This is a genomic window from Arthrobacter sp. 210 2 (assembly GCF_059093025.1).
Window position 1 is genome coordinate 1 of the sequence record NZ_JBNHIE010000002.1, and the last position, 54,434, is coordinate 54,434.

Here is a 54,434-nt window from a genome sequence, read left to right on the forward strand (position 1 = left end):
GATCAACCCAAACCCATAGCCCAAGCCAGAGCTCCGGTGAGGCGAGGGCATACTTTCTCCCATCACGGAGCGACAACGACGCGGGATCGCTAGCGGAACAGGCGCCGCGCCGCAGGCGGACCGCTGCCGGCAGGGCGCTCAGGTACGCTCGCACTGTGACCCTGCCGTTCTTCGCCAACCCGGACGCCGCCGGGAACCAGCTGCCTATTGCGATGGCGCACCGCGGCTTTTCCATGGATGGCCTGGAGAATTCCATGGCCGCGTTCCGTGCCGCCGCAAGCCTTGGCTACCTGTACGTGGAAACCGACGTGCACACCACCTCCGACGGCGTGCTGCTCCTCTTCCACGACGACACGCTGGACCGGGTCACCGACGGCAGGGGCAGGGTTTCGGATCTTCCCGCCGCTGAGATTGCGAAGTTCCGGATCGGCGGCCGCGAACCGATCCCTACTTTCGACGGGCTGGTGGCCGGGCTGCCCGATGCCCGGCTCAACCTGGACGTCAAGGACTGGAACTCGGTGCAGAGCACCGCGGCCGCCATCGAGCGCCACCAGGTGCATGACCGGGTGCTGGTGACAAGCTTCTCGGACCGGCGACGGCGGGCGGTGCTGAAGCTGCTCAGCCGTCCGGTGGCCGCCTCCGCCGGCGTTGTGTCCAGCGGCCTCTTCACCCTGCTGGGCCCGGTGCTTCCCGGCCCGGTGTTCCGCTGGCTGATGCGCCGGACCCTGCGCGACGTGCAGGCGCTGCAGGTTCCGGTACGCCGGGGGATCATCAGGGTGGTGACGCCGGGCTCCGTCCGGCGCGCGCATGCCCTGGGGCTGGTGGTCCACGTCTGGACCATCAACAACCCCGCCGAGATGCGCCGCCTCCTGGAGATGGGCGTCGACGGGATCGTCACCGACCGCGCCGACCTGCTCAAGGAGGTCCTCACGGAAAAAGGCGGGTGGCCGCCGGGGCCAACCGCCTGATCCGCCGTGCGTGCCTGGTTCTAACCCCGGCCGGTGCTGGTGGACGGGTCCTGGTCGCCTTCCGTCGGGTCGGCCCGCAGCTCGTCCGGGTTGCTGTCCGGCAGTCCGCCCTTTACGCCACTGGGACCTCCGCTGCCTGCCGCCCCCGTCCCGCTGGTAGGCGCAGACGCATCGCCTGCCAGGCCGTCGTCGCCCGTTCCACGCCCTGCTTCCGCCCTGTCATTGTTGGTTTCGTCTATATCCCCGCCGAAGGGACTTTCGGAAACCGGTCCGGGTGCGGCGCCGGTCTTGAGCCCCGGGGCCTTCTGTTTTTCGGCCTCCATGGCGTTGGAGCCTTCGCTGATGGAGGAGTGGACCTCCACGTCGTCATTGGGGTCCGTGGGGTCGGGAACATTCAGCTTTTCCGTGGGCTTGGATGTTCCCGCCAGATCCTCCATGGCGTTCTCTGCTGCCTTGCCGATGCTGTCGCCGATTCCCATGACTGCTCCTCCTGACATCGTATGCCGGGCGCCCCAGCGGCCGCCCCGCTCTTCCCTTCCAGAATTATCAGCATGCTTACAATTAGTCCAGAGCTGGGGCAAAGAACCACGGCCGGGCAGGAAAGGACACGCATGATGAGCAGCTACCATCCGGAAAATGATCCCGCGAACCCTGATCAGCCGGGCAAGGAACCGCGGGCAGGCCACACGGGCACCGGCACCGGCGGAGGCGAGAATTCCGCCCGCACCCCGAACCCCGATCCCGCCGAAGGCAACATCACGGGCCTGGAGCCCGGCGGGGGAGTGCCTCCCGGGGAGACGCCGCCGGCCGAGGACCAGATGAGCGGGGATCAGGGCTACGACGAGTAAGGCGCGCGAACACAAACCAACGGCTGATGGGCGGGCACGGTGCCCGCCCATCAGCCGTTGGTTGTAAACATCCCGGTGGCGCCGGTCCGGGCTAGGGGGAATCGGTGGGCTGGGAATCCCGGCCGGACTGCTCGGTGCCGACCAGCTGCCGGTTGAGGCCGTCCACGTCAAGGCGGGTGTTCCAGGACGCCCAGTCCTGCGGCCGGACGGAGGGCCGGCCCAGGAGGTAGCCTTGGCCGGCGTCAATCCCGAGTTCGGTGAGGACCTTCAGTTCGCCGACCGTTTCGATGCCTTCCGCAACCAGGGTGGTGCCGATCTGCCGCGTGAAGTCCACCAGGCAGGCAGCCAGGGCACGCTGGATGCCGTCGCTGTCCACCTCGCCGATCACGTCCCGGCCCACTTTGAGGAAATCGGGCCGCAGGTGCACCATGCGGCTCAGGGCGCCGGCGCCCGAATGGGTGTCGTCAACCGCAATCCGCAGGCCCTTGTCGCGCAGGGGAGTGACCGCGGCAATAAACTGCGCGTACTGCTCATCCGCGATGGTTTCCGTCAATTCGAGCACCACGCGGCTGACGGGAAGGTCGATGTGCTCGAACAACTCGGGCAGCCGCGGATCGAGGCATGACGTGGGCGAAATGTTCAGGGACACAAAAAGATGCGGCGGAAGGTCCTTGGCCGCCGCTGCGGCTGAACCCAGTGCCGAGAACTCAAGGTTGGCGCCCAGGCCGACCGCCCTGGCCTCTGCGAACCACAGTTCCGCGGCAGCGCCGTCGTCACTGACAAAGCGTGAGAGTGCTTCCACGCCCACCACGTTTTTCCCCGCCAGCCCGTAAATGGGCTGGAAAGCCGTCATCAGCATCTGGCTTTCGAGCAGGGCGCTGATGCGCGACATGCTGCGGATGGCGTCGATGTGTTCGGCAAGCTTTGGCGGAATGGCGCGCGGCGTCAGGCGCATCTCCCTGGCGCTTTCCAGGGTTTCCACCGTATTGGCTTCACTGCGCCGCGTTTCCAGCAGGTATTCCAGCAGCGCACGTTCCGGCACGCCCGGGTTCTCGTCGAGGCTGTTGCTAAGGCGCTGACGGACGGCGGCTCCGGACGGATCGGTATCCGCCAACACCGCGGCAATAATTCCCCATGCCTGTACACGAACCGACATTAGCTACGCCCCCCAGTTGACGAAGTAATGACCCAGTGGCCCATTAATGTTCAATTTCTAAACGCCTTTAAAGTCAGGTGTTTCTGCTATTCCCTGTTTTCGCGGCGACGAAAACCAGACACCGCACGATGATCGTATATCGGCGTGAACAAAAGCGCAGTACTTTTCGCCCCTAAGGGTTAGCGCTTTCCGCCCGGTCGGCCAGCAGCAAGGGGATCTGTTCAGGCGGGACCGGCCTGCTGAAGTAGTAACCCTGGGCGCTGAGGCAGCCCAGCCCGCGCAAAATCTCTGCCTGCTCCGCTGTTTCCACGCCCTCCCACACGGCCTCCAGCCCGCATGCCCGGACCAGTTGCAGGACGGCAGCCACCAGCTCAGGCTGGCCCGGGTCGGTGCCCAGCCCGCTGATCAGCGATCGGTCCACCTTGACCCGGTCCACGGGAAGCCGGCGGAGGTAACTGATGGAGGAGTACCCGGTCCCGAAGTCATCGATTTCGATGCCCACTCCCAGGCCGCGGAGGCCTCCCAGCGAATAACGGTCCAGCTCGTTGCCTTTGACGATGGCCACTTCCGTCAGTTCCAGGACCACCTGCTCCGGCCGTACGCCGGTTTCCTTCAGGACGTTCCGGACGTCCTCGATGAACTGCAGGCTCTGCAGGTCCGTCGCGGAGATGTTGATGCGGACGGAGAACCGGCTGTCCACCAGGGAGGCGTCGATCCAGTCGCGGAGCTGGTGCACTGCCGTCCGGAGCACCCAGAGCCCCAGTTCGGAGATCAGCCCGGCTTCCTCGGCAAGGGGAATGAACTCATCGGGCATGATGAACCCGCGGGCGGGGTGGTTCCACCGGACCAGCGCCTCCACCCCTTCGATCCGGCCGGTGGCGAGCTCCACCACGGGCTGGTAGTGGAGCATCAGGCCGTCGGTTTTGATCGCGGAGCGCAGGTCGTCCACCAGCTGGCTGCGGAGCCTGCGCATCAGCAGGAGCGCCGGCTCGAAACGGTGCAGCCGGTTCTGCCCTTCCGCCTTGGAGGCGTACATGGCGACGTCGGCCTCCATCAGCATGTCCTCCGGGGCCTGGCCGGCGCTGCCAACGCTCAGCCCCATGCTGGCGCCGCAGCGCACGCTGCGGCCCGGGATCTCGATGGGCCGCTTGAGGGCCGCCAGGATGCGGTGTCCCACGATGACTGCCTGGTCCGGTGACGCCTCCGGCATAACGATGGCGAATTCGTCCCCGCCCAGGCGGGCGACGACGTCGGTGGTGGAGCGTACCGCGCTGCGGATCCGTTCCCCCACAGTGATGAGGACCTGGTCGCCGGCCGTGTGGCCCATGCTGTCGTTGATGGATTTGAAGGCATCCAAATCCATCAGCAGGATGGCGGGACCCTCGCCCGTTGCGCTGGCGGCGTCGAGCGCTGTCCGCAAAGCCTCGATCAGGGCCGAGCGGTTGGCAAGGCCGGTGAGCGGGTCCTGCATGGCCATCTTCTGCATTTCGAGGTGGGCCTCGTGCAGGAGCTGGGTCCGCACCTGGACGCGCTGCTCAAGCTCTTCGTAGATGATCTGCAGGTCTTCGGCCAGCAGGTTGGTGCCCATGATGATGGCATCCAGCTCGTCGCGGGCATCAGAGACCTCGATCCGGGAACTGAGGTCTCCCGAGGCCAGCCGCACAATGCCTTCCAGCAGGTGGGAGAGGCGGGGATCGTCATCCGCAAACATCGAAAGTGCTCCTCCCCGCTAGTTGGACCGGGACCGGTCGGCATCCAGGGGGAGGCTGACCGTAACGGTGGTGCCCGCGCCAAGCGTGGAGGCCACATCGATGTGTCCCCCATGGCGGGCCACGATGTCCTTGGTGATGGCCAGTCCCAGGCCCGTGCCGGGGATGGCTCCGGACATGGCGTTGGAAGCACGGTAGAACCGGGTGAAGACATGGTCGATTTCCTCGCTGGAAATGCCGATGCCCGTGTCCGCGACGCTCACGGTGGCCCACCGGGTGCCGTCCGCCGCCGCGTGCGATTCGCTCCCCACCTCGATCCGCCCGCCGCTGGGGGTGAACTTGATGGCGTTGGACACCAGGTTGGTGAACACCTGCTGCAGCTGCACCTCATCGGCGAGGATTTCCGGGTCTTCCGGCACCGGGTCCACGGCGATGGTCACGTTCTGCAGCTTCGCCAAGGGCCGGAGCGCTGCCGCCACCAGGTCCAGGGTCTGGCCCAGGCGCACGGGGGTGAGGTGCATCAGGCTGTCGTCAAGGCCGTTGCGCGAAACACTGAGCATGTCCTCGATGAGGGTCCGGAGCCGCTCGGTGTTCCGGACCACGATGTCCAGCATCTGGTGGACTTCGGCGGAGACGGGCTGCTCCGTGCTCTCCTGGATCATGTCCAGGTAGGCCATGATGGACGTCAGCGGCGTGCGCAGTTCATGGTTGACGGTGGCCAGGAAGTCCGTCTTGGCCTTGTCCAGCTGCTGGAGCTGCTTGACCACCTGCTGCTGGCTGCTGATCAGGTGGCTTTGGATCAGTCCGTGTGCGGCGTTGCCGGCAACGTGCTGGATGAGTCCCAGTTCAGCACGCGACCATGTCCGGGGCCGGTCAACACTGGCGATCCAGATGATGCCCAGCGACGAGCTTCCTTCGCCCATAGGGATGGCCAGCGTCGAGGCAGCGTTGGCAATGCCCGACGCCGGCGCCTCGCCTGCCGCCGCGTGCCCGCCTTTGCCCTGCATGGCCCCGTCAGTCGCGGCGGTGCCCGGTTCGGCGTCGTCCGTCTCGGCGCCGTCCGAGGACAGGGTCTCTGCCCCGGCCCACAGGAGGTCGGCCGTCCGGCGTGCTTCCTCCTCGTCCGGAAGCGCATCGGCCGGGAGCGGCTCCAGTCCCGGCCTGCTCCAGGCGGCCGTGATCGGGGGGACCCGATGGTCCTCAAAGGTGGCCAGGCAGACATGGTCGGCCTTGAACGTCCGGCCGAATCCTGCAACCACGTGGTCCGCGATTTCCTGCGGATCGTTCGTTGCCCGTACAGCTGCGGACACCTGCCGGAGCTGCCCGCGCAGCGCCTCGGCCTCCTGCCGCGAGGCATTGCGGCGGGACACCAGATCGATGAGCGCCGTGGCGCGGTGGACCAGTTCCCGGGGTGAGGGCGGTTTGGCGATGCAGTCGTGGATGCCCGGAGGGCGGACAGTGCACTCGGCGATGTTGTCGAGGTCCACCATGACCAGGACCGGCACTTCCGACTCGGCGGCGGGCAGCAGCGGGGCATCCACCACAATGACAGCTGGTGGGCAGCCGTCCAGCAGGGCAGCCAGCCCGGCGGCGTCCGTGGTGGAGTGGACGGTATATCCGGCATCACGGAGGGCGGCGGCGTTCAGCGCCAGCCGCCCGGCGTTGGCGTCCGCCACCACCGCGCTGCGGGGCATGCGCAAGTCACACGGCAAATCAGATGCCACAATGCTCACTTTCCTCCCAGTTGAGTACATTGTAGGGGGATGCGGGGCGGGCGGCCCCATGAATATTCACTCGGAGGACAAAGTGACGCACCAGCCGGAAGAACGCGAAAAGGGCCACCTGATCCTTGAGGGCGGCGTCCTGCACCTGCGCTGGCCGCGCGGTGCCGCCATCAGCGAGGCTGATGCCGAGAATGCCATGAGCAGGGTGAACGAACTCTGCGGGGAGAACCGGCATCCGATGCTGGTGGACATGGCCACAACCGAAAAGGTCAGCCGGGGCGCCCGCGCCGTCTTTGGCCGCCCCTGCCAGGCTTCACGCATCGCACTGCTGGGTGCCTCGCCGGTGGACAAAGTGATGGCCAACTTCATCCTGGGCATCAACAAACTGCCGTGTCCCACCCGCTTCTTCACATCCCGGGAGGAAGCCATGGCCTGGCTGAAGCTGGAGGGTGCGGGGGCTTGACCCGGCGTTCTGCGGACCGGCGGCGGAGAGGCCCATCCGCGAAACCCCGTGCCGCGCCCGCGGGCAACAGCTCCGGGACATATATTGGAGCGGTGTCCTCCCCCTCAAAGTCCTCCCCAGCGAAATCGGTGGCATCCGCCCTGCAGAAGTACCTGATGATCCCCAAGCTTGTCCGGCTGTCGCGCTCTGCGCCGAAGGACCGGCCGCTGGCCTGGGACACCTACTGGGCCGGCATCAGGGCCACCGGGGCGGCCGGTGAGGTCCTGTGGGATTCCGGAACGGACCAGGAATTCCTCAGTTACAAGGAAGTCCTCCTCCGCCATCTGGACCCGGAGCTTCCCGTCGTGGACATCGGCTGCGGGCACGGCAGCTTCAGCAGGGCCCTGGCCGGACTTTTCCCCGAGGTCATCGGCGTGGACGTTTCCGCGCACGCGGTCAACCGGGCCGAGGCCGAATCCGCTGAACTCCGCAACGTCCGGTTCCAGGTCAGGGACATGACGGCGCCGGGCGCAGAAAAGGACCTCCCCCGCGAGGCCAACGTGTTCATCCGGGGCGTCCTCCACGTCCTGGGCGCGGCAGACCAGGCGGCCCTCGCGGAAAACCTGCGCCTGCTGGTTGGGCAGCGCGGGAGCGTATTCCTTGCGGAGACCAACTTCCAGGGAAACCCGGTGGAGTACGTATCCCATTTGGGCGCCACATCCCGCAGCATTCCTGCTCCGCTCGAACGGGCCATCCGCGGCCTGCCGATGCCTGGCCGTTTCGGCCCGGAGGAGCGCTCCCGGGCACTGCCCCCCACCGCCTGGCAACTCCTGGAGGACGGAGCCGTAGCCATCGAAACCAATCCCGCAACCGGCATCAGCGGGCATGGCCGCGTTCCCGGATATTATGCGGTGCTGCGCCCCCGGACCTAGCGGCCCGCGCCCGGCAGTGGCGCCATTGCGGGAAGCCGCAGAAAGCCGCCAAACCCCTTGACACAAGGGCCAATCCGGAGGCTACATAGTAAGTAGCCTTACTAGTTAGGACCTTGGGGAAAGGATGGCCGCCATGGCACAGGACAAGGGAAACAACGCCCGCGATTCCGGCGCGGGCACGGATGGAGAGGACCTGGGCCCCGGCCCGGACGGCGGAAAGATCCGGCGTGGGCCGGACTCCTCCAAATCCCTCAAGTACTCACAGGAAGTCACCTCGCCGGACGACGAGCCGGAGCGTGAGGGACGCAGCCTCGCCACCACCCACCACGAAGTCATCAGGCAGTGGGCGGAGGAGCGCGACGGCGTTCCCGCCACGGTGGAAGGCACCGAACACGGAGACCACCTCGGAGTGCTGAGAATCGATTTTGGCGGCGAAAATGACAAGCTTCGCCACATCAGCTGGGAGGAATGGTTTGAAACCTTCGACTCCCGGGGACTGAACTTCATCTATCAGGAACAGCGCAGCGACGGGCAGCAATCCAACTTCTTCCGGCTGGAAAATCCCAACCGCGAAGACGCCTAAGCCGCACCCGCGCCCCCATCGTTTCGGCAGCACCGGAGTTGCATCCGGCGCCACTTCGGCGACCGCGGACGCAAGACCCACAGGAACAACAATGCGCAAACTCATACCGTCAGGCTCCCTTCGCAGGATGCTGCTGCCGCCCACGTATGGACGCCACGTCACGGACTCGAATGAATTCACCGTCTTGTCGGTGGAAATCTGGGCCACCGGGCTGGTGGTCAATATCCAGATGGCGTCCGAGGGCGGACCGCAGCCCCGGATTATCCTCCAGGACCACTTTGGAACCGAGTACTCACTGCGGGACTCCGCGGTCCTGGGTTCCCGGAACCTTCAGGTCTTCACCCCCTCGGTGCCGCCCGGCACCCGGAGCCTGACCGTGAGGTCGGCGGACGACCCGGAAGCGCGGCCGGTGGTCACCTTCGCCGTCCCGCTGATGGCCGTTCCCGAGGAACCGGCCACAGCACACGGCGGCTACCCGCCGGAGGCGGAACTTCGCCGTCCCGCCTGACCGCCGCGACCAGTTCGACCCAAGATGATCCACGCACCCTGACCCACCCGAAAGGCTGCCTCGATGCAGGACACCAGCAACTTCACGCCCGCCACCGCCATCGTCACCGCATCCGATTCCGGCATCGGCAAGGCCACCGCAGTGGCCCTGGCCCGCGCCGGACTGGATGTTGGTGTCACCTGGCACTCCGACAAAGCCGGGGCCGAAGGCACTGCGGAAGAGATCCGTGCTCTGGGCCGCAAGGCGGTGATCCGGCAACTGGACACCACGGAGCTCCGGGCGGCAGGCGCCGTGATCGACGAACTCGCTGACGAGCTCGGCGGCGTGGACGTCTTCGTCAATAACGCAGGCACCGGCGAGAGCACCAAATTCCTGGACATGGACATCGACCGCTGGATGCAGACACTCGACACCAACCTCAACGGCGCGTTTGTCTGCCTGCAGGCAGCAGCCCGCCGCATGGTCCACGCGGGCAGGGGCGGAAGGCTGATCGCCGTCACCAGCGTCCACGAGTTCCAGCCCCGGGTGGGATCCTCCGCCTATGACGCGTCCAAACATGGGCTTGCCGGCCTTATGAAGACGCTGGCCCTGGAACTGGCTGAGCACGGAATCACTGCCAACACCGTGGCCCCCGGCGAGATTGCCACTCCCATGACCGGCCAGGAGGACGAGGACCCCACCAAGAAGGACCGCCCGGGCGTGCCCCTGGGCCGGCCAGGTGACGCCCGGGAGATTGCCGCCGTGATCGCCTTCCTGGCGTCACCTGCCTCCAGCTACGTGAACGGAGCGTCCTGGCCCGTGGACGGCGGCATGCTCCAGATGGGCCCGCAGGCAGGCTCGCACATCACCAGCCACGAGTGGCGCGAAGGCTGAGGTTTCCACTCAACAGCAGGCGTTTGTCCGCATGCCGGATCTGGCAAGCGCTTTCCCGCGCGGTACTGGCATGATGGAGCGCATGCGCATCCTCATTGCTCCGGATAAGTTCAAGGGCTCCCTAACGGCAGCCGAAGCCGCCGCCGCGATCGCTGAAGGCGCCCTGCGCGTTTACCCCGACGCCGTGGCCACCCAGTTCCCCATCGCCGACGGCGGCGAGGGCACCCTTGAAGCGGCCGTCGCCGCCGGCTACGAGGAACGGCTCAACGCCGTGGTGGGCCCGATTCTGGCACCCCTCGGCGCCGCCTGGGCCATCCGCAAGGGCAGCGATGGCAAGGTCACTGCCGTCATCGAAACTGCCCAGGCATCGGGCCTCGCCAGCATGGAACCCACGCCGGAGAACGCCCTGCGGGCCCACAGCTACGGTTGCGGACAGCTCATCGCGGCCGCCCTGGAAGCAGGTGCTACGGAAATCGTGCTGGGCCTGGGCGGATCAGCAATGACCGACGGCGGCAGCGGAGCCTTGCGCGCCCTCGGCCTGAAGCCACTGGACTCCGCCGGCAACGTGGTGCCCTTGGGCGGCGGATCCCTCGCCGACGTCGTCACGCTGGACACCACCGGCCTGGACCCCCGGCTCGCGGCAACCACCTTCCGGATCGCTGTTGACGTCCGCAACCCGCTCTACGGACCGTCCGGCGCCGCGCACGTCTTTTCCCCGCAAAAGGGCGCGGACCAGGACGCCGTGGAACAGCTCGACGCCGGCCTCCGCAACTGGGCATCCGTCCTGCGGGAAGCCACGGGCCGGGACGTGAACGTCCCCGGCGCCGGCGCCGCGGGCGGCTTCCCGGCGTCGTTCCTTGCCTTTACGGGCGCCACGCTGGAAGGCGGCTTCGCGCTGGTAGCCGGACTCACCGGCCTGGCACAGCAACTGGGCGGCGCGGATTTGGTGATTACCGGCGAAGGGTCCATGGATTCCCAGTCGCTCACCGGCAAGGCGCCCATTGCGCTCGCCGACGCCGCCCGCGAGCGGGGCATACCGGTCATCGTTGTGGCCGGCCGGATCCTGGTGACACCCGAAGACCTCGCCCGGCACGGTGTGGTGGCTGCGGCACAGTTGCTGGACGTGGCGTCGAGCCCGCAGGATGCTGTTGCCAATGCCGGAAAGTACCTGGCCTGGGCAACGAGCCAGGTACTCGAAGGGGCCTAAAGCCCCTGGGCATTACCGGAAAAGACGGCCTCAATACGCCCCGACTGTCAGTGGGCCCCGACCGTCAGTGCGCCCCGACCGTGAGTGCATGGCTCACTGCCGCGCCGGCGCCCTGCGTCCAGGGCTCTCCGTGGCCTGAAAGCACGGTTGCGGCACCCGTGGCGGCTATCGCCTGCAGGGACGCCAGGGCCTGCTTCGTGTCCTTGGTTGCCGCGGAGGCAACGATCTGCGGCCCCGCCTTGCCCGTGTAGGGGTCCAGGGTCACCAGGGCGTCGCCGCTCAGGACGGCGTCCCGGTCCGCGAAATGCAGGATGCAGTGCCCGTCGGTGTGGCCAGGAGTGTGGACGACCGTGGGCCGTCCCGGCACCGGCAAGGCGGCGCCGGTGGCCAGTGGCCGGGTGCTTGACACTCCCTTGACGGCCAGCGCTCCGGCTGCCGCCATCCTCCCCAGCAGCGGCATGGACCGCGGGTGGCTCAAGGGATAGAGGAACCGGTTGCGCTGGGGCTTGTAGCTGTACGGATGGGCAGCCAGGTGCGCGTCCCGGGGATGGACCAGCACCGGAATGTTCCACTCCCGCCGTGCCCGCAACGCAAATCCCACATGGTCGAAGTGCCCGTGGGTGAGGACCAGGGCCTTGATATCCTCCGGCCGCCGGCCGCGGTCCTCCAGGAGCTCCAGGAGCATGGACCACATGCTCGGCAGTCCGGCGTCCACCAGGGTCAGCCCGTCCTGGTCCTCCACGAGATAGCAGTTGACGTGGGCGTGCGTGATGAGATGGATGCCGTCGGCCACGCTTGGGGTAATCATGCGCCCTCAGCCCACGATGGTGGTGTTCCGGCGGCGCCGCCATATCAGTACCACAATGATTGTTACCAGGGCGATTGCGCCGATCACCCAGGGAGCGAAGTCCAGCCGGGTGGACTCATTTTGCGCGGACTCGCCCGTCCCGGGGTTCGCAGGTCCGCTGGAGGCGGTATCTCCGGGAGACGGCGTGGGAGTGTTGCCTGCCGGCGCCCACACCCCTCCGGGAGATCCCGCCGCCTGGACGGCTGCGTCGCCGGCGGCGACCGCCGGATGTTGTGCGGCTGAGGCGGGTGCCACCGAAAGTGCCGGCGCAGCCAGGAGCAGGAGGGCCAGAAGGACGGATTTCACAACAGTTCGCATGGATTCCTTTCGACAGGAACCGGCTCAGGCGCCGGTCTCGTAATGGGGTTCGGCCACGGGCTTGGACTCCGGGGAGCCCTTTTCCCGGAGGTAGACGGACGCGCCCACCAAGACGGCGATGGCCAGGAACTCGCTCTGCCAGTTCTGGAAAGACTCGAACCAGAAGCGGCTGGTCCCCACGTACTGCAGGAACGTGACTGTGGGCTGGCCGTGGCTTTGCTGCTCCTCGTTGTACGCCGCAGTGCCGCCCAGGGCGTGCGCCGTGAAGGAGGCCAAAAACAGCACAAACAGCAGGATGGACAGCGAGTGCTCGTAGAACTTCAATGCGGCACCGCCGCGCTTGACTGGCCACGGCGTTGCCTTCTTGATGGCGGCCTCGCGGGGATCCTCGTCCTGCGGGGCTTCCTTGCCCATCGGTTTGGATTCCGACGATCCCTTCTGGAACAGGAAAACCGTCAGCACCACGTACAGGGCCATCTGCAGGAACTCCGATTCCCAGTTCTCAAAGGTGGCCTCGACAAACTCCCCGGTGCCCATGAACTGCAGGACTGAAACCCCGGGTTCGCCGTGTGCCTGCTGCTCTTCGCTGTACGACGCTGCTCCGGAGAGGATCATCCCTCCGAAAAAGATCAGGAACAGGGCTGCGTTCGCCAGCAGCAGCCCGTGTTCCTTGGCCCATTTGCGCATTGTCACTCCTTGTTTGCCCTGGCCGTCATTCCTGCGGCGGCGCGCTTGTTAAGGTGCAGTGGGACATAGACCAGCAGGACCACCATCACGGCCAGCAGTGCCGCGCCGGCCGTCAGCCCGGCCGAGCGGCCCGCGGTGACGTCGAAAACCAGGGCTGCAGTGCCGGCGCTGAGCAGCGCGATGCCGGCCAGGGTGATCTTGGCGATCGTGTCACCGCTGGACACCAGGGTTTCCTTGAGGCGCTTCCGGAAAAGCCTCCGGTGCACACTGACCGGCAGGAGGATCAACGCCGTGGTCAGTGCGGCGATCACCACGTTGGTCAGGTACAGGTTCACCTGGAAGTCATCCAGGTCCTCAAACCGTTCCTGGAAGGGCAGGGTCAGGAGGAAGCCCGCCAGGATCTGGACGCCCATCTGCAGCACGCGCATCTCCTGGAGCAGTTCCGCCCAGTTGCGGTCCAGTTGCTCCTCGCGGGTTTCGTTCCGCCCGGTTCTGCCGGTGTAATCCTCCACCTCGGACATCGCTGCTCCTTCCTTGGCCTGGCCGGCCCTGTTTCCCTTTCTACTCTTCACATACCCAGAAACAAGGCCGATCTTGCGCCGGTATCAACATTTGATAAGTTTACTGATTATCGGCACCGAACGGGTGGACTTTCTTCCGCCGGCCGGGATAGCGTCGAAGGGCCGGCGGCAGGGCTCTTCGAAAACCGACACAGCGAGTAGGTGGACTATGAGCGGCACAGACAAGCAGACGGACCAGCCAAAGGACCCCCGGGGCGGCTACCACGCAGGCCCCTTCCCCGAGCAGGAACAGAAGCAGCCGGGCCTCACGGCGCCCATGGATCCCAAGCCTGACCACGGGGAACTCAGCTACGAGGGACACGGGAAGCTCGAGGGCAAGGCGGCACTCATCACCGGCGGCGATTCCGGCATCGGCAAGGCGGCGGCCATCGCATTTGCCCGTGAGGGAGCCGACGTAGCCATCTCCTACCTTCCCGAGGAGGAAGACGACGCCCAGGACACTGCGGACTGGATCCGGAAGGCGGGGCGCCGCGTCCTCCTGTTCGCCGGGGACGGGCGTGAAGAGGACTTCAGCACCCGGATCGTCGAGGAAACCGTGGCCGGATTCGGCGGCCTGGATGTGGTGGTGCTGAACGCTGCCTACCAGAAGAACCGCGAAAGCCTGGAGACCCTTCCCACGGAGGAGTTCGACCGGGTTTTCAAGACCAACCTGTACTCCCTGCTCTGGACCGCGCGGGCGGCGGTCCCGCACCTCAAACCGGGCGCCTCGATCATCACCACGGCATCCATCCAGGCCTTCAATCCCTCGCCGGGCCTCATCGACTACGCCATGACCAAGGCCGCGCAGGTGGCGTTCACCAAGGCACTCGCGCAGGAACTGGGCTCCAAGGGAATCCGCGTCAACGCCGTGGCCCCCGGCCCCATCTGGACGCCGCTGATCCCCGCCACCGAATGGCCGGACAAGCTCCCCAAGTTTGGCCAGGATACGCCGCTGGAACGCGCCGGCCAGCCTGCTGAGCTCGCCGCGGCCTACGTGCTGCTGGCCTCCGAAGACGGGTCCTACATTTCCGGCGCGGTGCTGCCCGTGACGGGCGGCAAGGGGCTCTAAGCAGCCGGATTTTGCACACCAATTTCATCCCATCGCACACAGGAGGAACCATGACGCAGGAAAACCAGCACGCCGAGCCGGAAAAGGACCCGGGCGGCTACGGCACTCCGACGGCTGAGCAGGAGCTTGGCGGCAACCAGGGCGCAAGCCAGGGCGGCACCACATCGGGTGCCGGCGGGGCTGACACCAACGAACCGCAGTCCGGCGTCGGGGAGGAACAGGTTCCGCGTGACATGGACCTCCCCTCCAGCGCGGCAGAAATCGATGAATCCAACGACGATTCCCAGGGCTCCGCGCCGGTCTCATCCGAACCCGGGCAGGAAGCCACCGGCATTCCGGACGGCAGCGGCAACGACCTCCCGCAGGAAAAGTCGCCCAAGGACGGCGGCGGCGAGAGCTTCGACGCCGGATAAGCGGTCCTGATCCGCTGAAGGCCCCCGCCACGGCTCGATGCCGGGACGGGGGCCTTCGCCGTGTCCGGCATACATGGCGCCCGGCGGGGTACGGACCATGCGAAACCAATTCGCCAGTTGCCGGCCCTTGCCTGCCGGCGCCAGGAGGAACTGTGAGCAGGAGACCATCAGGACAGTGGGCGCGGCCGGCTGACAGGCCGGAGCAGGTTGCAGTGGACGTTCTTGTGCCCACCTGCAACCGGCCGGCGGAACTCGCCGTCACCCTCGCGGGACTTGCCGGACAGACCGACCCGGCCTTCGCCGTCGTCGTCAGCGACCAGTCCACGGACGGGCCCGGCTGGAAGCACCCCGCCGCTGCCGCCATGGTGCGGGTCCTGGAAGCCCAGGGGCGGCCGGTCAGGCTCCTTCGCCACCTGCCGCGGCGCGGCCTGGCGGAACACCGCCAGTTCCTGCTGGAGCAGTCCACGGCGGACCAGTGCCTCTTCCTGGACGACGACATCTGGCTGGAGCCGGGTGCCGTGGAGTTGCTCAGCCGCGCGCTCCACGAGCTTGGGTGCGGCTTTGTAGGGATGGCCCCGCAGGGTCTGTCCTACCTGGACGACCGGCGGCCCGGGCAGACCGCGAACTTCGAAGCGTGGGAGGGCGGGGTGATGCCGGAGCGCATCCGCCCGGGGGACCCCGCGTTCGAGCGCTGGCCGCTCCACAGCGCCGCCAACCTTAGCCACCTCAGCGCCGACCTGTCCCTTGAGCCGGGCCAATGGGTGCCCTATCGGGTGGCATGGCTGGGCGGGTGCGTGATGTACCGGCGCGAAGCCCTGAACGACGCCGGTGGGTTCACCTTCTGGCCCGACCTGCCGCCGGATCACGCGGGGGAGGACGTCATGGCCCAGTGGCAGGTCATGGAACGCTTCGGCGGGGCCGGCATCCTGCCCTCCGGGGCAGTCCACCTGGAATCGCCCACCACCGTGACGGACCGGCGCGTGGAAGCCTACGAGGTGGTCCTGAACCGCGGTCCCGCCTAAGGCGGGCCGGCCGCTAAAGCCGTTCGTCGGCGTCGTACGCCAGGCCGATCTGGCGGCGGATTCCGTCCAGGGCAGCCATCACGGCCACGCTCTCAGCCGGCGGCAGCACGGTGCCTCCGGTGAGCCCCTCGCTGACGAGCCGCTCCAGCTCGGCTGCCTGGTACTGCATGCCCCTGCTCTTCAGGGGCTGGTCGAACCGTTCCACGATGTTGCCCAGGGTGTCGTAAACGGTGAAGGGTGTGGGGTTGTACCAGGTGGGTTCGATGTCGATCCAGCCGCCCAAACGCGAACGAGACGGGGTAGATGCCAAGGTCCAGCAGCGCGCCGCCACCCAGGGCAGGATCGTTTAGCCGGTGGGCCGGGTCCTTGGGGAGGTCCTGGTTATGGCTGGCGATGACCTTCCTGACCTCGCCGATGGTGCCCTCCCTGATGATCTCCCGGAGGCGGACCATGTGCGGGAGGAACCTGGTCCACATGGCCTCCAGGGCCACCAGCCCCTTGGCCTCCGCGAGCTCCACGATGTCCTGCGCTTCGCGGGCATTGATGGTGAAGGCCTTCTCCACCAGCACGTGCTTGCCCGCGTTCAGGGCAAGCAGTGCGTGGGGCATGTCAGTCCTTGCTGCTGAAGGCGGCGTCGAACGAAGCGGTGGAAGCAGGGAAATCGTACTTCTTCAGCGCGGCGAGGGCTTCGGGCGCGCCGTGGAGGCGGTCCATGCCGGCGTCTTCCCATTCCACGCTGATGGGTCCGTTGTAGCCGATGGCCGCGAGGGCGCGGAAGGACGCTTCCCAGGGGACGTCACCGCGGCCGGCGGAGACGAAGTCCCAGCCGCGGCGCGGGTCGCCCCAGGGCAGGTGGGAGCCCATGACGGTGTTGCGGCCGGTCTGGCGGATCTTGGTGTCCTTGCAGTCCACGTGGTAGATACGGTCCTTGAAGTCCCAGATGAAGGAGACGGGGTCGATGCCCTGCCACATCATGTGGGACGGGTCCCAGTTCAGGCCGAACGCTTCGCGGTGGCCGATCGCTTCGAGGGTGCGGACGGTGGTCCAGTAGTCGTAGGCGATCTCGGAGGGGTGGACTTCGTGGGCGAAGCGGACGCCGCATTCGTCGAAGACGTCCAGGATGGGGTTCCAGCGGTCGGCGAAGTCCTGGTATCCGGCGTCGATGACCTTTTCGGGGACGGGCGGGAACATGGCGACGTACTGCCAGATGGAGGAGCCGGTGAAGCCGACGACGGTGTCCACGCCCAGTGCCTTGGCGAGCCGGGCGGTGTGTTGCATTTCCTCGGCGGCGCGCTGGCGGACGCCTTCGGGGTCGCCGTCGCCCCAGACCTTGGACCGGACGATGCCCTGGTGCCGGAAGTCGATGGGGTCATCGCAGACGGCCTGGCCGGTGAGGTGGTTGGAGATGGCCCAGACCTTGAGGTTGTACTTTTTGAGGATCTCCAGTTTGGACTCGACGTAGCCGGGTTCGTCCCAGCGCCAGGCGTCCAGGTGGTCGCCGGAGACGGCGATCTCGAGTCCGTCGTAGCCCCAGCCGGAGGCCAGCTTGGCGACTTCCTCGAAGGGCAGGTCGGCCCACTGGCCGGTGAAAAGGGTGAACGGGCGGGGCATGTCAGGCTCCTTCGGTGGAAAGCGGTGCGTGGACGGGTGTGGCGGCGCTTTTGTTGCCGGCGGATTCCTCGACGGCGTTCAGGATGTACTGCACGTTCAGTCCGTCCTCGAACGACGGCGACGGCGGGGTTCCGTCCCGCACGGCCAGCAGGAAGTCGCGGATTTGGTGGGTGAAGGTGTGTTCCCAGCCGATGATGTGGCCCTGCGGCCACCATGCATCAAGGTACGGGTGGTCCGGCTCGCTGACGAGGATACGCCGGACGCCCTGCTCCCGGGCGGGCGCGGTGGCGTCCAGGAAGCCGAGTTCGTTGAGGTTTTCCAGGTCGAAGAGGATGCTGCCCTTATCGCCGTAGACCTCAATCTGGAGGGAGTTCTTCCGCCCGGTGGCCACCCGGGAGGCCTCCACCGAGGCGATAGCTCCGGAGGCGAGGGACAGTGTTGCCCAGGCGGCGTCGTCGACCGTGACGTCCTCCGGTCCGTTGGTGCCCGGGCGGCGGTCCACGAAGGTGTGGAGCCGGCCGCTGACCTCGGTGACCTGGTCGCCCAGGAGGTAGAGGACCTGGTCGATGGCGTGTGAGGCGATGTCGCCGAGGGCGCCCGAGCCCGCTGTTTCTTTTCGCAGCCGCCAGGTCATGGGGGCCTGGTCATCGGCAAGCCAGTCCTGCAGGTAGGCGGCGCGGACGTGCCGCACCGTGCCCACGCGGCCCTCGGAAATCAGTTCCCTGGCGAGGGCAAGTGCGGGGACCCGGCGGTAGTTGAAGCCGATCATCGACTGGACGCCGCGGGCCCGGGCCTTTGCTGCCGCGGCAGTCATGAGTTCAGCTTCGGCCAGGGTGTTGGCCAGGGGTTTTTCGACGAGGACGTGCTTGCCGGCCTCGAGGGCGGCGACGGCGATCTCGGCGTGCATCCAGCCCGGTGCGCAGATATCCACGATGTGGATGTCATCCCGGTTGATGACGGAGCGCCAGTCGGTGGCGGACTCAGCCCAGCCGTACTTGGCTGCCGCCTGTGCCACCTGCCCGGCATCACGCCCCACGAGTACTTTCTGCTCGAAGGCCGGAACGTCGAAGAAGCTGGCCACGTTCCGCCACGCGTTGGAGTGGGCCTTTCCCATAAAGGCGTAGCCGATGGCGGCAACGCCGAGGGAACGGGCGCCGCTGGTTTGTGTCTGCTGTGTCATGGTCGGGGTTTCCTAGAGGGTAGCGGTTTCGGGTGCCCAGTCTTCGGGGAGGGCTGCGGAGGCCGGCGCGGAACTTTCCACGTTGATGAAGGTGCCGGCATCGATGGATTCGGAAATGGAAACCATGCTGTCCAGGACGTGGTAGGCAAGGTCCCCGGTGGCGCGGTGCGGGACACCCGCCCGGATGGACCGGGCCATGTCCAGCACGCCCATGCCCCGGCCGTTCGCGGGGCCGGTGGCCGGGATGGTGGTCCAATCCTCGTCTCCGGCCCGCCAGAGCCTGATATCGCCGTCGAAGTAATTGGGGTCCGGCAGGGAAATGGTGGCCTCGGTGCCGGTGATCTCCACAAAGCCCACCCGTGCGCGGGGGGATTCGAAGGAGAACACGCTGTGGGAGGAGGCGCCGGACTCGAACTGCGCCATCGCCGAGACGTGGGTGGGTACCTCAACCGTGAATTCCTCGCCGGCTTTGGGCCCGGAACCAATGACGCGGACTTCCTTGGCTTTGGACCCGACGGCGGCCACCTTGCGGATGGAGCCGAACGCCTGGATCAGGGTGGTGAGGTAGTACGGGCCCATGTCGAACAGCGGGCCGGCGCCATGCTGGAACAGGAACGCCGGGTTGGGGTGCCAGGACTCCGGGCCGGGGGTCTGGAACGTGGTCATCGCGGTCAGCGGCGTCCCGATGTCGCCGCGCTGGATCAGGCGCAGGGCCGTCTGCAGCCCGGCGCCGAGGAATGTGTCCGGCGCGCAGCCCAGGCGGATGCCCGCGGCGTCGGCGGTCTTGAGCAGGCCGAGCCCGGATTCCCGGTCCAGGCTGAACGGCTTCTCCGTCCAGACGTGCTTGCCGGCGTTTACGGCGGCAGTGGCCACCTCAACGTGCGCGGCCGGGATGGTCAGGTTGACGATAATCTCCACGTCCGGGTGGTGCAGCGCCTTGTCCACGCCGCCCCACTCCGGGATGCCGTACTCCTTGGCGCGGGCCTCGGCCGCCTCTTCGAACATGTCGGCGATGACGTGGACCTTGAGGTCGGGGAACTCGGTGAGGTTGTCCAGGTACTGCTTGCTGATGTTGCCGGCGCCGATGACGCCGACGCCTACCGGGCCTTTGCGTGCGGAAAGGGGGCTCATGCGGTTGCTCCTTCCGCAGCGTTGCCGGTGGCGGTGCTGTTCAGGAAGGCCAGGCTTTGGGCTATGCCGTCGAAGATGTCGCCGGCATAGTCGTCGAATTCCACCACGCCTGTCTCCAGGGACTTCGCCGCTGCGATGACGTCCAGGACCGGGACCTTGCCTTGCCCTGCGGGCTGCTGCGCCTTGGTGTCCGTGGTCAGGGGGCCGTCCTTGATGTGGATGAGCTTCACCCGGTCACCCAGCCTGGCAAGGATGTCCACGGGGTCATGGCCGCCGACAGCCACCCAGTACGTGTCCACCTCCAGGACCACCTCCGGATCCAGCAGGCCTGCGAAGTATTCCAGGGCGGTGCGGCCTTCAATGGTGGACTCCAGCTCCCACTGATGGTTGTGGTAGCCCACGCGGATCCCGTATTCGGCGCCCTTTTTGGCTGCTGCGTTGAGCCTGGCCGCCGTGGCCTGGATGTCCTCCGCGTTCTGCCAGTGATCGGCCGGGATGAAGGGCTCGATGACGGTGGCAATGCCGAGTCCTTTGGCCGCGGCGAAAATTTCGTCCTGGTCCTGGCTGAGCAGCGGAGCGTGGCCGGAAGGTGCGGCCAGGCCGTTTTCCCTCAGCGCGGCGCCCAGCTCCCTGGCGGTGGCCACAAAGTTGTAGGGCTCCACCTGCGTGAAGCCGATCTCCGCCACCTTCCTGATGGTTCCGGGCAGGTCGTCCTCGATGGCGTTGCGCAGCGTGTAGAGCTGGACTGAATACGGCATGGTTCTCCTGGCTTCTTCGGCATGTGGCAGTGTCCCGCCCGCAGTTTGTCTTAGTGCAAAGCTAGAAGGACTTTTGCCGAAGGTCAAGCAAAAGTTGTGCGCGTGACAGAAGTAAGTGGGCGTGCTATCAATTTCGTATGACCAAAACCGCCGGCCGATTTGCTCCGCCTGACATCCAGGGGCTGCAGGGGCGTGCCGGGGATCTCTTCCAACTCCTGCGTGACGGCCAGGCACGGACGCGCGCCGAACTTGCCATCACTACCGGGCTGGCCCGCTCCACCGTTGCCTCCCGCATCGATGCCCTCATCAGCTCCGGCCTGGTTGGGCCCGCGGGGGAGGCAAGCTCCAGCGGCGGCAGGCCGCCGTCGCGCTTTGCCTTCAACCCGGCCGCGCGCGTTGTGCTGGCCGTCGATGTCGGGGCCACCCACGCGGTGGTGGCCGTCACTGACCTTGCGGGCAGCATTGTGGCGGAGCGCCGGCTGGAGCAGGAGGTGGCTGATGGGCCGGAGGCCGTGTTGGGCCGGATCCTTGCCCTTGGACAAGAGCTGCTCGCCGAGGCCGGCCGCCAGCTCAAGGACCTTGCCGGAGTGGGCATCGGCCTGCCCGGCCCGGTTGAACATGACACCGGGCGCCCGGTTAAGCCGCCCATCATGCCGGGATGGGACGGATTCGACGTGGTCCCGTATGTCCAACGCTCGCTGCCGGTCCCTGTCCTGGTGGACAACGACGTCAACATCATGGCCCTCGGGGAGCGGACCGCCTACTGGCCCGAGCACAGCAATTTCCTCTTCATCAAGGTCGCCACGGGCGTTGGCGCGGGCATCATCAGCAGCGGACAGCTGCAGCGCGGGGCAAACGGCACGGCCGGCGACCTGGGCCATGTCCGCGTGCCGCGGGGCGATGACGTCCTGTGCCGCTGCGGCAACTACGGCTGCCTCGAAGCGCTCGCGTCCGGACCCGCCGTCGCCCGGCAGCTCCAGGCGCAGGGCCTGGATGCGGCAACGGGCGCCGACGTGCTTCGGCTTGTCCGGGAGGGGCACCCGCAGGCCGTCCAGGCGCTGCGCCAGGCGGGGCGCGATGTGGGCGACGTCCTGGCCGCCGCCGTCAACCTGCTCAATCCGTCCATGGTCATCATCGGCGGCAGCATCGGGGAGGCAGGGGAGCACCTTGTGGCCGGGATCCGCGAGGTGGTGTACCGCCGCTCGCTGCCGCTGGCCACGGCACACCTGCGGATCGGCATCTCGATGGCGGGGCCCCGCGCGGCAATCCTCGGGGCCAGCCAGATGGTCACCCAGCACGTCCTGTCGCCCGACGTCGTCGAGGCAACACTCGCCGGGAGCATTGCCGGCTAAGCTCCCGGAACAAGAAACTGGCCCTGGTGATGTGATCACCAGGGCCAGTACGTAAAGCTATTTCCTGTCGGTCTCCGGACCGGAGGTGACTGCAGAGCTGCCGCTTCCGGAGCTTCCCCCGGAGCAGGACTCCGGGTCAGGGCAGGTTTCCGCGCATTCGTGCTTGGTGACGAGGTCGAACTGGACCCCGCGGTGCTGCTCGACGCCGGTGCGGATGGCCCGCTCCACCACGGAGGTGGCCAGGCGGCGGCGCAGCGAGAGCGGGTCCCGGCGCAGGTCCCTGGCCAGGGCGAAGCAGAGCAGCAGCATCACGACGACGAACGGCAGCGCCGCAACGATGGTGATCCGCTGCAGGCCCGACAAGGCTTCGGAAGGTTCGTCACCGCCGGCCAGGAGCATGACTGCCGCCACTGCACCGGTGAGCGTTCCCCAGAAGATGACCAGGCCGCGCTTCGGCTCCGAGGAGCCGTTGGAGCTCAACGAGGACATAACCAACGACGCCGAGTCCGCGCCGGTGATGAAGAAGATGGCAACCAACACCATGGCCAGGACCACGACGGCGGCGATCAGCCACGCCGGCAGGGGCAGGTTCTTGACCAGGTTGAACAGGGCGCCGTCAAAATCAATGCTGGCAGTTCCGTCGGTGATCGTCATCAGGCCCGGCAGGTTTGCCTTGTCGGCGTCCTGCTGGATCTTGAAGGCAGTACCGCCGAAGATGCCGAACCAGATGACGCTCACGATGCTCGGGACCAGCAGGACGCCGGTCACGAACTGCCGGATGGTCCGGCCGCGGCTGATGCGGGCAATGAACATCCCTACGAAGGGCGTCCAGGAGATCCACCATGCCCAGTAGAAGATGGTCCAGCCTGACATCCAGGTGCGGAGCGCTTCATCGCCCACGGCCTCGGTGCGGGAGGACATCTCTGCCAGGTCGCGGGCGTAATCTCCCACCGCCGACGGGATGAGGTTGAGGATGAACAGGGTGGGCCCGGCAATGAAGACGATCAAAGCAAGGATGACGGCCAGGACCATGTTGGTGTTGGACAGCCACTGGATGCCGCGGCTGATGCCGGATACGGCGGAGGCGACGAAGCACGCCGTCAGGATGGCGACGATGGCCACCAGGACGGGAGTCCCGATTTCACCCACGTAGCCGTTGGAGGTGAGGCCGCTTCCGATCTGCAGTGCTCCGAGGCCCAGTGACGCGGCCGTGCCGAAAAGCGTGGCGAAGATGGCGAGGATGTTGATGAACTTCCCCACCGGGCCTTCCACCGTCCTGATGCCGAACAGCGAGGTGAAGGCAGCCGAGATCAGCTGCTTGCGGCCCAGCCGGTAGGTGCCGTACGCCATGGCAATACCCACCACTGCGTACATGGCCCAGGGGTGGAGGGTCCAGTGGAAGATGGACGTGGCCATCGCTGTCTGGATGGCGTCCGGCGTGCGGCCGTCCACGGTGCCGGGCGGGGGAGTGATGAAGTGGTACAGGGGCTCTGCGACACCGTAGAACATCAGGCCGATGCCCATGCCGGCGGCGAACATCATCGACACCCAGGACACGGTCCGGAACTCGGGCTTTTCGCCGTCCTTGCCCAGCGGGATGTTTCCGAACTTGCCCAGGGCCAGCCACAGGACAAAAACTACGAAGAGGGAGGCCAGCACCATAAAGAGCCAGCCCGTGTACTCCATCACCCAGTCGAGGGCTGCGGTGGAGGTTGTGGAAAGGCTTTCCTTGCCAACGAACCCCCAGACCACGAAGGCCAGGGCGAGGACGCCCGTGATGCCGAACGTGGTCTTGTCGAGGATGAGCTTGCGGTTGCGGCGTTCGGAGACTGCCTGCTCGGTCTTGCTCTGGCGCAGCTCCTCGAGGATCTGCTCGTATTCTTCTGTCTCCGGAAGGATGGCGGTCTCGCTTTCGGCCGGGGCAGTTTCTGCCGGCGGCGTGCCGGCTGCGGCAGCTCCGGCTGCCGGGACGGTGCTGTCCTTCACGTCCGGGTTCGGCCTGACAGGGGCTTCCAGTGGATCACTGTCCACGGGAAGGCCGTTCGGTTTGGGGGATGATATTTCGCTGTTGATAGCCATGAGCGGGTTCCTTTGCTCGGCGAGTCACGGGCAGGCATTGATGCATGCCCTTGGGGCGATAGTCCGGGCGGAAGGTTGGGGTCCACGCCCGATTCGCTGACTGTGGTGTCGCACCTCTTTAGGTTCAGGGTTCTTATTCACATAGGAAGGGCCGGGAAGCCCTGGGGGAGGTGTTCCGCAAGAATCAACAGAATTCGCGCTAAGCAACAGAGTGCGCTAGACCACATTCAAAGTCAAGGTTTTTCTGAAGGCGCTCCGTAACTCTTGACACGTTAAATGTCCGAAAAACGCTGTTGCACCACGTGATTCATGTTGCGCATGACGCCGCCTCCGCCGCCACCCTGCCGGGACGTCCGATCCGTTCCCGGCCGGCATAAACATTGAGGCTGTGCCCCCTGCTGAATCCCACCAGGGTCACCCCGGTCTCGGCAGCAAGGTCCGCGGCAAGGCTGGAAGGCGCGCTGACGGCAGCCAGGACCGGGATTCCCGCCAGGGCGGCCTTCTGGACCAGCTCAAACGAGGCGCGGCCCGAGACCTGCAGGACGGTGCCCCGCAGCGGGAGCAGCCCCTCCCGCAGCGCCCAGCCCACTACTTTGTCCACCGCATTGTGGCGGCCCACGTCCTCGCGCAGGCACAGCAGCTCAGGTTCATCCCCGTCCATCCTGAACAGGCCCGCTGCATGGACGCCGCCGGTCTTGTCGAAGACGGCCTGGGCCTCCCGCAACCTTTCCGGCAACCCGGCCAGGAGGTCCACGGGAACCCGCAGCCCGTCCCCGGAGGGGTCGAAGTGCAGGGTCTTGCGGACGGCGTCGATGGATTCGGTCCCGCAGATGCCACAGGAGCTTGATGTGTAGACGTGCCGCATGGTGTCCGGCATGGCCGCGCCAGGTCCCAGCTGGGCATCCACCACGTTGAAGGTCTGTACATCCCCGTTCCTGCCGGCGCAGAAGCGCAGCGACACCAGGTCTGACTGGTGGCGGATGACGCCTTCCGAGACGAGGAAACCGGCCACGAGGTCAAAGTCGTCGCCGGGAGTCCTCATGGTGACGGCAAAGGACCGTCCGGCCAGCCGGATTTCCAGGGGCTCCTCGGCGGCGAGGACATCCTCCTTGAACCGGACGGGGAACTCGGTGGCTGATCCATCCAGGTGGAAACGGTGGATCTTCCGGCGCTGGGTCATACGGGCCATGGCGTGTATCCCTGACTGTTCGTGGAATCTATGGTCTCACCTGGCTGTGTCCAGGGAAGAGGGAGGACGGGGACAGGTTCGCCTGACTGAACACCGCATGGGGGAACGGCCATAACGCCGTCCGCCCATGCCAGGCCGCGCATCATGCCCGGCCCCGTGTGTTGGAGCGGAAACGCCAGCCCGGAAAGGAATCTGCAGGGGATGAGCCGGGTGCGTCCCGCGTCCGGTTCGATGTCACTGCCGGACAGCACCTGGTCCAGCGGCCGCAGCTGCCGGTTTCCGAGGGCAGCCAGCAGCGGTGCACCGATGGTCAGGAGCGCCATCATGGCCGCCAGGGGATTTCCGGGCAGTCCGACGACGAAGCGGCCGTCCGGGAGTCCGGCCAGCACGGCGGGGTGGCCGGGGCGCATGGCGATCCCGTCAAGCAGCAGTTCGCCGCCCAGCGCGGCTATGGCCGCGCGGAAGTGGTCCGTCCCGGACTTGCCGGTCCCGCCTGTTGTGATGATGACATCGGGCCGTTCACCGGCCGGCGCGGCACAGTCCGCCAGGGCGGCGAGCCACTCGCTGAACGAGTCGCCGATCCTCACGGGAGGGCCGGCAGTACCTCCGAGCTGCCCGACGACCGTGCCCAGCTGCGGGCCAAAGGTGTCCCTGACCTGTCCCGGTGCAGGAACGCCGTGCGTCACCACTTCCGCCCCCGTCAGTACGACGGCGACTGCGGGCCGGGCGCGGACCGGGACTTCGTCGTGGCCTGCTACGGCCGCCAGGGCGAGGTGCGCAGGGTTGAGGACAGTACCGGCTGGCAGCAGCACGTTGCTTGCCCTTGCCTCCTCACCGGCCGGACGTATGTGCTGGCCGGGATGCGGCTCGCCCTGGCGCGCATCGGGACGCAGCATGAGAACGTGCCTGCCTGCGGCGTCCGTGGATACCTGGCCGCTTTCCTTGCGCAGGACGGCGCCGGCGCCGTCCGGTACCAGTCCCCCGGTGGCAATGGCGCGTGCCCGGTTCGGTAAGAGCACCTGGTCCGCCGGCAGCGTCGCGTGCTGCGGTGAAGGGTTGTCCTCCGGAAGAAGCCAGGGGCCCGGGCCGTTCACGGCCCAGCCGTCCATGGCTGATGATGCATAGTGCGGAAGGTCCTGCAGTGCAGTGACATCCCGGGTGAGGACGCGGCCGGCGGCGTCAGCCAGGGGCAGGCTCGCCGGCGGGAGCGGCCTGGCGCAGTCGAAGGCCAGCTGCCGGGCTTCAACCCAGGTGGGAGACCCGTTACGGGCAACCGCTGCGCGGGAATCAGAAGCTTGGAATACGAGTTCCTCGGTGAGCATCGTTGCTCCCTCTCATTGCGCTGAATATCGGCGGGGACGGAAATGGCCCCGTTTCCGAAAGTGGTGCTTCGATGAGGAATACCTCCCCAGGTTTTAGGCCCACCGAAGCACCATTTACGGAAACGGGACCATCAGGTCCATGTGTTTTAGCCGGCCGCCTGGAGGACGCCGGATTCGGCAATCAGCGACCCTGACTGGTTCCGGGCTGCTTCCACCGTGTGCAGGAGCAGCAGGGCCGTGGTCACCGAGCCGACACCTCCGGGGACAGGGGTCAGCGCAGCCGCGACGCCGCGGACGCTGTTCCCGTCCACATCGCCCACCAGCGAACCGTCGGCAAGGACGTTCGTGCCGACGTCGACCACTACCGTCTTCGCGGAAACGTCACTGCCCGTCAGCAGGCCTGTCCGTCCGGCGGCCACCACCACGATGTCCGCCTCCTTGGTGTAGGTCCCGAGCGGACCCGACCTGGAATGGCAGACCGTGACCGCCGCGTCGCGTTCCAGCAGCAACAGGGACAGCGGCTTTCCCACCACCGCGGACCGGCCAACAACCACGGCGTTCCGGCCCGCCACCGGGACGTCGTAGTGGTCAAGGATTTCCACGACGGCCCGGGCGGTGGCCGGTGCGAACGCGGGCTGGCCCACGGCCAGCCTGCCGAGGCTCAGCGGATTGGCTCCGTCAATGTCCTTCTCCGGCGCGATGAGCCCCACCAGGGCGTCCGCCCGCACCCCCGCGGGAAGCGGCGTTTGCAGGATGATGCCGTTCACGGATGGCTCGGCGGCCAGGTCCCGCAGGACACTGGCCAGCACCTGCTCGGTGGCGTCATGGCCCAGGTCGAGGACCCGGCAACCAATGCCGGCGCGTTCTGCTGCGCGCTCAATGGAGCGCACGTACCAGCGCGTCGATTCGTCATCGGTGGCCATCACCACCGCGAGGACGGGACGCACGCCGTGCTGTTCCAGGGTCCGGGCCCCGTCCTGCGTCCTTTCGCGGATGATCCCGGCGAGGGACGTTCCCGACAACGTTGCGGTTTCAGTGCTCAACGAAGGATCCTTTCACGTACGCGTGCCGCAAGGGAGTCGGCTGCCATGACCACTTTGTCCTCCAGGCCGTCCGTCCGCTGGGCCAGCCCGGCGCGTGCCCCGGGGTCCTTGATGGCCACCACGTTGATGTCGATATTCACCCGTGCGGTGGTTGCGGCTGCGCGGGCGGCGTCCGCGGCGGCCGCGACGTCGCTGATGACGTTCGCGTTCGCGACGTCAAACAGTTCCGTTGCAAGCTCCACGACGGCACCGGCAACCGTGACGAGGTGCGCCGGTGTCTGTGCCGCCTGGACGAGCGCGGCGTCAATGGTGGCGGCGCGCGCGGCCTTGAGTTCGTCCGTCGTCGCGGGGAGCTTGTAGGCGTCGATCACAGCCTGGAAGGCCTGCTCATCGGCGTCGGCCAGGCCCACTGCCTCATTGACCAGATCGTCCGCGGCCTGGGTGATCCGCTGTACCAGGGCGGCGTGCTGCTCGTACTTGCCGCCTGTGGTGTAGCGGGCCACCATGGCCACCAGGGCTGCACCCTGGGCGGCGTGCAGCGCGGCTGCGGCGCCGCCGCCCGGGGTGGGCTGCCGTGAGGCCAGCCGGGTGAGGTAGCTGCCGATCGTCTCTTCGCTGATCATGGCTTAGCCGCGGAGCCGGGTCATGGTGGGGTCGTACAGCGGATCCTGGGTGACGGTGGCAACAATGCGCCGTCCGAAGTACTCAATCTCCACCGAGTCGCCCACTGACACAGCGCTTGGGAGGTAGGCGTAGGCGATCGGTTTGCGCACGGTGTAGCCGTACGCGGCGCTCGTCACGTAGCCGACGGCCTGGTCCTTGTAGAACACAGGTTCCTTGCCCAGCACGATGGACCGGCCGTCGTCGACCGTGAGGCACCGCAGGCGCCGGGCGGAGTTCTCCTCCGTGCGGCCTTCCAGGGCTGCCTTTCCGACGAAGTTGTCCTTGGCCATCTTGACGGCGAATCCCAGGCCTGCTTCGAGGGGGTCGTGTTCGGTGGTCATGTCGGTGCCCCAGGAACGGTAGCCCTTTTCCAGGCGGAGGGAGCTGAAGGCTGCCCGGCCGGCTGCAATTATGCCGAAGGGCTGGCCTGCTTTCCACAGCGCGTCCCAGAGGCGCTGGCCGTTGTCCGCGCTGGTGTAGAGCTCCCAGCCCAGTTCGCCAACGTAGGACAGGCGCATGGCCGTGACCGGCACACCGCCGATGACCACATTCTTGGACCGGAAGTATTTCAGCCCGTCGTTGGAGAAGTCGTCGCTGCTGACCGCACCCACCACCTCGCGTGCGAGCGGGCCCCAGAGGCCGATGCAGCAGGTGCCGCCGGTGGTGTCGCGGACCTGGACCCAGTCGCTGGCCGTGCCGTTTTCGGTCTGGTGCCGGGCTGCCCGCTCGAAGTAGGCGGTGTCGATGTTGCCGTTGGCGCCGAGCTGGAAGGTGTCTTCACTCAGGCGGGCCACGGTGATGTCACTGCGGATGCCGCCTGCGTGGTCCAGCAGGAGGGTGTAGGTGACGGCGCCGGGCTTCTTGGACATGTCCGCGGTGGTCAGTTCCTGCAGCAGCTTCTGGGCTCCGGGGCCGGAAACCTCAAGGCGCTTGAGGGGGGTCATGTCGTACATGGCGACGGCGGTACGGGTCTTCCACGCTTCGGCTGCGGCGATGGGGGAGCTGAACATTCCGGACCAGGCATCCCTGGCGGGCGGCTGCCAGTCGGCGGGCATCTCCTTGAGGAGGTCTGCGTTGGCTTCGAACCAGTAGGGACGCTCCCATCCGGCGCCCTCCAGGAAGAACCCGCCCAGCTGCTTGTGCCGGGCATGGAAGGGGCTGACCCGCAGGTTGCGGGGGGAGAGCTTGGGCTGCAGCGGGTGGAGGACGTCGTAGATTTCCACGAAGTTCTGCTGCGAGGTCTCGCTGACGTATTCGGGGGTGAGCTGCACGTCTTCGAACCGGTGGATGTCGCAGTCGCCCAGGTCGATGCGGGACTTGCCCTCCACGAGGAGTTCGGCCACGGCGCGGGCGATGCCTGCGGAGTGCGTAACCCACACGGCCTCGGCAACGAAGAAGCCGTCCAGTTCCTTGGATTCGCCCACCAGCGAACCGCCGTCGGGGGTGAAGGAGAAGATGCCGTTGAAGCCATCCTCGATTTCGCTTTCCCGCAGCGCCGGCAGGATCTGCTTGCTTGCTTCCCACGCGGGCAGGAAGTCCTCCAGCGTGAAGTCCAGGCGTGAGGGCATGTTGTGCTCGCTGATCTCATTCGGCTTGAAGCTTCCAAGCTCGTCGAGGTCCACCGGCATGGGGCGGTGGGCGTAGGAGCCGATGCCGTACCGGTCACCGTGTTCGCGGTAGTAGAGGTCCTGGTCCTGGTGGCGCAGGATGGGCAGCTGGGCGCCGTTCGGCAGTTCGTTCTTGCCCTTCTGGGCGGGTACCGGGGTGGTCTTGACGTACTGGTGTGCCAGCGGGAGGAGCGGAACGGACATCCCGATCAACTCGCCCACCTTGGCGCCCCAGAAGCCGGCGCAGGAAACCACGATGTCCGCAGGGATCACGCCGTCGGAGGTCTCGACGCCGGTCACGCGGCGGTTTGCCTGCTCGATACCGGTCACCTCGGTGTTGCCGATGTACTTCACGCCGGCGGCTTCGGTGCGCTTGATCAGCAACTGCACGGCGCGGGCTGCAAGTGCCAGGCCATCGGTGGGGACGTGGAGGCCACCCAGGATGTCTTCCTCATTGATCAGCGGGTAGAGCTCCTTGCACTCCTCACGGGAGAGGATCCTGCCGTCGATGCCCCACGATTGTGCGTACCCGAGCTTGCGCTTAAGGTCGGCAAGGCGGGTCTCCGTGGTGGCGACTTCCAGGCCGCCCACCTGGTTGAAGCAGCTGACGCCGTCCTCGGTCAGGGACAGCAGCTTTTCCACTGTGTACTTGGCGAACAGTGCCATGGACTTGGACGGGTTGGTCTGGAAGACGAGGCCGGGGGCGTGGGAGGTTGACCCGCCCGGCATGTTGAGCGGGCCCTGGTCCAGGACCGTGATGTTGTTCCAGCCCCTGGTGACGAGCTCATCGGCGAGGTTGGTGCCGACGATGCCGGCTCCGATGATGACAATGCGTGGCGACGATTCCATGTGGTTGCTCCTGCTGCTGTTCGTGTCTAAGTCTGTTGATGGGGCGCGGCCGGTTACCGGAACACGACCGTGCTGGACTCATCCAGCAGCACGCGGTGTTGGCAGTGCCATCGCACAGCCCGGGACAGCGCGAGTGCTTCCGCATCCTGCCCCACCGTGGACAATGCCGACGGACCATAGCTGTGGTCCACGCGGATCACTTCCTGCTCGATGATGGGTCCCTCATCCAGGTCTGCGGTGACGTAGTGGGCGGTGGCGCCCACCAGCTTGACGCCGCGGTCATAGGCCTGGTGGTAGGGGCGGGCGCCCTTGAAGCCAGGGAGGAAGGAGTGGTGGATGTTGATGGCACGGCCTTCCAGTGACCGGCACAGGTCGTTGGAAAGCACCTGCATGTACCGGGCCAGGACCACCAGGTCCACGTTGTACTCCTCCACCAGGTCCAGGAGCCGGCGCTCGGCGTCGGCCTTGGTGTCTGCCGTCACGGGGATGTGAATGAACGGCAGGCCGGCTGCTTCCGCCATGGCGCGGTGGGTCTCGTGGTTGGAAACCACCAGGACCAGGTCACCGCCCAGGGTGCCGCCGCGCCAGCGGAAGATGAGGTCGTTCAGGCAGTGGCCGAACTTGGAGACCATCACCAGGACGCGCTGCTTGGTCTGGTCATGGAAGCTGAACTTCATGTCGAAACGGTCGGCGATGGAACGGAACTCTTCTTCGAGCATGTCCGGGGTGTAGTCGGGGGAACCTGAGAACGCGGTGCGCAGGTGCAGCGTCTCACGCAGGCTGTCGTCGAACTGCTGGTGTTCGTCGATGTTGAAGCCCCGCTCGAACAGGAAGGTGGTTACGGCCTGGACGATCCCGGCGCGCTCGCGGCACGACAGTGTGAGCACGAATTTCTGCGCCTGCTCCTGGACCGGTGCCGCAAGTACAGCAGCTGACGACTCTGTTTGCATGAGGGTCATGTCCCCTCCTCCTTCAAGATATATCCCTGTGTATCGGACTGATATATTAGGTTGGAGATCAGCGTATACTGGTCCATGAGTGAGGTCAATAGTCATTTCTGGCCCGAGGAAGGGGTCCTAGCGTGGCGTTTGAAACTTTGGCGGTGGCTGATGATGTCAGCAGGAAGTCCCTTGCGGATGTGGCTTATCAGAGCATCCGCGACCGGCTCCTGATGCTGGACATCAAGCCCGGTGAACTCCTCAATGACGACTCTCTTGCCAAAGCCCTTGGCGTCGGCCGCACGCCCATCCGCGAAGCCCTGAAGCGGCTGGAGCTGGACCGCCTGGTGGTCACCTACCCGCGGCGCGGCACATTCGCCACCCGCGTGGACGTCACGGATCTTTCGTTCATCTCGGAAATACGCGCCCAGCTTGAGCCCCTTGCGGCCTCGCGCGCTGCGCGCGTGGCAACTGAAGCCGTTCGGGCACAGCTGCGGGCCATCCTCAAAGATGTTGAGGCCTTTGATGCCGGCGCCGCCTCGGTGACTGAAACGCTGAGGCTGGACGCCCGCGTGCACCAGGGCATCTATGCGGCCGCCGCAAATCCCCACCTTGAGGACATTCTCATCCGCTATGACAACCTGGCAACCAGGATCTGGTGCATGGTCATCGACCGTCTTCCCGATCTTTCCCTCCATGTGCACGAGCACCTGGACCTGCTCCGCGCCGTCATCGACGGCGACGAGGCGAGGGCTGCCGAGCTGGCGCGGGTGCACGTCAGTGGGTTCGAGCATGCCGTCCGCGAGGCTCTTTTCAGCGCCTAGGTTTCGCCGCCGCCGCACTCCGGACGCCGGGGCCTCATTGACAGGAAATGTGACCTGCAACATACTTGAGCTGACTTTTGATATATCAATGAAATATCAGCTCGTATGGTGCCCAGGATGACGAAGCCTGGCGCCCGGCCCGTGGAGGAACAGATGAAACCAGGCGCATCCGCAGACACGGTTCCCGCCGGCGGCAGCCTCACCAGGACGAAGAAGGGCACGTCCGGCAGCCAGAACGGGCGTGGACTGCGCGGTGACTGGGCGCGCCTGACCGGCCACACCGTTGAGGTGTGGCTGCTGGGCGAGCACGTCATGACCGGGGTGGTTGACCAGGCCGCGGAAGACGATTCGGTCCTGTGGATAGCCGGTGCGGGCATCAGCACCCGCCGGCTCTTCGACAAGTCCACCGGCTACCAGGTGTGGGCCTGAGGCAGCCAAAGTCCCGCCGGGCTCCCGCCATCGTGGCTGGGGGACGTATTCTTAGAACAAGGTTTTGCAGTAGGCCGAAGCGCTTCAAGCAAGGCATGGAGTATGGCCGCTGAACCCTCGGGGCAGGTTGGCTGGGGACCTCTTCCAATGCCACCGGAGCCGGTATTCGACAGCAAGGACGTCGAGACCTACCTCTGGGAAGTCACCCGTGACTTCATGACGGACATCAAGGGTGAAAGCCGCGGCATCAGCTGGGCGGCCACCCTCTTCCGCCTGGGTAAGGCGCACACGCTTGCCGCCAGTACCGACCAGGCGCGCGAGGCGGACCGGGAGCAGTGCTCCTTTGCGGACGGCCCGGTCATGGAGGCGCTGCGGACGGGCGAATTCGTCCTGCTCTCCGACCTCAGCCGGGACAGGCGCTGGCCGGGGTACTCCAGTGCGGCCGCGGGCCACGGCGTCCAGTCGCTCCTGTCCGCGCCCATCGTCTCCGAAGGCGGGGCGAGCGCGGCCATCAACCTTTACGGCTCCGAGCCCCACACGTTCACCAGCGACGACCTCCTGCGGAGCCGCAACTACGTGCAGCAGGTGGCCCGCGCCCTGCGCGTGGTGGTCAGGGTGGCCGAGCGGGCGGAAGCGACGGCGGGAATCGCCGTGGTGCAGAGCTCGCTGGTGCTGGTGGACCTGGCCGTGCGCAGCCTGATGAACGAGTACGGCCTCAGTCGGGAGGGTGCCCTCCGGTTCCTGCAGACGCAGGCGCTGCACCATGAACTGGACCTGCGGGACGCCGCCTTGAACGTGGTGGTGCCTGGAGCGGCAGCGGGAATGGGCGGGCCGGCAATGGACCTGCCCCTGGCAGACCGGCCTGCCGCAGAGCCTCCACAGCCGCAGCAGGACATACCCGACGGCGCGGCGGACTGGCGCCTGCCTGCGCCGGCCGAGCTGGATCAACAGCCACAGATGCCACCTGGGGCGGGGGCCGCAAAGAAGCAGCGCCCGCCGTCGCGTCCACGAAGGAGGACGGCATGACGACCGAAGAGCAGGACCTGCGGGCCGGCACCGGGGCGGGGGAACGGCACCCCTGGCGCCGCTTCGTGGTGATCGGCGATTCCTATACCGAGGGCGTGGGAGACCCTGAACCGCGCAGCCAGGGCGGCCTCCGGGGCTGGGCGGACCGGGTGGCGGAGGAGTTGAGCGACGGGCAGCCGGACTTTGCGTACGCCAACCTTGCCGTGCGGGGCATGCTGCTGGGGCAGATCCTGGACCGCCAGCTGGCTCCCGCGCTGGCCCTGAAGCCGGACCTGATTGGCATGTCCGGGGGTGGAAACGACGTAATCTTCCGGCTCGGCGATCCGGACAAGCTCGCGGAAAAGATGGATGAGGCGGTGGGCCTGGTGACCGGAACCGGCGCCACAGTCCTCCTTTTCGCGGGGCCGGACTGGGGCGATATTCCCGTGTTCAGTCAGATCCGCGGAAGGGTGGCCATTTACAACGAGCACCTTCACAGGATTGGCCTCCGGCACCACGCCATCATGGTGGACCTGTGGTGCCTGCCGGAGCTGCAGGATGCCAGGATGTGGGACCGCGACCGGCTGCACCTTTCGCCGCTGGGTCATCATGCCGTAGCAGTTGCCACGCTCAACGCGCTGGGTGTTCCGCACACCCTGAAGCCCCTCCAGCCCCGGCCGCTGCCGGCCCAGGGATGGACCCAGGCCCGGGCGGAGGACCTGATCTGGGCGCGGCAGTATTTCCTTCCCTGGGTGCTGCGGCGCCTGCACCCCCGTCCCGACGATGATTCCCTGGTGGCAAAACGGCCACAGCCGGGACCCATCTTCGGCCTGGGCCGGCCGGGACCGTTCCCCCCGGGCCACCCGGCCGGGCGCAGCGCCGCGAAAGGCGCCGCCGTCGACCGCAACGTGGAAGGGGAGGAATCGGACGAGGTGGCCTGAGCGTGGCCGCCCCGCAGCCTGCAGGTGTAAGCGCCTAGCGCTTCTTCGGCGCCCGCTTGGTGGCGGCGTTGGCCGCGGCCTTGGCTGCCGGCGGCAGGCCTGCCTGTTCGGACTCCGGCTCGGCCACGGTGCCCCGGGCCTTCGCGATGGCCTTCATTCCGTGGTAGATCACCAATGCCGCGGCCGAGCCCAAAGCGATGCCGGTAAAGGTCAGCTCGCCGATGGTCCAGGTGTAGTCAGCGATGCCGATAATCAGGGCCACGGCTGCCGTGGTCAGGTTCACGGGGTTCGAAAAGTTCACCTTGTTCTGGACCCAGATCTTGACGCCCAGGATGCCGATCATGCCGTACAGCATGGTGGCCGCGCCGCCCAGGACGCCCGGCGGGACGGTGGCGATGAGTTCGCCGAACTTGGGGGAGAAGCTCAGCAGGATGGCGAAGATGCCCGCCACCCAGTAGGCCGCCGTCGAGTAGACCTTGGTGGCGGCCATAACGCCGATGTTTTCAGCGTAAGTGGTGGTTCCCGAGCCGCCGCCGAAGCCGGCGAGGACTGTTGCGGCGCCGTCGGCCATCAGCGCACGTCCGGAGACGCCGTCGAGGTTTTGGCCTGTCATGGCGGCCACTGATTTCACGTGGCCAATGTTCTCGGCCACCAGCACCAGGACCACGGGCACGAACAGGCCAAGGACGCCGATGTGGAACTCGGGGGTCTGGAACTGCGGAAGGCCCACCCAGGCGGCGGCCTCCATCTTGTCGTAACTCACTTCGCCGCGGAGCATGGCCACGAGGTATCCGACCACCACGCCCACCAGGATGCTGAGCCGGCCCAGGATCCCGCGGAAGAGGACGCTGACCAGGATGATGGTGGCGAGGGTGACGACGGCGGTGACAGGCGCGGCGTCGAAGTTCTGCTTGGCGGCGGGGGCAAGGTTAAGGCCGATGAGCGCCACGATGGCGCCGGTGACGATGGGCGGCATGAGGCGGTTGATCCAGCCTGCGCCGAACTTCTGCACGATGGCGCCCACGAGGGCCAGCGCCGCGCCGGCGAGCACCACTCCGCCCAGGGCGCCGGGCACACCGAACTGCTGCTGGGACGCCATGATGGGGGCGATGAACGCGAAGCTGGAGCCGAGGTAGCTGGGCACGCGGCCCTTGGTGATCACCAGGAACAGCAGCGTGCCGATGCCGGAGAAAAACAGGGTGGTGGCCGGCGGCATTCCGGTGATGATGGGCACCAGGAATGTTGCGCCGAACATGGCCACCACGTGCTGCATGCCCACGCCGATGGTCAGCGGCCAAGCCAGCCGTTCGTCAGGCGCCACCACGTGGCCGGGCTTGATGGATTTGCCGGTGCCGTGCAGCTTCCACTTGATTCCGAGCATGCTCATGGGCTGGGCCTTTCACAGGGGGTTGCCGCCGATGGCGAAGATGAACTGCCACCAGAATACCGCTCGGCAAGGCTGTGCCGAAGGTCACGTACCGTCAGGGGAAGAGGACGGGAGAACTTGAAGTTGCAACTATGGACAGCAGAGAGGCCACTCCGGCAGGCGGGGCGGCGCAGCGAAAGGTATGCCAATGACCATTGCACACGAAGAAGCGGTTATCGATCCGGCCGCCGTCGACGCCATTTTCGCCCAGGCCCGCACCGCCAACTCCTTCCAGGGGGAAGTGACCGAAGAGCAGGCCCAGGCCATCTACGAACTCACCAAGTTCGGCCCCACCGCCTTCAACTCCCAGCCGCTGCGCGTCACCTACGTCCGCTCCGATGAGGCCCGCGCCAAGCTCGTGGACGCCCTGATGCCCGGCAACCGCGCCAAGACCGCGTCCGCCCCGCTGGTGGCCATCCTGAGCTACGACACCGACTGGGCCGGCCAGTGGGACAACTTCCTCCCCGGCTACAACGCCCCCAAGGCCATGTACGACGCCAACCCTGAGCTCGCCGCGGCCACGGGCAACAACAACGCCCACCTGCAGGCCGGCTACTTCATCCTGGCGGTCCGCTCGCTCGGCTTCGCGGCCGGCCCCATGACCGGCGCGGACTTCGGTGCCATCGACGAGGCCTTCTTCCCGGCCGGCGACCAGAAGAGCTTCCTGGTGGTCAACATCGGCCAGCCTGCCGAGGACGCCTGGGGCGAAGCCAAGCCCAAGTTCGCTTACGAGGACGTCGTCCGCACCGTCTAACCCCCCCCGGGCGGTGGTTGAGCCTATCGAAACCCCGAATGCTCTATCACTTATGGTCCTTCCGGCCGCCCGGAAAGGACCATAAGTGATAGAGCATCGGTGGTTAAGGAGTGGGAGACTGGGCAGATGCGGAACCTCATCTTCGTGGCGTTCGTCGAGCCGGTGGCTGAAGGCCAGGTGTTCCTGCGGTCCGCGTGGCCGCTGCACATTACTTTGGTGAGGTTCGACGTCGGCTCTCCGGACAGTGCCGACGACGCCGTCCGCCTGGCAGAACAGGCCGGCCGCACGCATCCGCTGCCCTCGGTGCCGGCCTGACAGTGGGGGAGGACGCGGCCTTCGGCAGGAACGGAACCGTGCCCGTCAGCCTGGTGGACCCGCACCCCGCCCTCCAGGCACTGCACGAGCAGCTCGTCCATGCGGTCACGGACCTGGGCGCCACCATCCTGACCCCGCGCCACACGCTCTCCGGCTATCGCCCGCACGTGTCGCACCACGGTGCTGCAGGAGCGGGAGTAAAGCGCCTTCACCCGGGAGACGCCGTCGTGCTTGACCGGATCGCCCTGGTGGACATGGCGCCGGATGGTGACCACACCATCCGGCGCGTGCTCCGGCTGTGGAGCCGGGAACCGGAGGCCGGTTAGGCGATGACGCCGTCCACCAGCGCCTTGGCCTCGGCCTGGACCTGCTTGAGGTGCTCCTCGCCCTTGAAGGACTCGGCGTAGATCTTGTACACGTCCTCGGTGCCGGACGGGCGCGCCGCGAACCAGGCGTTCTCGGTGACCACCTTGAGCCCGCCGATGGATGCGCCGTTGCCCGGCGCCTCCGTCAGCTTGGCGGTGATCTCTTCGCCCGCCAGGGAGGTCGCTGTGACGTCCGACGGCGACAGCTTGCCGAGTGCCGCCTTCTGCTCACGCGTGGCTGCTGCATCAATGCGTGCGTAAACCGGGGCGCCGAACTTGTCCGTCAGCCCCTTGTACAGCTGTGAAGGGGACTTGCCCGTCACAGCCGTGATCTCCGAGGCGAGCAGCGCCAGCAGGATGCCGTCCTTGTCCGTGGTCCACACGCTGCCGTCCTTCTTGTTGAAGGAGGCGCCGGCGGATTCTTCCCCGCCAAAGGCACCCTCGCCGGAGAGCAGTCCGGGCACGAACCACTTGAATCCGACCGGCACCTCCACCAGTTTGCGGCCCAGGCTTTCGGCCACGCGGTCAATGATCGAGGAGGACACCAGGGTCTTGCCCACCACCGAGGCGGGGTTCCAGCCGCTGCGGTTCCGGTAGAGGTAGTCGATGGCGACGGCGAGGTAGTGGTTCGGGTTCATCAGCCCGCCGTCGGGGGTGACGATGCCGTGGCGGTCCGCGTCCGCATCGTTGCCGGTGGCCACATCGAAGGCAGAACCGCCGTCGGACATCCGCTTGATCAGGGACGCCATGGCCGCGGGCGATGAGCAGTCCATCCGGATCTTTTCGTCCCAGTCCAGGGTCATGAACGCCCACTGCGGGTCCACCGTGGGGTTCACCACGGTGAGGTTCAGGTGGTGGCGTTCGCCGATCTCGCCCCAGTAGTCCACCGCTGCGCCGCCCATGGGGTCGGCCCCGATCCGTACGCCGGCGTCGCGGATGGCGTCCAGGTTGAGGACGGAGGGAAGGTCGTCCACGTAGCTGCTGAGGAAATCGAACTTGCCGGTGGTGTCCGCGGCCAGCGCATCGGCCAGCTGGACACGCTTCACGCCCCGCAGGTCGTTTTCGAGCAGTTCGTTGGCGCGGTTGGCGATCCAGCCGGTGGCGTCGGAATCGGCGGGTCCGCCGTGCGGGGGGTTGTACTTGAAGCCGCCGTCAGCCGGCGGGTTGTGGCTGGGGGTGACCACGATGCCGTCAGCCTGTGCAGCGCCGGGTCCGGCGTTGCGGTTATAGGTGAGGATCGCGTGGCTCAGGGCGGGGGTGGGGGTGTAGCCGTGGCGGGCATCGATGAGGACCTGGACGCCGTTGGCGGCAAGCACCTCCAGTGCGGAGTTCTGTGCCGGCTCGCTCAGCGCGTGCGTGTCCTTGGCCAGGAACAGCGGCCCGGTGACGCCCTGCGCCGCCCGGTATTCGACGATGGCCTGGGTGATGGCGACGATGTGTTTCTCGTTGAAGGATGCCTTGAGGCTGGAGCCGCGGTGGCCCGAGGTACCGAACACCACCCGCTGGCCTGGATCACCCAGGTCCGGGGTGAGGTCGTAATACGCGTCAAGGAGCGCAGTGATGTCAACAAGGTCCTGGGGTTGGGCAACTGTACCCGCGCGGCTAGCCATGGCACCAGCATGCCAGAACCTCGCGGCAGTCAAAACGAACCCGCCGGAATCCGGGCACCTGTGACGGCGCCGCGTCATGAACCGGTGGGACGTTAACCAAGTAGCCAACCTGAGTACAGGCCCCGCAAAGTACTTATATACCGGGGCCTGCCGGCACTGTTACGTTCGAAAAAACCGGGAAAAACATCCGTAAGCAATGGACGACGGCGGCCTGCCGCCCTCGTCCCTCCGGCAGGGAAGCAGGGACGGCCATGGGGGCAGGAGACGGAGCAGCCGAGCAGTCCAGGCTGGCCGCTGAGAGGGTTGCCAGGCTCAAGCGCCGGCTCGACCAGGCCGAGCATGCCACAAAGGCGTGGGATGCAGGGGCCGCGGGCGGACAGGTGGTGGCGGACAAGCTGAGCGAGCTGGTTCCGCGCGGCTGGTACGTGCTGCACGACGTGCACTGGCCAGGGCGCCCGAAGGCGAACCTTGACCACGTCCTGGTGGGGCCTGGCGGGGTTGTGGTGGTGGACGCCAAAAACTGGACCGGCGAAGTGCGCGTTGCCTCCGGGGTGCTGTGGCAGGGACGCTACGCCCGCACCCAGGCGGTGGAAGGTGCGCTGGCCCAGTGCGCCGCGGTGGCCTCGGTGGTTGACCCGCCGCATCGCAGGCTGGTTCGCCCCCTCATCTGCATGGCCGCGCAGCCGGACCTCTTCGGCATCACCAGCTCCGACGTCGCCGTCGCGGGATCCCAGCGTTTGGTGGGGGCCATCGAGTCGTTGCCGCCCGTTCTGGACCAGCAGGCCGTGGTGGGACTGTACGAGCACCTGGGCCAGGAGCTCACGCATGAGCAGGAGCCGGGGATCACGGCCTTCCGGAACGTCCGGCCAGGAACAGTGGTCCACCCAACAGGGGCCCTGCCGCCAAGTGGGCCAGCGGGCAAGGGCGCTGACATTGAACAGGCAACGGCTCAGGATTCCCTTTCCCAAGGTGGCCCCGCGGCGGGCAAGCACACCACGAACAGGAGCGGGAGCTCTGCCCGGCATCCGGCGGGCCGCCACCTTAAGGCAGCCGGCGTGCGGCAGGGCCGGAACGTTAAGGCCCACCAGCACGCGGGAGCCGGTGCGGGACGCCTCGCGCTGCTCGCCGCGTTCGTCATTTTCGCCGTTTATATCCTGCCGTACTGGGGGTACTAGCCCCGCGGCCGGCACGTGACCGCGGCTGTTCCCTGCCAAGCCGGGAACGGGCCGGAACCAGCAGCTTGCTGCTGGCCTGCCGGACGGTGTCCGTGAGGCGGTTGAGCCCTTCGGAGTCCAGGGTCCAGGACTGCCAGTAGAGGGCTACGTCCTCGTGGCTGTCCTCCAGGCGGACCAGGGATCCATCGGCGATCTCTCCGGTGAGCTGCAGCTCCGGGATCATTCCCCACCCCAGTCCGGCCCTGGCGGCGGCGAGGAATCCTTCCGAGGATGGAACGGTGTGCGTGGGCGGCGGCTGGTCGATACCTTTGGCATCGAGCAGCTGGCGCTGGAGGGTGTCCTTGGCGTTGAACTTCAGCACGGGCATCGCCGCCCAGTCCAGGCCCTCCGGCGTGGTGAAGCGGCCCTGCAGACCGGCGGCGGCCACCGGGATGTAGCGCATATGCCCCAGCAGCTCTACCCGGCAGCCGCTCACCGGAACGGGATCGGAGGTCACTGCGCCCATCACTTCCCCTTCCCGCAGGAGTTGGCTGCTGTATCCCTGGTCCTCGACATGGAGGTCGATGGTGGTGTCATCCCATTCGGCGGCCTCTGCCAAAACCGGAACGAACCAGGTGGCCAGCGAATCCGCATTGACGGCCAATGGCAGGTGGGTCCGGGACGACCTGCCGCTGCCCAGGGCGTTCGATGCCTCGGCCTCGAGCACCTGCACTTGGCGGGCCATGCGGAGCAAAAGCATGCCGGCGTCAGTGGCCGTGCAGGGCACCCGGCGGCGCACCAGGACCTGGCCCACCGAGGCTTCCAGGGCCTTGATCCGCTGGCTCACGGCGGACGGGGTGATCCGCAGCGCGTCCGCTGCAGCCTCGAAAGTCCCCTCGTCAACCACTGCGGTCAGTGCCTTCAGGTGCTCGAAGTTCATGAAGAAATTCTAATGGAACAGTAGGATCTGTTATTTGTCTTCATCGTGCGGTCCCTTTAGCGTCGAAGCATGTGGACCACAGGGATAACGGGACTTCTGACCGGCCTCGCGCTGATCGTGGCGATCGGGGCGCAGAACGCCTTTGTGCTCCGCCAGGGAATCCGGCGGGAACACGTGGGTGCGGTCGTGGCCGTGTGCATGGCGGGCGATGCATTGCTGATTCTTGGCGGCACTGCCGGCATCGGTGCCCTGGTCACCCGTTTTCCGGAGGCCCTGGAGGTGCTGCGCTGGGGCGGGGCTGCCTACCTGCTGTGGTTTGCGGTCCGGTCCTTCATGGCGGCGTTGAAGCCCTCGTCGCTGACTGAGCAGCCTCCGCGATCGAAGCACTCGGTGGTTGCCACTGCGGTCGCCTTGACCTTCCTGAACCCCCACGTCTACCTGGATACGGTGGTGCTGCTGGGCAGCCTGGCCAACCAGCAGGGCTCCGGTACGCGGTGGATCTTCGCAGGCGGCGCCGTCACCGGCAGTGTGCTCTGGTTCTCCGCCCTGGGGTATGGGGCGCGGAGGCTGGCGGGGGTCCTCGGCAGCCCGCGGACCTGGCGCTGGGTGGACCTGGCCATCGGGGTGTTGATGCTGGTGCTCGCCATCAGGCTTGTAGTGCACTGACGGGTTCCGGAGGACGGTTCGGCGGTAGGCTGGGAATCAAAATCCTAGGGGGAAACCTTGACTGACCAGCCTGCCCGGCGCCCTGAATATCCGGGGCCTGACTACCCGGGCGCAGACCCGCAACCCACCGTGCCGCCGTCGGGCTATGAACCGCCCCGCTTCGTGCCGCCTTACGGCTCGGAAGCGCAGAACCAGGGCGGGAGCCAGTACCCGGGCAATCACTACTCCGAAAATCACTACGGCGGCGATCAGTACGGTGGCGACCAGCACGGCGGGAATCCGTACGGACAGCCGGCCGGCGCCTATTCGCAACCGGCTCCGTACGGACGGCCCGCCAGCCCGTACGGACAACCCGCCTATTACGGGATGCCGGCCGAACCAAAAACATTGAGCATCGCCAGCATGGTGTGCGGCATCGCCTCCGTGATCATGGGCTGGCTGCTCCTGCCGCAGATCGCGGCGATCGTCACGGGCCACATGGCGCTCAAGCGGGAGCCGTCCGGCAAGGGCATGTCCATCACCGGCCTGGTCCTGGGCTATCTGTGCCTGCTTGGCTATGGCGCCTTTTGGCTGCTGCTCATCATCGGTCTGGCATACGCCGGCACCACGTCGACGGGCACCTTCTAACCCCCGGATGCCCTATCACGTCTGGTCCCTAAGACACGGTTTTAGGGACCAAAGGTGATAGGGCATCCGGCTTTTAGGCTTTGCCCGCGGCTGCCAGCGGAACCCTGTCCTCCGCCGGACCGGGCGGGTAGATGGAGTCCGCGGGCGCCCGGTTGGTGGCCTTGGCCCAGGGGTAGTAGATGGCGAGGGTGACCACGATCCCCACCAGCCAGGAGATGTCCGCGCCGCCCAGCAACTTGGTGACGGGACCGGTGTACAGCGCCTGCGCCAGGAACGGGATCTGGATTACGACGCCGACTCCGTACGAGACCAGCGCAGCCGCGTTCCAGCGGCCGTACCGTCCGTCCGGGTTGTACAGCGCCGGGATGTCCAGGCGGTCGCGGGAGATCTTGTAGTAGTCCACGAGGTTGATGACCGACCAGGGCGTGAACACCATCAGCAGCAGCAGGACAAAGTTCTTGAAGAGGTTCAGGAAATCCTTGCTGGCGAAGAGCGCGATGAGGACGCTGGCGCTGATCACCGTAACAATGAACACGATCCGCAGTGTTTTGGACACCGAGTCGCGGCGGTTGACGGCGGTGCTGATGGTGACGCCGCACATGAAGGCCCCGTAAGCGTTGAGGCAGTTGACCGTGAGTTTGCCGGTGACGATCATCAGGTAGATGAAGACGGCGATCAGCCCGCCCCCGGCAAGGTCGCCCATGTAGCCCACCTGGTTTTTCAGGAAGTCACCGCCCAGCTTGGCTGCGGAGAGGCCGCCGGCGATCGCGCCCAGGGTCATGGCCCACTGCGCGCCGCCCACCGATCCGGCGAAGGTGTACCAGAAGGTCTTCCGCTCGGACGTGCTGGCCGGCAGGTAGCGGGAGTAGTCGGCGACGTAGGGGCCGAAGGTCAGCTGCCAGCCGGCGCCGAGGGCGATCGCGGTCAGGAACGTGGGCCATTCGAAGCCTTTGACCATCATCACCTGCGTCACGTCGAACTTCGTGAAGACCGCCACCGTCAGGTACAGGAACCCGGCCAGTCCCACTACCGTGGCGATCCGGCCCAGGGCATGGATGTACTTGTAGCCGAGGATGGCCAGCAGCGCGGTGGCCGCGCCGAAGATCAGGATTCCGACGGCGGGCGCCTCCACCCCGAGCATCAGGTTGATCGCCTGGCCTGAAAGGACGGTGCCCGTCGACGCGAATCCGATGTACATCAGGATGACCAGCACCAGCGGGATCACCGCCCCGTAGACACCGAACTGGGCCCGGCTGGAAATCATCTGCGGAAGTCCCAGCTTGGGGCCCTGCGCCGAGTGCAGTGCCATCACCGCACCGCCCACCACGTTGCCCGCCAGCAGGCCGACTATTGCCCAGAACGCGTCCGCGCCAAACACTACTGCCAGCGCGCCGTCCACGATCGCCGTAATCTGCGCATTGGCGCCAAACCAGAGCGTGAACTGCCCACGCGGGCTGCCGTGGCGCTCGCCGGGCGGAATCATTTCGATTGAACGTGCCTCTACGGCTGTACTTCCTGCGGCCATGGCCAAAACTCCTTGGGTGATAAAACGTAGGTTCCATCACACTGGGTTTGCGGCCCGATAAGAACAGGAAATTGCCCCCGGCTGTCCGGTGCTCCAGACAGGCCGGCGTGTCGGCGCAAAATTCCCCTCCGGATGGGCTATTCCCCCGCGCGTTCCAGGGGGACATGACCGTTTGGGGAGTTGTGCTCTCGCGTCGAGGGGCGCCGTCTAGCGGAGCAGCTCCACATCCGAAACGAGCTCGATGTGGGCCAGCATGGCCTCTGCTGCCCCTTCCGCATCCTGCGCCCGGATGGCATCGGCGATCTTGCGGTGCGAGGCAAGGGACTGCTCGGGCCGGCCCGGCTGGCCCAGCGATTCCATGCGTGTTTCGAGGATCATCTCCGCGATAAACGCCATGAGCTGGGCCAGCACCGAGGAATGGGCCGCAGCCGTGATGGCCTGATGGAAGAGTTCGTCGCCATGGGTGCCGCGGTCGCCGTCGCTGATCTCCCTGGCCATGACGTCCAGGGCCTCGTCGATCGCCTTCAGGTCGTCGTCGGTGCGGCGGGCCGCTGCGAGCGCAGCCAGTTTGACCTCCAGGGTGCTGCGCGCCTCCACGATCTCCGGCAGCCGGCTCCGGTGCTCACGCAATCCTTTGATGACGGATGCAACGCTCGGACGGCGCGCAAGGACCGCGCCCGTGCCGTGCTGCACATCGATAACGCCCAGGACCTCAAGGGCCACCAGGGCCTGGGCCAGGGTGGCGCGGGACACCCCAAGCCGCTCGGCGAGGTCCCGCTCGGCAGGCAGGAGGTCGCCCGGCCCCAGCTGGGCCGACTCGATGTAGGCAAGGATCTGCTCCACCAGCTGTTCGTACAGCCGCGGACGCGTCACCCGCTCCAGTCCAAGCCGTGATGTCTTCTCCACAAAGCCCTCGCTCCGTCGTCGTTCCTTCAAGAGTACAGGGGCCAGCTATTGACAGATAGACTCACTGTCTAGGAGGCTAGTCCAGTGAGCCAGTTACTCACGTCACATTTTTCTTCCCCAATGGAGGACCAACGATGTCCGCTCCTGTCTTGTCGATCATCATCCTGTCGGCGATGTTCCTGCTTGCCACCGTCCTGCCCCTGAACATGGGCGCACTCGCCTTCGTTGGCGCCTTCCTGCTCGGCACCGTGGTGCTGGGCATGTCCACCAACGACATCCTGGCCAACTTCCCCGGCGGCCTCTTCCTGACCATCGTCGGCGTCACGTACCTGTTCGCCATCGCCCAGAACAACGGAACCATCGACCTTCTGGTGCGCGGTGCCGTCAAGCTCGTGGGAAGCCGGGTGGCACTGATTCCCTGGGTGATGTTCGCCATCACCGCAGTCATCACCGCCGTTGGCGCGCTGTCTCCCGCCGCCGTCGCAATCATCGCCCCCATCGCCCTCAGCTTTGCCGGAAAGTACAAGATCAGCCCATTGCTGATGGGCATGATGGTCATCCACGGCGCCCAGGCCGGCGGCTTCTCGCCCATCGCCGTGTACGGCGTCACCGTGAACGGCATCCTGGCCAAAACCGACCTGGCCTTCAGCCCCACCGCGCTGTTCCTGTCCAGCCTGGTCTTCAACATCATCATCGCCCTGGTGCTCTTTGTGGTCCTGGGCGGGCGGGCGCTCCTGTCCTCCAAGATGAGCCACTTCGTGGAACAGGCTGCCGAAGCGCGGATGGCCGTCAGCGTCGGAGCCAAGGCCGGCGACGTTGCCTTCAAGGGCTTCGGCTCCGGCATGTACGGGCCCCGCGACCCAGCAGGCGACGGCGTGGCAGCCACCAAGGAGCGGTCCCAGCGGATCCCGCAGCTGGTGACCATCGGCGGCCTGATCGCACTGGCCGTCGTCGCCCTCGGGTTCAAGGTGGACGTTGGGTTTGTCTCCATCACCATCGCCATCGTGCTGGCCCTGGTCTCTCCTGCCGCGCAGAAAGGTGCCATCAACAAGATCAGCTGGTCCACGGTGCTGCTGATCTGCGGCATGCTGACATTCGTCGGGGTGCTGGAGGAAGCCGGAACCATCGAGTTCGTCTCCAACGGCGTGGCCGGCATGGGCATGCCCCTCCTCGCGGCCCTCCTCATCTGCTACATCGGTGCCGTGGTCTCCGCCTTCGCCTCCTCCACCGCAATCCTGGCCGCACTTATCCCGCTCGCGGTGCCGTTCCTGTCCACCGGTGAAATTGGTGCCGTCGGCGTGATCTGCGCGCTGGCAGTTGCGGCCACCATCGTGGACGTCTCGCCCTTCTCCACCAACGGCGCCCTGGTCCTGGCCAACGCGCCCGAGGGCGTGGACAAGGACCGGTTCTACAAGCAGATCCTCGGCTACAGCGGCATCGTGATCGTGGCCGGCCCCGCCCTGGCCTGGCTGGCGCTCGTGGTCCCCGGCTGGCTGTAGCCGCCCCAAGCCCCCGCACCGGCCGGCTTCACGGCCCCATCGCATATTCAGAAAAGGAACCAGCACATGAGCAGAGCTGACAATCCCCAAGGCCCCCTGGCCGGGCACACGGTCGTTGACCTGAGCCGGGCGCTGGCCGGACCGCATGCCGGCATGATGCTGGCTGACCTGGGCGCCCGCGTCATCAAGGTGGAGAACCCCGGAACCGGTGACGACACCCGCGGCTGGGGTCCGCCCTTCGTAGGACCCGAGGGCGACCTGCAGTCCACCTATTTCATGTCCTGCAACCGGAACAAGGAATCCATCAGCCTGGACCTCAAGAGCGGGGACGGCCAGGCCGTGCTGCGCGGGCTCCTGGAGCGGGCCGATGTGGTGATCGAGAACTTCCGCCCCGGCGTCATGGACCGGCTTGGCTTCTCGACCGCGGCCATGCACGAACTCAACCCGCGGCTGGTGATCCTGTCCATCACGGGCTTCGGCCACGACGGTCCCGAGTCGCAGCGCAGCGGGTACGACCAGATCCTCCAGGGGGAGGCGGGCCTGATGTCCCTCACCGGGTCCGGTCCGGACGATCCGCAGCGCGTGGGCGTCCCCATTGCCGACCTGCTGGCCGGGATGAACGGGGCGTTCGGGGTACTGGCGGCGCTGGTTGAACGCGACCGGACCGGCCACGGCCAGGTGGTGCGCACGTCTCTGCTGGCATCACTCATCGGGGTCCACGCCTTCCAGGGCACCCGCACCACCGTGGCCGGCGAAGTGCCGCAGGCGCAGGGCAACCACCACCCGTCCATCGCCCCCTACGGCCTGTTCGCCTGCAAGGACGGCAGCGTCCAGATCAGCGTCGGCAGCGAAAAGCTGTGGGCCTCCTTCGCGGCTGCCTTCGGCCTGGACCCCGCCGCCCCCGGCTTTGCCAGCAACGCTGAAAGGGTGCGGAACCGCGCCGGGGTGATTGCCGCCGTCGAACGCGTCTTTGCCGGCTACGGCGCCGCGGAACTGCTGCAAAAGCTTAACGACGCCGGGATCCCGGCCGGGAAGGTCCGCTCGCTGGACGAGGTGTACGCCTGGGAGCAGGTGGCGTCCCAGGGCCTGGTGGTGGATGTTGACCACCCGCTGCTGGGCAAAGTCAGCCTGCCCGGCCCCCCGCTGCGGTTCTTCGCACCCGGCGACACCGCGGAAACCACGGTCACCGAGCATGCGGCCCCGCCGCTGCTGGATGCCGACGGCGAATCCATCCGGCAGTGGCTGGGCCTTGTCCCTGCCGATGCAACTGCCGCCACCGCCGGGGTGAAATAGCATGCCCACGACCGAAAAGGTGCGGCACCTCAGCGCCGCCGAACTGCTGGACATTGTGGTGGACGAGGGATCCTTCATCTCCTGGGACACACCGGCACAGGAACCCGCGCTGTCCGACGACTACGCCCGCGACCTCGCCAAGGCGAGGGAGCGCAGCGGCACCGACGAATCCGTCATCACCGGCGCCGGCCTCATCCGCGGCAGGCGGGTGGCAGTGATCGTCAGTGAATTCTCCTTCCTGGCGGGATCCATCGGCCACGCGGCAGCGGAACGCATCGTGGCCGCCGTGGAGCGCGCCACCGCCGAAGGGCTGCCGCTGCTGGCCGGACCCGCGTCCGGCGGCACACGCATGCAGGAAGGAACACTCGCGTTCCTGTCCATGGTCAAGATCACCGGCGCGGTCCGGGCGCACCGGCAGGCAGGCCTGCCCTACCTGGTCTACCTCCGCCACCCCACCACCGGCGGGGTGATGGCCTCGTGGGGATCCCTGGGGCACATCAACGTGGCCGAGCCCGGCGCGCTGCTGGGGTTCCTGGGCCCCCGGGTCTATGAGGCGCTGCACGGGGAAGCGTTTCCGGACAACGTGCAGGTGGCGGAGAACCTGTTCAACAAGGGGCTGATCGACGGCGTGGTGGAACCCGGCCACCTGGCCGACCTGGTGGGCAGGGCGTTGGATATCCTGACGCCCCGCCTGGACCAGTCCTCCAAGCCGGCTGACCAGCCTGCCGCACCTGCCACCCTGGCCGTCCGGCCCGCCCCCGTGGACGCCTGGACGTCGATCGAAATCTCCCGCCGGCCCCGGCGGCCCGACCTACGCCAGATCCTCAAATACGGTGCCACCGATGCCCTGCCCCTGAACGGAACCGGGCAAGGGGAAAAGGACCCCGGGCTCCTGCTGGCCCTGGCCCGCTTCGGCAGCCAGTCCTGCATCGTCCTGGGGCACGCCCGCCCGCTGCGGAAGGACGCTGCCGGGATGGGGCCAGGCTCCCTGCGGGAGGCGCGGCGCGGCATGAAACTCGCGGAGGAACTTCGGCTGCCGCTGCTCACGGTCATCGACACCGCAGGCGCGGCCCTCTCACAGGAAGCAGAAGAAGGCGGGCTTGCAGGCGAAATCGCACGCTCGCTGCACGAGCTGATCGGCCTGGAATCGCCGTCGGTCTCGGTGCTGCTCGGCCAGGGGGCCGGGGGAGGGGCGCTGGCGCTGCTGCCCGCCGACAGGACCATCGCCGCCCAGCACAGCTGGCTGTCCCCGCTGCCTCCCGAGGGCGCCAGCGCGATTGTCCACCGGACCACGGCCTTTGCCCCTGCCATGGCCCAGGCACAGGGCGTGAACGTTGCGTCGCTGTACGCCCACGGCCTGGTGGACCACATCGTGGATGAACGCGACGACGCCTCGCTGGAGCCCCGTGAATTCTGCGGGCGGATGGCCTCCGCCATCGAATACGAGCTGGGTTCCGTAGCCGGGATCCCCGTTCCCGAGCTGGTGGCAGCGCGGGCGGGGAAGTACCGCACCCTCGGGAGCTTCTGAGCCTGCGGTGGCTGTCCGCTCTTGTGATGCTTCGGGGCGCTCTACCTTCGCTGCGTTGCCCGCGCCCGGCGGGCATTGGCGCGGAGCTGGAGGATGCGCGCGCCGCCTGCCGCCGCCACCAGGACCCCGCCGGTCACGCTGGCGATAAACAGTGCCATGCCCAGTGGCAAGCTTCCTTCGAAGCCCAGGAACCTGACCAGCACGAGGTCCTGGTTCTGCAGGATGAAGATAATCAGCAGGATCAGGAGCGCAAGGGCCGCTACCACCGCGGCCCACACCACGCCGGCGCGGGTCACCTTGGGTTCGCCGGCACCTGCCGGGGCGGGCGGGGTTGTGGCAGGTGATGAGTCTGCGGGGCGCGCGGCGGGTACCCCCGGCGTTCCGGTCCGGTCGGCCGGCGGCGTTCCATTGTCGCGCGGCTCCATCGGTCCGTCAGTCCCCGGCGTGTACTGTCCAGCACTCATTCACGTCCCCTTCCAGGATGATAAGCATGCTTATAATGCCACCTTAGCGGGGAGGTTTCGGCTGGCACAACGCCGCGCCTGCTAACTGCCGGCGATTCGTTGCGCGCGCTCGAGCTCTGCCGTGGTCAGTTCGGCAGCTTTGGTCCCCACCAGCGTCCAGCGGGACAGGGTGCCGTCCGGGCTGGCCTGCGATCCTTTGGCAAGCGCAGCGTCAATACGACGGCGGACCTCGGCTTCCTGCCGTGGATCGGCCGCGAAGACGGTCCGCAGCCTCACGGACTGTCCGTCCTGTTGGACGGCAGTGTGGTGGGCGGCGAGCGGGCACGGCGGGGGGTGCTCCCAGCTGCCGCACAGGGCTACGGTGATCGCAGCTCCGGGCGCCGCTGAGTCGGCGGCGGGGTCCAACCGGAGGGTGGCTTCGTGTACGTAGAAACCGGGCATGCGTCCATTCTCCGGCAAGAGGCGCCCCGGCGGCGGAAGGCTCCGGGCCCGGCCTGGCCAAGCCCGGCCTGGCCAAGCCCGGCCTGGCCAAGCCCGGCCTGGTCTGGCCACGCCCGGACGCAACGGAAGGGACCCTTGGGGAGGCCCTTCCGAGGACGTCGGCACTGTCAAACCGGCACTGTGCCGGACCGGCATTTCGTCAGACCGGCACAGTGTTAAACCGGCACTGTGTCATACCCTTTCCTTGCTCCGTTCCCCGGAGGGGGTGCTGGGCCGTGGCGTCCTGCGCCAGTTAGGGAAGGCCCAGAACGTGTAGTCCTGTGCCTTGACTTCCTGCTCCGGAGTTTCCGCCGGGGTTTCCTGCTTGGCTTCAGGCTGGCGGTGGGTTTCCTTCTTAACGCCCCACCCGAAGTCCTTGCTGGATGAATAGCACATCGCAGACCTCCTTATCGTGACTGCCCCTTAATCGTCCTCCCGATGTGCCCAAGAGTCGACACCCTGCAGGCAATCCGGCACTACCCGGTGCCGCACCCTTGCTGTCGAGGCTGCGAGGCTGCGAGGCTGCGAGGCTGCTGCGCTGCCGGGCCCTCGGGCCACGGTTATTGGGCCGTGGCGGCGACCGTCTCGGCCTCTTCGGGCCCGTGGAAATCGCAGGGGCCAAGGTGGCGGAGGGGACGGAGGCAGGTCCTGCCGGTGGGAAGGTGCACCATTGCGCAGCGGCCGGTTTTTGCCAGGTCTTCCCGGACGGTGGCATTGCTGAGGTCCGGCCGGAAGTCTTCACCCACGCCGGCTTGTCCAGTGGCAGCACTCGGGAATTCAGCGTTCATAATGGGCAACTCCTCGTTGAGCTTTGGCCAGGTGGAGGATGCGGAAGGGCGCTGATAAGAGTCTGCTCCCGCCAGGTTACGGGAGGGTTAAAGGGGCGTTAGGCGCAGGTCAACTACCGTCCCGCTAGAATCCCAGCTGGTGGGCCACCCGCAGCAGGAGGGCCTCCGAGCCCATCGGTCCCACCAGCTGGATCCCCATCGGGAGCCGGGTGCCCGGCGCGTTGCCTGTCCAGTGCACCGGAACGGTTATCGCGGGAAGGCCGCAGACGTTGACCATGGACGACCACGGCGCGTATTCGCACTGTTTCCGGTAGTCGCCGTCGGCATCCCCCGGCCACTGCGTTGCAGGCCAGCGTTCATCGCCGTGTGCCGTCCCGGTGAACCAGCCCACCGGGCGTGGGGTCTGTGCCAGTGCAGGCATCAGGAGCAGGTCCCACTGTGCATATTGCGTCACGGTGTCCTGCTGGAACTGCCGCAGGAACGCGAGCGCTTCGGCCAGTTTGGCCGGGCTGCGCTGCTGGGCGCGACGGCGGAAGGTGCGGGTCAGCGGGGCCAGCAGCGCTTCCCGCTGGGGGCTGATCCTGGCGGCGCCCACGCCGGCGGTCCAGGCCGTGGTGAAGGCGTCCGGGTACCGGTTGTCGTAGCGGATGCTTGCCTCGGTGACGCTGTGCCCTGCGTGCTCCAGCAGCTTCTCGCCGGCCTCAAGCGCCTCCAGCGCTTCCGGCTCCGCGGTGAACGGGAACGTTCCGGACCATGGGCTGTCCAGCGTGACGCCGATCCGCAGCCGCGGGGGCTCCTGCGCCAGCACCTCCAAAAATGCGGCGCCCGGGACAAGGGCATCCATCATGAGCGCGGCGTCGGCGGCGCTCCGGGCCAGCGGGCCGGCCACCACCAGCCTGGCGGGGTCGCCCTGGCTTTCCCCGGCAGGCACCAGGCCCCGGCCCGGCTTCAACCCGACCAGTCCGCAGGCGGCCGCCGGAATCCGGACTGAACCGCCGCCGTCGGTGCCCGGGGCGAAGGGAAGCAGGTTGGCCGCCACCGCTGCCGCACTCCCGCCCGAGGAACCGCCGGAGCTCCGGCTCAAAGCATGGGGATTGCGCGACGGCGGTGCGATGCGGTTTTCGCTATAGGCCGTCAGGCCGAATTCGGGAACCTGGGTCTTTCCCAGGGAGATCGCACCGGCCTCCTTCAGGTGCGCTACCAGCGGGGCGTCCGCGGGCGCCGGCTTGTGGTCCAGGGCAGCGCTGCCGTGGGTGGTCACCACCCCGGCCACATCCGTGAGGTCCTTGAAGGCCAGCGGCATGCCGTGCAGGACGGGCAGTGCGTTGGCGGGTGTCTGGGAACGCCGGGCATCTGCCGCCAGAGCCTGCCGCATGGCGTGTTCCGCTGTGACGGTGACGAATGCGCCCAGCAGCGGATTGTGCTGCTCCACCCTTGCCAGGAAGTGGGCGGCGGCGTCCTTTGCAGAGACTTCCCCTGAATGCAGGGCGTCCCTCAGCGCGACGGCCGACAGCTCGTGAAGCTCAGCCAAGGTACCGCGGCTCCACCATCTCCTCGAGCACGTCCCCGCCTTCTCCGCGGGTGACCCTGTACGCGCCCTTGCCCCGGACCTCGGACACGGCCTCCACAAGCGAGGTCCCGCGGTAAACCAGCCCCACGCCGTCGTCCGTACAATGCGTTTCCCCGAGGGTTCCGTCCGCAACGAGCCGCTGGACCAGGGGCCGCCGGCGTGCTTCCGAATCGTAGTGCACACCGTTGGCGTACGGCAGCAGCGCCAGGCCATTGCCCACGGCGCGCAGTTCCGGTCCGAAAGAATCAGTGGTGCCGCCCTGGAACCAGCAGATGGAACCTGCGGACACTCCGGCCAGGACCACTCCCTCCTGCCACGCGGTGCGCAGGATGCTATCCAGCCCGTGGGCGCGCCACACCGCCAGAAGGTTCACCACCGAACCGCCGCTGACCCAGACCACGTCCTGCTCCAGGAGATGCGCTGCCGGGTCCGGGTGGTTGGGCATGGTGAACAGGTTCAGGTGGCTGAACTGGATCCCAGCGAGGCGCGCTGCCTCATCCAGCTCCGCGTTGAACGCGCGCTGGTCGCCGCCGGCTGTGCCGAGGTGGGCCACTCTCGGGGTGCGCCCGCTGACGCCGGATAGCTCCACGGCGTGATGCAGGAGCAGGTCAAACTCCAGCCGCGTCCGGGCGCCTGGCTTGAGGCCGCCCGAGGTGGCCAGGATGGTGGGCTGCTCTGCGGGCACGCGTCCTCCTCAGGGTTTCCTAGAAGCCTAACTTGCCTGGCTGCCGGACCCGCCCGCGGTGGAAGCACTAGGCTTAACGGTGCATCCGATCCGCCACGACAGGACTTCCCATGAGTGATTTCGATACCGTTCCCGTCCAGGACATCCCTTCCGACGCCGTAATTGTGGACGTCCGGGAGGACTACGAATGGGTGGCCGGGCACGCCGAAGATGCCGTCCACATTCCGATGGACCAGATCCCGGCGCGCCTGGACGAACTTGATCCGGACGAGGACCTCTACATCATCTGCCGCACCGGGGGCCGCTCCTTCCGCGTCGCGCAGTGGCTCAACGGCCAGGGATACACCGCGATCAACGTGGCCGGCGGCATGGACCAGTGGCTGGAGCTGGGCAAGCCGCTGGTCTCGGACAACGGTCTCAAGCCGATCGTCCTCTGATGCCCGGCTCCGCCGTCACCTACGCCTTCCTGGGCCCCGAGGGAACCTTTACCGAAGCCGCCCTGATGCAGGTGCCGGACGCTGCCCAGACCACCCGCATCCCGGCGTCGAACGTCAACGCGGCCCTGGACCTGGTCCGGCACGGTGCGGCTGACGCGGCAATGGTCCCCATCGAGAACTCCGTGGAGGGCGGCGTCACCGCCACTCTCGACGCGATCGCCAACGGGCAGGAACTGCGGATCATCCGCGAGGTCCTGGTTCCGATTAGCTTCGTCCTGGCGGCCCGGCCCGGTGTGGAGTTGGCAGACGTGCGGAGGGTGTCCACCCACGGGCATGCCTGGGCACAATGCCGGCTGTGGATGGACAGGAATATTCCCGCTGCGGAATACGTTCCAGGATCCTCCACCGCCGCGTCAGCCATGGGCCTGCTGGATGAAGACTGCCACTACGACGCCGCCATCTGCGCGCCGCTCGTGGCCCGGGAGCAGCCCGGTCTCTCCGTTATCGCGGAGAACATCGGCGACAACCCGGGCGCGGTGACGCGCTTCATCCTGGTAAGCCGCCCGGGCAGGCTGCCGGAGCGGACAGGCGCGGACAAGACCACCGTGGTGGTTC

The 54,434-nt window shown here is 66.9% G+C and carries 57 protein-coding genes and 1 pseudogene (1 of these 58 running past the window's edge); 27 read left to right on the forward strand and 31 right to left on the reverse strand.

Annotated features, from left to right (window positions below):
• Positions 1-155 precede the first annotated feature (155 nt).
• Complete coding sequence (locus AC5RWA_RS04390; RefSeq protein ID WP_494056702.1) at positions 156-968, forward strand: glycerophosphodiester phosphodiesterase family protein; 813 nt, start codon at positions 156-158, stop codon at positions 966-968.
• Between the two features lie 20 nt (positions 969-988).
• Here the strand turns inward: AC5RWA_RS04390 and AC5RWA_RS04395 are convergent, their stop codons facing one another.
• Entirely contained in the window at positions 989-1,447 is a 459-nt protein-coding gene (locus tag AC5RWA_RS04395; RefSeq protein ID WP_494056703.1) for a hypothetical protein, read from the reverse strand.
• A gap of 135 nt (positions 1,448-1,582) precedes the next feature.
• Here AC5RWA_RS04395 and AC5RWA_RS04400 point away from each other — a divergent pair, with 135 nt between their 5' ends.
• On the forward strand, positions 1,583-1,816 hold the full coding sequence (locus AC5RWA_RS04400; RefSeq protein ID WP_494056704.1) for a DUF6480 family protein: 234 nt from the start codon (positions 1,583-1,585) through the stop codon (positions 1,814-1,816).
• Between the two features lie 91 nt (positions 1,817-1,907).
• Here the strand turns inward: AC5RWA_RS04400 and AC5RWA_RS04405 are convergent, their stop codons facing one another.
• From AC5RWA_RS04405 to AC5RWA_RS04415, 3 genes are all read right to left on the reverse strand, one after another.
• Positions 1,908-2,972, reverse strand: a complete 1,065-nt coding sequence (locus AC5RWA_RS04405; RefSeq protein WP_079596934.1) for an EAL domain-containing protein — start codon at positions 2,970-2,972, stop codon at positions 1,908-1,910.
• A gap of 172 nt (positions 2,973-3,144) precedes the next feature.
• Complete coding sequence (locus AC5RWA_RS04410) at positions 3,145-4,683, reverse strand: putative bifunctional diguanylate cyclase/phosphodiesterase (protein WP_494056705.1); 1,539 nt, start codon at positions 4,681-4,683, stop codon at positions 3,145-3,147.
• A gap of 18 nt (positions 4,684-4,701) precedes the next feature.
• A complete protein-coding gene (locus AC5RWA_RS04415) occupies positions 4,702-6,375 on the reverse strand; it encodes an ATP-binding protein (RefSeq protein ID WP_494056706.1) in 1,674 nt (557 codons plus the stop codon).
• An 88-nt stretch (positions 6,376-6,463) separates the two neighbouring features.
• On the opposite strand from AC5RWA_RS04415, the gene AC5RWA_RS04420 reads away from it, so the two are divergent.
• The 6 genes from AC5RWA_RS04420 (at position 6,464) to AC5RWA_RS04445 (ending at position 10,950) form a co-directional block, all read left to right on the forward strand.
• A complete protein-coding gene (locus AC5RWA_RS04420; RefSeq protein ID WP_494056707.1) occupies positions 6,464-6,868 on the forward strand; it encodes a SpoIIAA family protein in 405 nt (134 codons plus the stop codon).
• Positions 6,869-7,023: 155 nt separating this feature from the next.
• Positions 7,024-7,779, forward strand: coding sequence for a class I SAM-dependent methyltransferase (locus AC5RWA_RS04425; protein WP_494057069.1), 756 nt, complete (start codon positions 7,024-7,026; stop codon positions 7,777-7,779).
• Between the two features lie 133 nt (positions 7,780-7,912).
• The gene (locus AC5RWA_RS04430; RefSeq protein ID WP_494056708.1) at positions 7,913-8,362 is read left to right on the forward strand and encodes a Rho termination factor N-terminal domain-containing protein; all 450 of its coding nucleotides are present in this window, start codon (positions 7,913-7,915) and stop codon (positions 8,360-8,362) included.
• A 91-nt stretch (positions 8,363-8,453) separates the two neighbouring features.
• The gene (locus AC5RWA_RS04435; protein WP_079596929.1) at positions 8,454-8,870 is read left to right on the forward strand and encodes a hypothetical protein; all 417 of its coding nucleotides are present in this window, start codon (positions 8,454-8,456) and stop codon (positions 8,868-8,870) included.
• Between the two features lie 63 nt (positions 8,871-8,933).
• Complete coding sequence (locus AC5RWA_RS04440) at positions 8,934-9,743, forward strand: SDR family oxidoreductase (RefSeq protein ID WP_494056709.1); 810 nt, start codon at positions 8,934-8,936, stop codon at positions 9,741-9,743.
• Positions 9,744-9,825: 82 nt separating this feature from the next.
• Complete coding sequence (locus tag AC5RWA_RS04445) at positions 9,826-10,950, forward strand: glycerate kinase (protein ID WP_079597014.1); 1,125 nt, start codon at positions 9,826-9,828, stop codon at positions 10,948-10,950.
• Positions 10,951-11,014: 64 nt separating this feature from the next.
• Here AC5RWA_RS04445 and AC5RWA_RS04450 read toward each other — a convergent pair whose 3' ends face one another.
• Genes AC5RWA_RS04450 through AC5RWA_RS04465 form a run of 4 tightly spaced genes read right to left on the reverse strand, consistent with a single transcriptional unit; the run spans position 11,015 to position 13,323 of the window.
• On the reverse strand, positions 11,015-11,758 hold the full coding sequence (locus tag AC5RWA_RS04450; RefSeq protein WP_494056710.1) for an MBL fold metallo-hydrolase: 744 nt from the start codon (positions 11,756-11,758) through the stop codon (positions 11,015-11,017).
• A gap of 6 nt (positions 11,759-11,764) precedes the next feature.
• A complete protein-coding gene (locus AC5RWA_RS04455) occupies positions 11,765-12,115 on the reverse strand; it encodes a LuxR family transcriptional regulator (RefSeq protein WP_494056711.1) in 351 nt (116 codons plus the stop codon).
• 24 nt (positions 12,116-12,139) lie between these two features.
• Positions 12,140-12,802 carry a DUF6766 family protein gene (locus AC5RWA_RS04460; RefSeq protein ID WP_079596925.1) on the reverse strand — a complete coding sequence of 221 codons (663 nt, stop codon included), beginning with the start codon at positions 12,800-12,802 and terminating at the stop codon, positions 12,140-12,142.
• Positions 12,803-12,804: 2 nt separating this feature from the next.
• On the reverse strand, positions 12,805-13,323 hold the full coding sequence (locus AC5RWA_RS04465; protein WP_079596924.1) for a DUF6328 family protein: 519 nt from the start codon (positions 13,321-13,323) through the stop codon (positions 12,805-12,807).
• A 208-nt stretch (positions 13,324-13,531) separates the two neighbouring features.
• On the opposite strand from AC5RWA_RS04465, the gene AC5RWA_RS04470 reads away from it, so the two are divergent.
• The 3 genes from AC5RWA_RS04470 (at position 13,532) to AC5RWA_RS04480 (ending at position 15,866) form a co-directional block, all read left to right on the forward strand.
• Complete coding sequence (locus tag AC5RWA_RS04470; RefSeq protein ID WP_494056712.1) at positions 13,532-14,431, forward strand: SDR family oxidoreductase; 900 nt, start codon at positions 13,532-13,534, stop codon at positions 14,429-14,431.
• Positions 14,432-14,481: 50 nt separating this feature from the next.
• Complete coding sequence (locus AC5RWA_RS04475; protein ID WP_494056713.1) at positions 14,482-14,844, forward strand: hypothetical protein; 363 nt, start codon at positions 14,482-14,484, stop codon at positions 14,842-14,844.
• 152 nt (positions 14,845-14,996) lie between these two features.
• On the forward strand, positions 14,997-15,866 hold the full coding sequence (locus tag AC5RWA_RS04480) for a glycosyltransferase family 2 protein (protein ID WP_494056714.1): 870 nt from the start codon (positions 14,997-14,999) through the stop codon (positions 15,864-15,866).
• 13 nt (positions 15,867-15,879) lie between these two features.
• Here AC5RWA_RS04480 and AC5RWA_RS04485 read toward each other — a convergent pair.
• The 5 genes and pseudogenes from AC5RWA_RS04485 to AC5RWA_RS04505 all read right to left on the reverse strand — a co-directional run.
• Positions 15,880-16,468: pseudogene (locus AC5RWA_RS04485) on the reverse strand (Gfo/Idh/MocA family protein); the annotation flags it as partial.
• A 7-nt stretch (positions 16,469-16,475) separates the two neighbouring features.
• Positions 16,476-17,477, reverse strand: a complete 1,002-nt coding sequence (locus AC5RWA_RS04490; RefSeq protein ID WP_494056715.1) for a sugar phosphate isomerase/epimerase family protein — start codon at positions 17,475-17,477, stop codon at positions 16,476-16,478.
• A 1-nt stretch (position 17,478) separates the two neighbouring features.
• On the reverse strand, positions 17,479-18,657 hold the full coding sequence (locus AC5RWA_RS04495) for a Gfo/Idh/MocA family protein (RefSeq protein ID WP_494056716.1): 1,179 nt from the start codon (positions 18,655-18,657) through the stop codon (positions 17,479-17,481).
• 12 nt (positions 18,658-18,669) lie between these two features.
• Positions 18,670-19,788, reverse strand: coding sequence for a Gfo/Idh/MocA family protein (locus tag AC5RWA_RS04500; protein ID WP_494056717.1), 1,119 nt, complete (start codon positions 19,786-19,788; stop codon positions 18,670-18,672).
• Positions 19,785-20,546, reverse strand: coding sequence for a sugar phosphate isomerase/epimerase family protein (locus AC5RWA_RS04505; RefSeq protein WP_494056718.1), 762 nt, complete (start codon positions 20,544-20,546; stop codon positions 19,785-19,787). The genes AC5RWA_RS04500 and AC5RWA_RS04505 overlap by 4 nt, the downstream gene beginning before the upstream one ends.
• A 137-nt stretch (positions 20,547-20,683) precedes the next feature.
• Between AC5RWA_RS04505 and AC5RWA_RS04510 the strand changes: the two genes are divergently transcribed.
• The gene (locus tag AC5RWA_RS04510; RefSeq protein ID WP_494056719.1) at positions 20,684-21,898 is read left to right on the forward strand and encodes an ROK family transcriptional regulator; all 1,215 of its coding nucleotides are present in this window, start codon (positions 20,684-20,686) and stop codon (positions 21,896-21,898) included.
• Between the two features lie 57 nt (positions 21,899-21,955).
• Here the strand turns inward: AC5RWA_RS04510 and AC5RWA_RS04515 are convergent, their stop codons facing one another.
• The 7 genes from AC5RWA_RS04515 to purU form a co-directional block, all read right to left on the reverse strand.
• A complete protein-coding gene (locus tag AC5RWA_RS04515; RefSeq protein WP_494056720.1) occupies positions 21,956-23,977 on the reverse strand; it encodes a BCCT family transporter in 2,022 nt (673 codons plus the stop codon).
• A gap of 307 nt (positions 23,978-24,284) precedes the next feature.
• Positions 24,285-25,166 (reverse strand): formate dehydrogenase accessory sulfurtransferase FdhD, encoded by an 882-nt coding sequence (gene fdhD / locus AC5RWA_RS04520; RefSeq protein WP_494056721.1) that lies wholly within the window; start codon positions 25,164-25,166, stop codon positions 24,285-24,287.
• Positions 25,154-26,488, reverse strand: coding sequence for a molybdopterin molybdotransferase MoeA (locus tag AC5RWA_RS04525; protein WP_494056722.1), 1,335 nt, complete (start codon positions 26,486-26,488; stop codon positions 25,154-25,156). The genes fdhD and AC5RWA_RS04525 overlap by 13 nt, the downstream gene beginning before the upstream one ends.
• Before the next feature lie 146 nt (positions 26,489-26,634).
• Complete coding sequence (locus AC5RWA_RS04530) at positions 26,635-27,531, reverse strand: bifunctional 5,10-methylenetetrahydrofolate dehydrogenase/5,10-methenyltetrahydrofolate cyclohydrolase (RefSeq protein ID WP_494056723.1); 897 nt, start codon at positions 27,529-27,531, stop codon at positions 26,635-26,637.
• Complete coding sequence (locus tag AC5RWA_RS04535; RefSeq protein ID WP_494056724.1) at positions 27,528-28,154, reverse strand: cyclodeaminase/cyclohydrolase family protein; 627 nt, start codon at positions 28,152-28,154, stop codon at positions 27,528-27,530. The genes AC5RWA_RS04530 and AC5RWA_RS04535 overlap by 4 nt, the downstream gene beginning before the upstream one ends.
• A gap of 3 nt (positions 28,155-28,157) precedes the next feature.
• Positions 28,158-30,650: a GcvT family protein gene (locus AC5RWA_RS04540; protein ID WP_115524742.1), complete on the reverse strand. Its 2,493-nt coding sequence runs from the start codon at positions 30,648-30,650 to the stop codon at positions 28,158-28,160.
• Between the two features lie 53 nt (positions 30,651-30,703).
• On the reverse strand, positions 30,704-31,609 hold the full coding sequence (gene purU, locus AC5RWA_RS04545) for a formyltetrahydrofolate deformylase (protein WP_115524741.1): 906 nt from the start codon (positions 31,607-31,609) through the stop codon (positions 30,704-30,706).
• 122 nt (positions 31,610-31,731) lie between these two features.
• On the opposite strand from purU, the gene AC5RWA_RS04550 reads away from it, so the two are divergent.
• The 4 genes from AC5RWA_RS04550 (at position 31,732) to AC5RWA_RS04565 (ending at position 34,787) form a co-directional block, all read left to right on the forward strand.
• Positions 31,732-32,412 (forward strand): GntR family transcriptional regulator, encoded by a 681-nt coding sequence (locus AC5RWA_RS04550; protein ID WP_494056725.1) that lies wholly within the window; start codon positions 31,732-31,734, stop codon positions 32,410-32,412.
• A 117-nt stretch (positions 32,413-32,529) separates the two neighbouring features.
• A complete protein-coding gene (locus AC5RWA_RS04555; protein ID WP_494056726.1) occupies positions 32,530-32,841 on the forward strand; it encodes a hypothetical protein in 312 nt (103 codons plus the stop codon).
• 102 nt (positions 32,842-32,943) lie between these two features.
• On the forward strand, positions 32,944-33,867 hold the full coding sequence (locus tag AC5RWA_RS04560) for a GAF domain-containing protein (protein WP_079596907.1): 924 nt from the start codon (positions 32,944-32,946) through the stop codon (positions 33,865-33,867).
• Positions 33,864-34,787, forward strand: coding sequence for an SGNH/GDSL hydrolase family protein (locus AC5RWA_RS04565; RefSeq protein ID WP_494056727.1), 924 nt, complete (start codon positions 33,864-33,866; stop codon positions 34,785-34,787). The genes AC5RWA_RS04560 and AC5RWA_RS04565 overlap by 4 nt, the downstream gene beginning before the upstream one ends.
• A gap of 34 nt (positions 34,788-34,821) precedes the next feature.
• Here AC5RWA_RS04565 and AC5RWA_RS04570 read toward each other — a convergent pair whose 3' ends face one another.
• Complete coding sequence (locus AC5RWA_RS04570) at positions 34,822-36,174, reverse strand: uracil-xanthine permease family protein (protein WP_275730525.1); 1,353 nt, start codon at positions 36,172-36,174, stop codon at positions 34,822-34,824.
• Between the two features lie 187 nt (positions 36,175-36,361).
• On the opposite strand from AC5RWA_RS04570, the gene AC5RWA_RS04575 reads away from it, so the two are divergent.
• The 3 genes from AC5RWA_RS04575 to AC5RWA_RS04585 all read left to right on the forward strand — a co-directional run bounded on the left by AC5RWA_RS04575 (position 36,362) and on the right by AC5RWA_RS04585 (position 37,608).
• Complete coding sequence (locus tag AC5RWA_RS04575; protein WP_494056728.1) at positions 36,362-36,967, forward strand: malonic semialdehyde reductase; 606 nt, start codon at positions 36,362-36,364, stop codon at positions 36,965-36,967.
• Between the two features lie 126 nt (positions 36,968-37,093).
• A complete protein-coding gene (locus tag AC5RWA_RS04580; protein ID WP_494056729.1) occupies positions 37,094-37,282 on the forward strand; it encodes a hypothetical protein in 189 nt (62 codons plus the stop codon).
• A 38-nt stretch (positions 37,283-37,320) separates the two neighbouring features.
• Entirely contained in the window at positions 37,321-37,608 is a 288-nt protein-coding gene (locus tag AC5RWA_RS04585; protein WP_494056730.1) for a hypothetical protein, read from the forward strand.
• On the opposite strand, the gene pgm is transcribed toward AC5RWA_RS04585, so the two are convergent.
• A complete protein-coding gene (gene pgm, locus AC5RWA_RS04590; RefSeq protein ID WP_494056731.1) occupies positions 37,605-39,257 on the reverse strand; it encodes a phosphoglucomutase (alpha-D-glucose-1,6-bisphosphate-dependent) in 1,653 nt (550 codons plus the stop codon). The two genes, AC5RWA_RS04585 and pgm, sit on opposite strands and share 4 nt — an antisense overlap.
• Positions 39,258-39,508: 251 nt before the next feature.
• Between pgm and AC5RWA_RS04595 the strand changes: the two genes are divergently transcribed.
• Positions 39,509-40,432 (forward strand): NERD domain-containing protein, encoded by a 924-nt coding sequence (locus AC5RWA_RS04595; protein WP_494056732.1) that lies wholly within the window; start codon positions 39,509-39,511, stop codon positions 40,430-40,432.
• On the opposite strand, the gene AC5RWA_RS04600 is transcribed toward AC5RWA_RS04595, so the two are convergent.
• Positions 40,392-41,351 carry a LysR family transcriptional regulator ArgP gene (locus tag AC5RWA_RS04600; RefSeq protein ID WP_494056733.1) on the reverse strand — a complete coding sequence of 320 codons (960 nt, stop codon included), beginning with the start codon at positions 41,349-41,351 and terminating at the stop codon, positions 40,392-40,394. The two genes, AC5RWA_RS04595 and AC5RWA_RS04600, sit on opposite strands and share 41 nt — an antisense overlap.
• 69 nt (positions 41,352-41,420) lie before the next feature.
• Here AC5RWA_RS04600 and AC5RWA_RS04605 point away from each other — a divergent pair, with 69 nt between their 5' ends.
• Positions 41,421-42,017: a LysE/ArgO family amino acid transporter gene (locus AC5RWA_RS04605; RefSeq protein WP_494056734.1), complete on the forward strand. Its 597-nt coding sequence runs from the start codon at positions 41,421-41,423 to the stop codon at positions 42,015-42,017.
• Positions 42,018-42,074: 57 nt separating this feature from the next.
• A complete protein-coding gene (locus AC5RWA_RS04610) occupies positions 42,075-42,644 on the forward strand; it encodes a DUF4190 domain-containing protein (RefSeq protein ID WP_494056735.1) in 570 nt (189 codons plus the stop codon).
• Between the two features lie 73 nt (positions 42,645-42,717).
• On the opposite strand, the gene AC5RWA_RS04615 is transcribed toward AC5RWA_RS04610, so the two are convergent.
• The gene (locus AC5RWA_RS04615) at positions 42,718-44,169 is read right to left on the reverse strand and encodes a purine-cytosine permease family protein (RefSeq protein ID WP_494056736.1); all 1,452 of its coding nucleotides are present in this window, start codon (positions 44,167-44,169) and stop codon (positions 42,718-42,720) included.
• A 207-nt stretch (positions 44,170-44,376) separates the two neighbouring features.
• The gene (locus AC5RWA_RS04620; RefSeq protein ID WP_476244593.1) at positions 44,377-45,075 is read right to left on the reverse strand and encodes a FadR/GntR family transcriptional regulator; all 699 of its coding nucleotides are present in this window, start codon (positions 45,073-45,075) and stop codon (positions 44,377-44,379) included.
• 134 nt (positions 45,076-45,209) lie between these two features.
• Between AC5RWA_RS04620 and AC5RWA_RS04625 the strand changes: the two genes are divergently transcribed.
• The 3 genes from AC5RWA_RS04625 to AC5RWA_RS04635 all read left to right on the forward strand — a co-directional run bounded on the left by AC5RWA_RS04625 (position 45,210) and on the right by AC5RWA_RS04635 (position 49,395).
• Positions 45,210-46,574 (forward strand): SLC13 family permease, encoded by a 1,365-nt coding sequence (locus tag AC5RWA_RS04625; RefSeq protein ID WP_494056737.1) that lies wholly within the window; start codon positions 45,210-45,212, stop codon positions 46,572-46,574.
• A gap of 66 nt (positions 46,575-46,640) precedes the next feature.
• Positions 46,641-47,867: a CaiB/BaiF CoA transferase family protein gene (locus tag AC5RWA_RS04630; protein WP_494056738.1), complete on the forward strand. Its 1,227-nt coding sequence runs from the start codon at positions 46,641-46,643 to the stop codon at positions 47,865-47,867.
• A 1-nt stretch (position 47,868) separates the two neighbouring features.
• Positions 47,869-49,395, forward strand: coding sequence for a carboxyl transferase domain-containing protein (locus AC5RWA_RS04635; protein WP_494056739.1), 1,527 nt, complete (start codon positions 47,869-47,871; stop codon positions 49,393-49,395).
• Positions 49,396-49,436: 41 nt separating this feature from the next.
• Here the strand turns inward: AC5RWA_RS04635 and AC5RWA_RS04640 are convergent, their stop codons facing one another.
• The 6 genes from AC5RWA_RS04640 to AC5RWA_RS04665 form a co-directional block, all read right to left on the reverse strand.
• On the reverse strand, positions 49,437-49,859 hold the full coding sequence (locus AC5RWA_RS04640; RefSeq protein ID WP_176156832.1) for a lipopolysaccharide assembly protein LapA domain-containing protein: 423 nt from the start codon (positions 49,857-49,859) through the stop codon (positions 49,437-49,439).
• A gap of 81 nt (positions 49,860-49,940) precedes the next feature.
• Positions 49,941-50,300 carry a hypothetical protein gene (locus AC5RWA_RS04645; RefSeq protein WP_494056740.1) on the reverse strand — a complete coding sequence of 120 codons (360 nt, stop codon included), beginning with the start codon at positions 50,298-50,300 and terminating at the stop codon, positions 49,941-49,943.
• A gap of 231 nt (positions 50,301-50,531) precedes the next feature.
• A complete protein-coding gene (locus AC5RWA_RS04650) occupies positions 50,532-50,735 on the reverse strand; it encodes a hypothetical protein (protein ID WP_115524725.1) in 204 nt (67 codons plus the stop codon).
• Between the two features lie 164 nt (positions 50,736-50,899).
• Positions 50,900-51,127, reverse strand: coding sequence for a hypothetical protein (locus AC5RWA_RS04655; RefSeq protein ID WP_494056741.1), 228 nt, complete (start codon positions 51,125-51,127; stop codon positions 50,900-50,902).
• A 124-nt stretch (positions 51,128-51,251) separates the two neighbouring features.
• On the reverse strand, positions 51,252-52,658 hold the full coding sequence (locus AC5RWA_RS04660) for an amidase (RefSeq protein ID WP_494056742.1): 1,407 nt from the start codon (positions 52,656-52,658) through the stop codon (positions 51,252-51,254).
• Positions 52,651-53,382: a Type 1 glutamine amidotransferase-like domain-containing protein gene (locus AC5RWA_RS04665; RefSeq protein ID WP_494056743.1), complete on the reverse strand. Its 732-nt coding sequence runs from the start codon at positions 53,380-53,382 to the stop codon at positions 52,651-52,653. Before AC5RWA_RS04665 ends, AC5RWA_RS04660 begins: the two co-directional genes overlap by 8 nt.
• Positions 53,383-53,492: 110 nt before the next feature.
• Here AC5RWA_RS04665 and AC5RWA_RS04670 point away from each other — a divergent pair, with 110 nt between their 5' ends.
• Together AC5RWA_RS04670 and pheA are read left to right on the forward strand one after the other, a co-directional pair.
• The gene (locus AC5RWA_RS04670) at positions 53,493-53,819 is read left to right on the forward strand and encodes a rhodanese-like domain-containing protein (protein WP_115524722.1); all 327 of its coding nucleotides are present in this window, start codon (positions 53,493-53,495) and stop codon (positions 53,817-53,819) included.
• Positions 53,819-54,434: the 5' portion of a prephenate dehydratase gene (gene pheA / locus AC5RWA_RS04675; RefSeq protein WP_494056744.1), read on the forward strand. The gene runs 365 nt beyond the window's last position; only the first 616 of its 981 coding nucleotides appear in the window; it begins with the start codon at positions 53,819-53,821; its stop codon lies beyond the right edge, outside the window. Before AC5RWA_RS04670 ends, pheA begins: the two co-directional genes overlap by 1 nt.

Bases quoted from the DNA above. Each gene is read 5' to 3' on its own strand.
- AC5RWA_RS04395 (WP_494056703.1), bottom strand. From the start codon at position 1,447: ATGGGAATCGGCGACAGCATCGGCAAGGCAGCAGAGAACGCCATGGAG.
- AC5RWA_RS04400 (WP_494056704.1), top strand. From the start codon at position 1,583: ATGAGCAGCTACCATCCGGAAAATGATCCCGCGAACCCTGATCAGCCG.
- AC5RWA_RS04405 (WP_079596934.1), bottom strand. From the start codon at position 2,972: ATGTCGGTTCGTGTACAGGCATGGGGAATTATTGCCGCGGTGTTGGCG.
- AC5RWA_RS04410 (WP_494056705.1), bottom strand. From the start codon at position 4,683: ATGTTTGCGGATGACGATCCCCGCCTCTCCCACCTGCTGGAAGGCATT.
- AC5RWA_RS04415 (WP_494056706.1), bottom strand. From the start codon at position 6,375: ATGCCCCGCAGCGCGGTGGTGGCGGACGCCAACGCCGGGCGGCTGGCG.
- AC5RWA_RS04420 (WP_494056707.1), top strand. From the start codon at position 6,464: ATGAATATTCACTCGGAGGACAAAGTGACGCACCAGCCGGAAGAACGC.
- AC5RWA_RS04425 (WP_494057069.1), top strand. From the start codon at position 7,024: ATGATCCCCAAGCTTGTCCGGCTGTCGCGCTCTGCGCCGAAGGACCGG.
- AC5RWA_RS04430 (WP_494056708.1), top strand. From the start codon at position 7,913: ATGGCACAGGACAAGGGAAACAACGCCCGCGATTCCGGCGCGGGCACG.
- AC5RWA_RS04435 (WP_079596929.1), top strand. From the start codon at position 8,454: ATGCGCAAACTCATACCGTCAGGCTCCCTTCGCAGGATGCTGCTGCCG.
- AC5RWA_RS04440 (WP_494056709.1), top strand. From the start codon at position 8,934: ATGCAGGACACCAGCAACTTCACGCCCGCCACCGCCATCGTCACCGCA.
- AC5RWA_RS04445 (WP_079597014.1), top strand. From the start codon at position 9,826: ATGCGCATCCTCATTGCTCCGGATAAGTTCAAGGGCTCCCTAACGGCA.
- AC5RWA_RS04450 (WP_494056710.1), bottom strand. From the start codon at position 11,758: ATGATTACCCCAAGCGTGGCCGACGGCATCCATCTCATCACGCACGCC.
- AC5RWA_RS04455 (WP_494056711.1), bottom strand. From the start codon at position 12,115: ATGCGAACTGTTGTGAAATCCGTCCTTCTGGCCCTCCTGCTCCTGGCT.
- AC5RWA_RS04460 (WP_079596925.1), bottom strand. From the start codon at position 12,802: ATGCGCAAATGGGCCAAGGAACACGGGCTGCTGCTGGCGAACGCAGCC.
- AC5RWA_RS04465 (WP_079596924.1), bottom strand. From the start codon at position 13,323: ATGTCCGAGGTGGAGGATTACACCGGCAGAACCGGGCGGAACGAAACC.
- AC5RWA_RS04470 (WP_494056712.1), top strand. From the start codon at position 13,532: ATGAGCGGCACAGACAAGCAGACGGACCAGCCAAAGGACCCCCGGGGC.
- AC5RWA_RS04475 (WP_494056713.1), top strand. From the start codon at position 14,482: ATGACGCAGGAAAACCAGCACGCCGAGCCGGAAAAGGACCCGGGCGGC.
- AC5RWA_RS04490 (WP_494056715.1), bottom strand. From the start codon at position 17,477: ATGCCCCGCCCGTTCACCCTTTTCACCGGCCAGTGGGCCGACCTGCCC.
- AC5RWA_RS04495 (WP_494056716.1), bottom strand. From the start codon at position 18,657: ATGACACAGCAGACACAAACCAGCGGCGCCCGTTCCCTCGGCGTTGCC.
- AC5RWA_RS04500 (WP_494056717.1), bottom strand. From the start codon at position 19,788: ATGAGCCCCCTTTCCGCACGCAAAGGCCCGGTAGGCGTCGGCGTCATC.
- AC5RWA_RS04505 (WP_494056718.1), bottom strand. From the start codon at position 20,546: ATGCCGTATTCAGTCCAGCTCTACACGCTGCGCAACGCCATCGAGGAC.
- AC5RWA_RS04510 (WP_494056719.1), top strand. From the start codon at position 20,684: ATGACCAAAACCGCCGGCCGATTTGCTCCGCCTGACATCCAGGGGCTG.
- AC5RWA_RS04515 (WP_494056720.1), bottom strand. From the start codon at position 23,977: ATGGCTATCAACAGCGAAATATCATCCCCCAAACCGAACGGCCTTCCC.
- fdhD (WP_494056721.1), bottom strand. From the start codon at position 25,166: ATGGCCCGTATGACCCAGCGCCGGAAGATCCACCGTTTCCACCTGGAT.
- AC5RWA_RS04525 (WP_494056722.1), bottom strand. From the start codon at position 26,488: ATGCTCACCGAGGAACTCGTATTCCAAGCTTCTGATTCCCGCGCAGCG.
- AC5RWA_RS04535 (WP_494056724.1), bottom strand. From the start codon at position 28,154: ATGATCAGCGAAGAGACGATCGGCAGCTACCTCACCCGGCTGGCCTCA.
- AC5RWA_RS04540 (WP_115524742.1), bottom strand. From the start codon at position 30,650: ATGGAATCGTCGCCACGCATTGTCATCATCGGAGCCGGCATCGTCGGC.
- purU (WP_115524741.1), bottom strand. From the start codon at position 31,609: ATGACCCTCATGCAAACAGAGTCGTCAGCTGCTGTACTTGCGGCACCG.
- AC5RWA_RS04555 (WP_494056726.1), top strand. From the start codon at position 32,530: ATGACGAAGCCTGGCGCCCGGCCCGTGGAGGAACAGATGAAACCAGGC.
- AC5RWA_RS04560 (WP_079596907.1), top strand. From the start codon at position 32,944: ATGGCCGCTGAACCCTCGGGGCAGGTTGGCTGGGGACCTCTTCCAATG.
- AC5RWA_RS04565 (WP_494056727.1), top strand. From the start codon at position 33,864: ATGACGACCGAAGAGCAGGACCTGCGGGCCGGCACCGGGGCGGGGGAA.
- AC5RWA_RS04570 (WP_275730525.1), bottom strand. From the start codon at position 36,174: ATGAGCATGCTCGGAATCAAGTGGAAGCTGCACGGCACCGGCAAATCC.
- AC5RWA_RS04575 (WP_494056728.1), top strand. From the start codon at position 36,362: ATGACCATTGCACACGAAGAAGCGGTTATCGATCCGGCCGCCGTCGAC.
- AC5RWA_RS04580 (WP_494056729.1), top strand. From the start codon at position 37,094: ATGCGGAACCTCATCTTCGTGGCGTTCGTCGAGCCGGTGGCTGAAGGC.
- pgm (WP_494056731.1), bottom strand. From the start codon at position 39,257: ATGGCTAGCCGCGCGGGTACAGTTGCCCAACCCCAGGACCTTGTTGAC.
- AC5RWA_RS04595 (WP_494056732.1), top strand. From the start codon at position 39,509: ATGGGGGCAGGAGACGGAGCAGCCGAGCAGTCCAGGCTGGCCGCTGAG.
- AC5RWA_RS04600 (WP_494056733.1), bottom strand. From the start codon at position 41,351: ATGAACTTCGAGCACCTGAAGGCACTGACCGCAGTGGTTGACGAGGGG.
- AC5RWA_RS04605 (WP_494056734.1), top strand. From the start codon at position 41,421: ATGTGGACCACAGGGATAACGGGACTTCTGACCGGCCTCGCGCTGATC.
- AC5RWA_RS04615 (WP_494056736.1), bottom strand. From the start codon at position 44,169: ATGGCCGCAGGAAGTACAGCCGTAGAGGCACGTTCAATCGAAATGATT.
- AC5RWA_RS04625 (WP_494056737.1), top strand. From the start codon at position 45,210: ATGTCCGCTCCTGTCTTGTCGATCATCATCCTGTCGGCGATGTTCCTG.
- AC5RWA_RS04630 (WP_494056738.1), top strand. From the start codon at position 46,641: ATGAGCAGAGCTGACAATCCCCAAGGCCCCCTGGCCGGGCACACGGTC.
- AC5RWA_RS04635 (WP_494056739.1), top strand. From the start codon at position 47,869: ATGCCCACGACCGAAAAGGTGCGGCACCTCAGCGCCGCCGAACTGCTG.
- AC5RWA_RS04640 (WP_176156832.1), bottom strand. From the start codon at position 49,859: ATGAGTGCTGGACAGTACACGCCGGGGACTGACGGACCGATGGAGCCG.
- AC5RWA_RS04645 (WP_494056740.1), bottom strand. From the start codon at position 50,300: ATGCCCGGTTTCTACGTACACGAAGCCACCCTCCGGTTGGACCCCGCC.
- AC5RWA_RS04650 (WP_115524725.1), bottom strand. From the start codon at position 50,735: ATGTGCTATTCATCCAGCAAGGACTTCGGGTGGGGCGTTAAGAAGGAA.
- AC5RWA_RS04655 (WP_494056741.1), bottom strand. From the start codon at position 51,127: ATGAACGCTGAATTCCCGAGTGCTGCCACTGGACAAGCCGGCGTGGGT.
- AC5RWA_RS04670 (WP_115524722.1), top strand. From the start codon at position 53,493: ATGAGTGATTTCGATACCGTTCCCGTCCAGGACATCCCTTCCGACGCC.